This is a genomic window from Nonomuraea sp. NPDC049758 (assembly GCF_040674635.1).
Lineage (GTDB): Bacteria > Actinomycetota > Actinomycetes > Streptosporangiales > Streptosporangiaceae > Nonomuraea.
In genome coordinates this window covers 1-57,671 of record NZ_JBFAMZ010000001.1, presented here as the reverse complement: position 1 = coordinate 57,671, position 57,671 = coordinate 1, and the positions used below count along the sequence as shown (strand labels likewise).

The 57,671-nt window shown below is 71.0% G+C and carries 44 protein-coding genes and 2 rRNA genes (1 of these 46 running past the window's edge); 27 read left to right on the top strand and 19 right to left on the bottom strand.

What is annotated here, in order from left to right; genetic code table 11:
* Positions 1-354 carry the 3' portion of a cyclase family protein gene (locus AB0J46_RS00230; protein WP_364326123.1) on the top strand. The gene continues 303 nt to the left of window position 1, outside the view, so 354 of the gene's 657 nt are visible here — the last part of the coding sequence; its start codon lies off the left edge, out of view; the stop codon is at positions 352-354.
* On the opposite strand, the gene AB0J46_RS00225 is transcribed toward AB0J46_RS00230, so the two are convergent.
* Complete coding sequence (locus tag AB0J46_RS00225) at positions 351-842, bottom strand: Lrp/AsnC family transcriptional regulator (RefSeq protein ID WP_364324363.1); 492 nt, start codon at positions 840-842, stop codon at positions 351-353. The two genes, AB0J46_RS00230 and AB0J46_RS00225, sit on opposite strands and share 4 nt — an antisense overlap.
* Before the next feature lie 203 nt (positions 843-1,045).
* Between AB0J46_RS00225 and AB0J46_RS00220 the strand changes: the two genes are divergently transcribed.
* From AB0J46_RS00220 to AB0J46_RS00175, 10 genes are all read left to right on the top strand, one after another.
* Positions 1,046-2,479: a gamma-aminobutyraldehyde dehydrogenase gene (locus AB0J46_RS00220; protein WP_364324360.1), complete on the top strand. Its 1,434-nt coding sequence runs from the start codon at positions 1,046-1,048 to the stop codon at positions 2,477-2,479.
* Positions 2,480-2,494: 15 nt separating this feature from the next.
* Positions 2,495-3,562: an ABC transporter ATP-binding protein gene (locus tag AB0J46_RS00215; protein ID WP_364324357.1), complete on the top strand. Its 1,068-nt coding sequence runs from the start codon at positions 2,495-2,497 to the stop codon at positions 3,560-3,562.
* 48 nt (positions 3,563-3,610) lie between these two features.
* Entirely contained in the window at positions 3,611-4,804 is a 1,194-nt protein-coding gene (locus AB0J46_RS00210; protein ID WP_364324354.1) for a spermidine/putrescine ABC transporter substrate-binding protein, read from the top strand.
* A gap of 2 nt (positions 4,805-4,806) precedes the next feature.
* Positions 4,807-5,658: an ABC transporter permease gene (locus tag AB0J46_RS00205; RefSeq protein ID WP_358283817.1), complete on the top strand. Its 852-nt coding sequence runs from the start codon at positions 4,807-4,809 to the stop codon at positions 5,656-5,658.
* A 14-nt stretch (positions 5,659-5,672) separates the two neighbouring features.
* Complete coding sequence (locus tag AB0J46_RS00200; protein WP_364324350.1) at positions 5,673-6,467, top strand: ABC transporter permease; 795 nt, start codon at positions 5,673-5,675, stop codon at positions 6,465-6,467.
* 176 nt (positions 6,468-6,643) lie between these two features.
* Positions 6,644-8,038, top strand: a complete 1,395-nt coding sequence (locus AB0J46_RS00195; protein ID WP_364324347.1) for an FAD-dependent oxidoreductase — start codon at positions 6,644-6,646, stop codon at positions 8,036-8,038.
* A gap of 60 nt (positions 8,039-8,098) precedes the next feature.
* Complete coding sequence (locus tag AB0J46_RS00190) at positions 8,099-8,992, top strand: alpha/beta hydrolase (RefSeq protein WP_364324344.1); 894 nt, start codon at positions 8,099-8,101, stop codon at positions 8,990-8,992.
* Positions 8,993-9,031: 39 nt separating this feature from the next.
* Positions 9,032-9,976, top strand: coding sequence for a zinc-binding dehydrogenase (locus tag AB0J46_RS00185; protein ID WP_364324341.1), 945 nt, complete (start codon positions 9,032-9,034; stop codon positions 9,974-9,976).
* Positions 9,977-10,055: 79 nt separating this feature from the next.
* Positions 10,056-10,958, top strand: a complete 903-nt coding sequence (locus AB0J46_RS00180) for a serine hydrolase (RefSeq protein ID WP_364324338.1) — start codon at positions 10,056-10,058, stop codon at positions 10,956-10,958.
* Positions 10,959-11,202: 244 nt separating this feature from the next.
* On the top strand, positions 11,203-12,441 hold the full coding sequence (locus tag AB0J46_RS00175) for an MFS transporter (protein ID WP_364324335.1): 1,239 nt from the start codon (positions 11,203-11,205) through the stop codon (positions 12,439-12,441).
* On the opposite strand, the gene AB0J46_RS00170 is transcribed toward AB0J46_RS00175, so the two are convergent.
* From AB0J46_RS00170 to AB0J46_RS00135, 8 genes are all read right to left on the bottom strand, one after another.
* A complete protein-coding gene (locus AB0J46_RS00170; protein ID WP_364324332.1) occupies positions 12,410-13,915 on the bottom strand; it encodes an MFS transporter in 1,506 nt (501 codons plus the stop codon). The two genes, AB0J46_RS00175 and AB0J46_RS00170, sit on opposite strands and share 32 nt — an antisense overlap.
* 35 nt (positions 13,916-13,950) lie before the next feature.
* Positions 13,951-16,833 carry a BTAD domain-containing putative transcriptional regulator gene (locus AB0J46_RS00165; RefSeq protein WP_364324329.1) on the bottom strand — a complete coding sequence of 961 codons (2,883 nt, stop codon included), beginning with the start codon at positions 16,831-16,833 and terminating at the stop codon, positions 13,951-13,953.
* A gap of 7 nt (positions 16,834-16,840) precedes the next feature.
* A complete protein-coding gene (locus AB0J46_RS00160; protein WP_364324326.1) occupies positions 16,841-17,587 on the bottom strand; it encodes an isocitrate lyase/phosphoenolpyruvate mutase family protein in 747 nt (248 codons plus the stop codon).
* Positions 17,584-18,339 (bottom strand): cytochrome P450, encoded by a 756-nt coding sequence (locus tag AB0J46_RS00155; protein WP_364324324.1) that lies wholly within the window; start codon positions 18,337-18,339, stop codon positions 17,584-17,586. Before AB0J46_RS00155 ends, AB0J46_RS00160 begins: the two co-directional genes overlap by 4 nt.
* Positions 18,340-18,399: 60 nt before the next feature.
* A complete protein-coding gene (locus AB0J46_RS00150; protein ID WP_364324321.1) occupies positions 18,400-19,074 on the bottom strand; it encodes a DUF998 domain-containing protein in 675 nt (224 codons plus the stop codon).
* Positions 19,071-20,276, bottom strand: a complete 1,206-nt coding sequence (locus AB0J46_RS00145; protein ID WP_364324318.1) for a glycosyltransferase — start codon at positions 20,274-20,276, stop codon at positions 19,071-19,073. Before AB0J46_RS00145 ends, AB0J46_RS00150 begins: the two co-directional genes overlap by 4 nt.
* Positions 20,277-20,363: 87 nt before the next feature.
* Positions 20,364-21,176: a DMT family transporter gene (locus tag AB0J46_RS00140; protein WP_358283843.1), complete on the bottom strand. Its 813-nt coding sequence runs from the start codon at positions 21,174-21,176 to the stop codon at positions 20,364-20,366.
* Between the two features lie 36 nt (positions 21,177-21,212).
* Entirely contained in the window at positions 21,213-21,830 is a 618-nt protein-coding gene (locus tag AB0J46_RS00135) for a DedA family protein (protein WP_364324315.1), read from the bottom strand.
* A gap of 392 nt (positions 21,831-22,222) precedes the next feature.
* On the opposite strand from AB0J46_RS00135, the gene AB0J46_RS00130 reads away from it, so the two are divergent.
* Together AB0J46_RS00130 and AB0J46_RS00125 are read left to right on the top strand one after the other, a co-directional pair.
* A complete protein-coding gene (locus AB0J46_RS00130; RefSeq protein WP_364324312.1) occupies positions 22,223-23,398 on the top strand; it encodes a histidine kinase in 1,176 nt (391 codons plus the stop codon).
* 16 nt (positions 23,399-23,414) lie between these two features.
* Entirely contained in the window at positions 23,415-24,383 is a 969-nt protein-coding gene (locus AB0J46_RS00125) for a hypothetical protein (protein WP_364324309.1), read from the top strand.
* On the opposite strand, the gene AB0J46_RS00120 is transcribed toward AB0J46_RS00125, so the two are convergent.
* Both AB0J46_RS00120 and leuE read right to left on the bottom strand, forming a co-directional pair.
* Complete coding sequence (locus AB0J46_RS00120; protein WP_364324307.1) at positions 24,291-24,932, bottom strand: VC0807 family protein; 642 nt, start codon at positions 24,930-24,932, stop codon at positions 24,291-24,293. The genes AB0J46_RS00125 and AB0J46_RS00120 overlap by 93 nt on opposite strands.
* Positions 24,933-25,149: 217 nt before the next feature.
* Positions 25,150-25,803, bottom strand: a complete 654-nt coding sequence (gene leuE, locus AB0J46_RS00115) for a leucine efflux protein LeuE (RefSeq protein ID WP_364324304.1) — start codon at positions 25,801-25,803, stop codon at positions 25,150-25,152.
* A 106-nt stretch (positions 25,804-25,909) separates the two neighbouring features.
* Here leuE and AB0J46_RS00110 point away from each other — a divergent pair, with 106 nt between their 5' ends.
* Together AB0J46_RS00110 and AB0J46_RS00105 are read left to right on the top strand one after the other, a co-directional pair.
* Positions 25,910-27,301: a selenium-binding protein SBP56-related protein gene (locus AB0J46_RS00110; RefSeq protein WP_364324301.1), complete on the top strand. Its 1,392-nt coding sequence runs from the start codon at positions 25,910-25,912 to the stop codon at positions 27,299-27,301.
* A gap of 14 nt (positions 27,302-27,315) precedes the next feature.
* Positions 27,316-27,924, top strand: a complete 609-nt coding sequence (locus tag AB0J46_RS00105) for a hypothetical protein (protein WP_364326120.1) — start codon at positions 27,316-27,318, stop codon at positions 27,922-27,924.
* A 225-nt stretch (positions 27,925-28,149) separates the two neighbouring features.
* Here the strand turns inward: AB0J46_RS00105 and AB0J46_RS00100 are convergent, their stop codons facing one another.
* A complete protein-coding gene (locus tag AB0J46_RS00100) occupies positions 28,150-29,088 on the bottom strand; it encodes a hypothetical protein (protein ID WP_364324298.1) in 939 nt (312 codons plus the stop codon).
* Positions 29,089-29,237: 149 nt separating this feature from the next.
* Between AB0J46_RS00100 and AB0J46_RS00095 the strand changes: the two genes are divergently transcribed.
* Complete coding sequence (locus AB0J46_RS00095) at positions 29,238-32,441, top strand: BTAD domain-containing putative transcriptional regulator (protein WP_364324295.1); 3,204 nt, start codon at positions 29,238-29,240, stop codon at positions 32,439-32,441.
* Here AB0J46_RS00095 and AB0J46_RS00090 read toward each other — a convergent pair.
* From AB0J46_RS00090 to AB0J46_RS00075, 4 genes are read right to left on the bottom strand one after another with little or no spacing between them, the layout of a single operon-like run.
* Positions 32,414-34,030 (bottom strand): CocE/NonD family hydrolase, encoded by a 1,617-nt coding sequence (locus tag AB0J46_RS00090; RefSeq protein ID WP_364324292.1) that lies wholly within the window; start codon positions 34,028-34,030, stop codon positions 32,414-32,416. The genes AB0J46_RS00095 and AB0J46_RS00090 overlap by 28 nt on opposite strands.
* Positions 34,027-34,788 carry an ABC transporter permease gene (locus AB0J46_RS00085; RefSeq protein WP_352350427.1) on the bottom strand — a complete coding sequence of 254 codons (762 nt, stop codon included), beginning with the start codon at positions 34,786-34,788 and terminating at the stop codon, positions 34,027-34,029. The genes AB0J46_RS00090 and AB0J46_RS00085 overlap by 4 nt, the downstream gene beginning before the upstream one ends.
* On the bottom strand, positions 34,785-35,696 hold the full coding sequence (locus tag AB0J46_RS00080; protein ID WP_364324289.1) for an ATP-binding cassette domain-containing protein: 912 nt from the start codon (positions 35,694-35,696) through the stop codon (positions 34,785-34,787). Before AB0J46_RS00080 ends, AB0J46_RS00085 begins: the two co-directional genes overlap by 4 nt.
* Before the next feature lie 40 nt (positions 35,697-35,736).
* Complete coding sequence (locus AB0J46_RS00075) at positions 35,737-36,213, bottom strand: Lrp/AsnC family transcriptional regulator (RefSeq protein WP_364324286.1); 477 nt, start codon at positions 36,211-36,213, stop codon at positions 35,737-35,739.
* Between the two features lie 94 nt (positions 36,214-36,307).
* On the opposite strand from AB0J46_RS00075, the gene AB0J46_RS00070 reads away from it, so the two are divergent.
* The 6 genes from AB0J46_RS00070 (at position 36,308) to AB0J46_RS00045 (ending at position 46,466) form a co-directional block, all read left to right on the top strand.
* Complete coding sequence (locus tag AB0J46_RS00070) at positions 36,308-37,000, top strand: nitroreductase family protein (RefSeq protein ID WP_364324283.1); 693 nt, start codon at positions 36,308-36,310, stop codon at positions 36,998-37,000.
* 72 nt (positions 37,001-37,072) lie between these two features.
* Positions 37,073-38,902 (top strand): M14 family zinc carboxypeptidase, encoded by a 1,830-nt coding sequence (locus tag AB0J46_RS00065; RefSeq protein WP_364324280.1) that lies wholly within the window; start codon positions 37,073-37,075, stop codon positions 38,900-38,902.
* A gap of 500 nt (positions 38,903-39,402) precedes the next feature.
* A complete protein-coding gene (locus AB0J46_RS00060; protein WP_364324277.1) occupies positions 39,403-41,223 on the top strand; it encodes a glycosyl hydrolase family 18 protein in 1,821 nt (606 codons plus the stop codon).
* Complete coding sequence (locus tag AB0J46_RS00055) at positions 41,220-42,908, top strand: carbohydrate-binding protein (RefSeq protein ID WP_364324274.1); 1,689 nt, start codon at positions 41,220-41,222, stop codon at positions 42,906-42,908. The genes AB0J46_RS00060 and AB0J46_RS00055 overlap by 4 nt, the downstream gene beginning before the upstream one ends.
* A gap of 76 nt (positions 42,909-42,984) precedes the next feature.
* A complete protein-coding gene (locus AB0J46_RS00050) occupies positions 42,985-44,643 on the top strand; it encodes a carbohydrate binding domain-containing protein (protein WP_364324271.1) in 1,659 nt (552 codons plus the stop codon).
* Positions 44,640-46,466 carry a glycoside hydrolase family 18 protein gene (locus tag AB0J46_RS00045; RefSeq protein ID WP_364324268.1) on the top strand — a complete coding sequence of 609 codons (1,827 nt, stop codon included), beginning with the start codon at positions 44,640-44,642 and terminating at the stop codon, positions 46,464-46,466. Before AB0J46_RS00050 ends, AB0J46_RS00045 begins: the two co-directional genes overlap by 4 nt.
* Here the strand turns inward: AB0J46_RS00045 and AB0J46_RS00040 are convergent.
* Positions 46,453-48,042, bottom strand: coding sequence for a molybdopterin-dependent oxidoreductase (locus AB0J46_RS00040; protein ID WP_364324265.1), 1,590 nt, complete (start codon positions 48,040-48,042; stop codon positions 46,453-46,455). The two genes, AB0J46_RS00045 and AB0J46_RS00040, sit on opposite strands and share 14 nt — an antisense overlap.
* Positions 48,043-48,159: 117 nt before the next feature.
* Between AB0J46_RS00040 and AB0J46_RS00035 the strand changes: the two genes are divergently transcribed.
* Positions 48,160-49,503: a hypothetical protein gene (locus AB0J46_RS00035; protein ID WP_364324262.1), complete on the top strand. Its 1,344-nt coding sequence runs from the start codon at positions 48,160-48,162 to the stop codon at positions 49,501-49,503.
* On the opposite strand, the gene erm is transcribed toward AB0J46_RS00035, so the two are convergent.
* Positions 49,489-50,316, bottom strand: coding sequence for an ErmE/ErmH/ErmO/ErmR family 23S rRNA (adenine(2058)-N(6))-methyltransferase (gene erm, locus AB0J46_RS00030; RefSeq protein ID WP_364324259.1), 828 nt, complete (start codon positions 50,314-50,316; stop codon positions 49,489-49,491). The genes AB0J46_RS00035 and erm overlap by 15 nt on opposite strands.
* A gap of 340 nt (positions 50,317-50,656) precedes the next feature.
* Here erm and AB0J46_RS00025 point away from each other — a divergent pair, with 340 nt between their 5' ends.
* Positions 50,657-51,511, top strand: coding sequence for a hypothetical protein (locus AB0J46_RS00025; RefSeq protein WP_364324256.1), 855 nt, complete (start codon positions 50,657-50,659; stop codon positions 51,509-51,511).
* A gap of 36 nt (positions 51,512-51,547) precedes the next feature.
* Positions 51,548-52,270 (top strand): helix-turn-helix transcriptional regulator, encoded by a 723-nt coding sequence (locus AB0J46_RS00020; RefSeq protein ID WP_364324253.1) that lies wholly within the window; start codon positions 51,548-51,550, stop codon positions 52,268-52,270.
* Here AB0J46_RS00020 and AB0J46_RS00015 read toward each other — a convergent pair.
* On the bottom strand, positions 52,247-53,272 hold the full coding sequence (locus AB0J46_RS00015; RefSeq protein ID WP_364324250.1) for an AI-2E family transporter: 1,026 nt from the start codon (positions 53,270-53,272) through the stop codon (positions 52,247-52,249). The genes AB0J46_RS00020 and AB0J46_RS00015 overlap by 24 nt on opposite strands.
* Before the next feature lie 521 nt (positions 53,273-53,793).
* Here AB0J46_RS00015 and AB0J46_RS00010 point away from each other — a divergent pair.
* Positions 53,794-55,315, top strand: a 16S ribosomal RNA gene (locus tag AB0J46_RS00010).
* Between the two features lie 337 nt (positions 55,316-55,652).
* Positions 55,653-57,671, top strand: a 23S ribosomal RNA gene (locus tag AB0J46_RS00005); the annotation flags it as partial.

Here is a 57,671-nt window from a genome sequence, read left to right as displayed (position 1 = left end):
TCCGGCGGCGACGCGCCGATCGTGCTGGTCGCGACCGGCTGGTCGGCCCACTGGGGCGGCGAGTCCTACCAGGCCCATCCCTTCCTCACCGAGGAGGCCGCCACGCTGCTGGTCGAGCGGGGCGTGCGCACGGTCGGCATCGACGCGCTGAGCGTCGATCCGACGCCGGCCGACGACTTCCCTGCCCACCGCGTCCTGTGCGGGGCGCACGCCGTGATCGCCGAGAACCTCACCGGCCTCGACCGGCTGCTGGACGCCCAGGCCCGGGGGCGGCCGATCGAGGTCTGGATGATGCCGCTGCGGCTCGACGGCGCCGACGGCGCGCCCGTGCGGGCCGTGGCGCGGATCGGTTAGCGCGTGCCCCAGGAGTACGACTGCTTGCGCAGCTTCAGGTACACGAACGACTCGGTGGCCCGGACGGCGGGGATGGCGCGGATCTTGCTGAGGATCTCCAGCAGGTGCCCGTCGCCCTCGCAGACCACCTCGACGATCACATCGAAGGAGCCCGCCGTGAGCACCACGTAGTCGATCTCCTCGATGGCCGACAGCTCGTCGGCCACCGACTCCAGGTCGCCCTCGCAGTTGACCCCGATCATCGCCTGGCGGGGGAAGCCGAGGGTGAGGGGGTCGGTGACCGCGACGATCTGCATCACCCCGCTGTCCTGCAACCGCTGGACGCGCTGACGGACCGCGGCCTCGGAGAGCCCGACGGCCTTGCCGATCGCCGCGTAGGGCATGCGCCCGTCTGACTGGAGCTGCTCGATGATCTGCTTGGAGAGATCGTCGAGCACGACGGGCCCGGAACTGGCGTTGTTTCGTCGTACGCGGGGCGGCGTCGTCATGTCAGAGGAATCCTCCTAGCGGTCCGGCGTTACGGGGGCGTTCCCGCTTGATTGCCGTCCTGGTGCGACATGTTGTCAGTTCTTGGCGGTGTGTCAAGCGAATTCGTAGCAATTTGATATCTTCACCACGAAATCCCTTGTCCAGATGCATCTGCTCTGTAAGAGTCGCGGCATCTCAGCCACCTCAACGAGGAGGTCGTGCATTGACCACCCGTCTGCAGAACTTCATCAACGGTGAGTTCGTGGACGCCCAGAGCGGCCGGTTCTCCGACATCATCGACCCTTGCACGGGAGAGGCCTACCTTCAGGCCCCGATCTCCGGCGTCGAGGACGTCGACGCGGCCTACGCCGCGGCGGCCGCCGCGTTCGAGTCGTGGGGTCGGACCACCCCCGGTGAGCGGGCGAACCTGCTGCTCAAGGTCGCCGACGCGATCGACGCCCGGGCCGACGAGATCAACGAGGCCGAGTGCCTCAACACCGGCAAGCCGCGCGCCCGCATGGCCGAGGACGAGACGCCGGTCGCGGCCGACCACTTCCGCTTCTTCGCCGGTGCCGCGCGCACCCTGGAGGGGCCCACGGCCGGGGAGTTCCTCGCCGAGCACACCAGCGTCATCAGGCACGAGCCCATCGGCGTCGTCGGCCAGGTCACCCCCTGGAACTACCCGATGATGATGGCCGTGTGGAAGATCGCCCCGGCGCTGGCCGCCGGGAACACGATCGTCCTCAAGCCGTCGGACACCACCCCGGCCTCCACGCTCAAGCTGGCCGAGATCGTCGGCTCGGTGCTGCCGCCCGGCGTCTTCAACGTCGTCACCGGCGACCGCGAGACCGGCGCGCTCGTCGTGGGCCACCCGACCGCCGCCATGGTGGCGATCACCGGCTCCGTCGGCGCGGGCATGGCGGTCGCCAAGAGCGCCGCCGACGACCTCAAGCGGGTGCACCTGGAGCTCGGCGGCAAGGCGCCGGTCGTGGTCTTCGAGGACGTCAAGGACCTCGCCAAGGCCGCCGCCGACATCGCCACCGCCGGTCTCTACAACGCCGGCCAGGACTGCACCGCGGCCTGCCGCGTGCTCGTCCAGGAGAGCGTGCACGACGAGTTCGTGGCCGCGCTGACCGAGGCCGCCGCCGCGACCGTGACCGGCGACCTGGGCAACGAGGAAGCGCTCTACGGCCCGCTCAACAACGAGAACCAGCTCACCAGGGTCCAGGGCTTCATCGACCGGGTCCCCGGCCACGCCAAGGTGCTCACCGGCGGCAGCCGCGTCGGCGACAAGGGCTATTTCTTCGCCCCGACCGTCGTGGACGGCCTGCGCCAGGACGACGAGATGGTGCAGAACGAGGTCTTCGGCCCCGTCATCACCGTCCAGACGTTCACCGACGAGGCCGACGCGCTGGCCAAGGCCAACGACGTCAAGTACGGCCTGTCCAGCTCGGTGTGGACCTCCGACCACGGCCGCGCCATGCGCATGTCGAACCGCCTCGACTTCGGCGTGGTCTGGGTCAACACGCACATCCCGTTCGTCTCGGAGATGCCGCACGGCGGCTTCAAGCACTCCGGGTACGGCAAGGACCTGTCGGTGTTCGGTCTGCACGACTACACCAGGGTCAAGCACGTCATGCACTACATCGGCGAATAAGGACGAGCCCTGGACATGACCGAGCTATCCGCGATTCAGCTTGAGGACGTCGTCAAGGAGTACCTCTCGCACGGCGAGGTCGTCCAGGCGGTCAAGGGTGTGTCGCTGGACATCGCCGAGGGGGAGTTCTTCTCCCTCCTCGGCCCGTCCGGATGCGGCAAGACCACGACCATGAGGATGATCGCCGGCTTCGAGGAGCCCACCAAAGGGCTCGTGAGGCTGCACGGCAAGGACGTCACCGACGTCCCGCCGAACAAGCGCGACGTCAACATGGTCTTCCAGTCCTACGCCCTGTTCCCGCACATGAGCGTGTGGGACAACGTGGCGTTCGGCCTGAAGCAGCGCAAGACGCCGCCGGAGGAGATCCGGCGGCGGGTCGGCGAGATGCTGGAGATCGTCGACCTGACCGGCCGGGAGAAGCGCCGGCCGCGCGAGATGTCCGGTGGCCAGCAGCAGCGCGTGGCGCTGGCCCGCGCGCTGGTCAACCGGCCGCGGGCGCTGCTGCTCGACGAGCCCCTGGGCGCGCTCGACCTCAAGCTGCGCCAGGCCATGCAGATCGAGCTCAAGCGCATCCAGCGCGAGGTCGGCATCACGTTCGTGTACGTGACGCACGACCAGAACGAGGCTCTGACCATGAGCGACAGGATCGCCGTGATGAACGACGGGCTGGTCGAGCAGCTCGCGAGCCCGCGGGAGATCTACGAACGGCCGGCCACCGCCTTCGTGGCGGGGTTCATCGGCACCTCCAACCTGATCACCGGGACGGTGACCGGCGGGGTGCTGGCGGTCGGCGGCGGCCGGGTGCTGGTGCCGGACCACGAGGGCGACGTGACGGTGACCGTCCGCCCCGAGAAGATCACGATCTGCGCGGACGAGCCGGGACCCGGGCTGAGCGCCGTCCCCGGGACCGTCACGGAGATGGTCTACCTGGGCACCTCCAACAGCTACGCGGTGCAGCTCGCCGACGGGGCCGAGATGACCGTGTTCGAGCAGAACGCGCACGACGCGACGGCGACCGCGGAGCGGGGCGACTCCGTGTGGCTGTCGTGGGAGGCGCAGCACTCTTATGTGATTGGAAGTTGATAGCACCCCATGAACCCCCGCCAGATCACCCCCGCCCTCCTGAGGGGCATGACCCAGCCCCGCACCCGCCGCGACTTCTTCCGTGTCACCGGCCTGTCCGCCGCCGGCCTCGCGCTCGCCGCCTGTGGCGTCCAGGGCCAGAAGGCCGCCCCTCCGAAGGCCGACGCCGTCCAGGACTACTGGTCCAAGCAGAGCAAGCACGGCAAGCTCGTCTTCGCCAACTGGCCCGAGTACATGCCCGAGGACCAGGCCCCGCTGAAGAAGTTCACCCAGACCACCGGGATCTCCGTGGAGTACAAGGAGGTCATCCAGGAGAACGCGGAGTTCTTCGGCAAGGCCGACCCCGTGCTCCGCGCCGGCCAGTCGCTCGGCTACGACATCATCGTGATGACCAACGGCGTGCAGCTCCAGCACATGGTCGAGCTCGGCTACATCGTGCCGCTCGACCACAGCCGGATGCCGAACTTCCTGGCCAACGCCGGTGACAAGTACAAGGAACGCGCCTACGACCCGGGCAACCAGTACACGATGCCCTACTCCTCGGGCGTGACCGGCATCGCGTACAACACCAAGTACGTCAAGGACGACATCACCAGCATCGAGGCCCTGTTCGACCCCAAGTACAAGGGCCGGGTCGGGATGATGGCCGACGCCCAGGAGATCGGCAACTTCGGGATGTTCGCGCTGGGCGTCGATCCGGAGAAGTCGACCGAGGCCGACTGGAAGAAGGCCGGGGAGAAGCTCAAGCAGCAGCGCGACGCGGGAATCGTCCGGAAATATTACGACCAGAGCTACATCGACGCGGTCTCCAAGGGCGACGTCTGGCTGACCATGGCCTGGTCGGGCGACATCTTCCAGCGGCAGCTCGCCGGCGAGCCGGTCAAGTTCGTGGTGCCGGCGGAGGGCGGCACGATCTGGACCGACAACATGCTCATCCCCAAGGGCGCGGCCAACCCCGTGGACGCGCTCACCCTCATGGACTACCTGTACCAGCCCGCGGTGGCCGCCGAACTGGATGAGTTCATCCAGTTCGTCACCCCGGTCCCGGCCGTGCAGGACCTCCTGCGCGAGAAGGCCACGACGGCCAAGGGCGAGGACAAGAAGGCCCTGGAGGACATGGTGGACAGCCCGCTCATGTTCCCCTCGGAGGCCGACTACGCCAAGCTGCGCACCTACACCACGCTGACCACCCAGCAGGAGCAGGTGTTCAACTCCATCTTCCAGTCGATCACCCAGGCATAGCCATGAAACGGCTCACCCCCTACCTGCTCGCCCTGCCGAGCTGGCTGTGGCTGGCGATCTTCCTGGTCGTGCCCATGGTGGCGATGGCGTCGGTCTCGCTCCAGACGGGCAACGCCATCGACGGCTACGCGATGACGTTCAGCTTCTCCAACTACGCCGACGCGCTCGGCAGGTACAGCGACCAGCTGCTGCGCTCGCTCCTGTACGGCGGCCTGGCCACGGTGGCCATGCTGGTGATCGGGTACCCGGTGGCGTACTGGATCGCCTTCAAGGGCGGCAGCCGCAAGTCGGTGTACCTGTTCCTGCTGCTGCTGCCGTTCTTCGTGTCGTTCGTGCTGCGGACGATCTCGTGGAACTTCCTGCTGGCCGACAACGGCATCCTGTTCGGGACGCTGAAGGGCTGGGGGCTGCTGCCGGAGGGCTTCCACGTGCTGGCCACGACCGTGGCCGTGGTGGGCGGGCTCACCTACAACTTCCTGCCGTTCATGATCCTGCCGATCTACGTGGCCCTGGAGCGGGTGGACCCGCGGGTGGTGGAGGCGGCCCAGGACCTGTACGCCACCCGCGCCGGGGCCTTCCGCCGGGTGGTGCTGCCGCTGTCGCTGCCCGGCGTCTTCGCCGGCGTGCTGATGACGTTCGTGCCCGCGACGGCCGACCCGGTCAACGCGCAGATCCTCGGCGGCACGGCCAACACCATGATCGGCAACATCATCCAGACCGAGTACCTGACCAACCTCGACTACCCGACCGCCTCGGCGCTGTCGTTCACGCTGATGGCGATCCTGCTGGTGGGCATCTTCGTCTACGCCCGCGCGCTCGGCACCGAGAACGTCCTGGAGGCGGCGGCGCGATGAGCGGTGAGCGAGCAATGAGCAGGGGCACGCGGGGCAGGTTCGGCGACCGCCTGCTGCACGTCTACACCTGGCTGATCATCCTGTGGCTGTCGTCGCCGATCGCCGTCATGATCCTGTTCGGCTTCAACGACAAGAAGAGCAAGTCGAACACGAGCTGGCAGGGCTTCACCCTCAAGTGGTACGGCGAGCTCTTCGAGATCTCCGACCTGACCACGGCGCTGCGCAACTCCATCGTGATCGCCCTGGTCAGCACCGTCATCACGGTCGTCATCGGGACGATGCTGGGCCTGGCCGTCGGCCGGCACCGCTTCCGAGGCCTCGGCGCCACGAACTTCCTGGTCTTCGCCGCCATCTCCACGCCGGAGCTGGTGATGGGCGCCTCGCTGCTGTCGCTGTTCGTCTCGGGCAACGTGCCGCGCGACGGCAACACGATCATCGTCGCCCACGTGCTGTTCTCGCTCTCCTTCGTCGTGGTGACGGTCAGGGCGCGGGTCATCACGCTCGACCCGTCGCTGGAGGAGGCGGCCAAGGACCTCGGCGCGACCGCCTGGGGCACGTTCCGGCAGGTGACGCTGCCCTCGATCATGCCGGGCGTGCTCGCGGGCGCGATGCTCTCCTTCGCGCTGTCGATCGACGACTACGTGGTGACGAGCTTCGTCAACGGCTCGACCGTCACCTTCCCCCTGTGGATCGTGGGTGCGGTGAAGACCGGTATTCCACCGCAGGTCAACGTGATGGGTACGCTCATCTTCGGGATCGGTGTGCTGATCGCCGTGGCGAACGCCGTGGCCGCCAGACGCCGCGCCTAGGATCTGCTCCAACAGGCTTTCCCCCCGCGATCCGGCGGGGGGATTGGTGTATTCCGACCAAGAACAGGGAGGCGAGATCGGATTTCGGCGGGGGGAACCCGCGCGTGATCACATCATGCTTTTGGATCCCGCAATCAACAAAGAACAACTAAGACTTTCGTAGGGAAGTGGGATTTGTGGATCCGCTGAAGGCGCTGGCTGACGCGGAGCGCAAGCCGTACTGGCTGGACAGCCCGGCCAGACCCGAGCCGCGCGCGCGGCTCATCGGAAACACCGACGCCGACCTGGTCGTCGTCGGCGGAGGCTTCTCGGGGCTCTGGACGGCCCTGATGGCCAAGGAACGTGACCCTTCGCTGGACGTGGTCCTGCTCGAAGGGCGCAGGATCGGCTGGGCGGCGACCGGCCGCAACGGCGGGTTCTGCATGGCGACCCTCACCCATGGCCTGGCCAACGGCCTGGAACGGTGGCCGGAGGACATCGGCCGCCTGGAACGCATGGGCGTGGACAACCTCGACGAGATCGAGCGCACGCTGGAGCGGCACGGCATCGACTGCTCCTTCGAGCGCACCGGAGAGCTGCACGTGGCCACCGAGCCGTGGCAGCTCGACTCGCTGGGCGAACACCTGGACCTGATCTCCGAGCTCGGCCTCGACTACGTGCCGATGGACGAGCGGCAGGTGCGGGCCGAGGTCAACTCGCCGACCTACCTGGGCGGCCTGTGGGAACGCAGCGGCTGCGCCATGCTGGACCCGGCGCGGCTGGCCTGGGGGTTGCGGGATGCGTGCCTGCGGCTCGGCGTCCGGGTCTTCGAGCGCAGCCCGGTGCGTTCGCTGCGCGACGACGGCACGACGATCACCCTGCGCACCCCGTACGGGTCGGTCGTGGGCCGCCGGGTGGCGCTGGGCACGGGGGTCTTCCCGCCCCTGCTGCGCAGGCTCAAGCACTTCGTCGTCCCGGTGTACGACTACGCCCTGATGACCGAGCCGCTGAGCGCGGCCCAGCTCGCCGAGGTGGGCTGGCACAACCGGCAGGGCGTCGGCGACTCGGGCAACCAGTTCCACTACTACCGGCTCACCGACGACAACCGCATCCTGTGGGGCGGCTACGACGCGGTCTACTACAACGGCGGCCTGGTCAAGCCGGAGTACGAGCAGCGCGACGAGACGTTCGTCAAGCTGGCCGAGCACTTCGCCACCACGTTCCCGCAGCTCTCCCAGGTGCGTTTCACGCACCGCTGGGGCGGCGTGATCGACACCTGCAGCCGCTTCAGCGCCTTCTACGGCACGGCGCACGGCGGCCGGCTGGCCTACGCCGTGGGCTACACCGGCATGGGCGTCGGGGCCACCAGGTTCGGCGCGAACGTGATGCTGGACCTGCTGTCGGGGGAGGCCACCGAGCGGACCGAGCTGCGGATGGTCAAGGAGAAGCCGGTGCCGTTCCCGCCCGAGCCGGTCCGGTCGGGGGTGATCCAGTTCACCCGGTGGTCGATCGCCCAGGCCGACCAGCATCAGGGTAAGCGCAACCTGTGGCTGCGCACGCTCGACAAGATGGGCCTCGGGTTCGACTCCTGATCCGGTGTTCCGAGGGGGCGCCGGGCCCGCCTGCCGCGGGCCTGGCGCACACTTGTCACCATGGAAGTCGAGTTCGCCGCCGACGGCGTGCGCCTGACCGGTGACCTGCGGACGCCCGAGGGCACGGGCCCCTGGCCGGGGCTGGTGCTCACCGGGCCGTTCACCGGCGTGCGCGACCAGGTCACCGGCCTGTACGCCGAACGGCTGGCCCGGCGCGGCTACGTGACGCTGTCCTTCGACCACCGCAACTGGGGCGAGTCCGGCGGCGAGCCGCGCGGGCACGAGGATCCGCAGGGCAAGCTGGCCGACCTGCGGGCGGCGGTGTCGCTGCTGCGGTCGCGCCCCGAGGTGGACGGCGACCTGATCGGCGCGGTCGGCATCTGCCTGGGCGCCGGGTACGCGCTGAGGTTCGCCGCCTTCGACCCGCGCGTACGGGCGTTCGCGGGCATCGCCGGGGCCTACAACAACCCGTACACGATGCGGTCCGGCATGGACTACCAGGCGGCGCTGGCCGGGTTCGCCGGCGTGCTGGAGCGGCAGGACCGGGGCGGCCCGGTCGAGTACCTGCCCGCCGTGGCCGAGGAGGGCGAGGCCGCGATGCCGGGCGACGAGCCGTTCGCCTACTACGGCACCGAGCGCGGGGCCTCCGCCTCCTGGCGGAACGCGGTGACCCGGGCCGGGCTGCGCGAGCTGATCACCATGGACAACATGATGGGCGCCGACTTCCTGTCGCCCAAGCCCGCCCTGATCGTGCACGGCGTGATCGACAGGTTCTGCCCGCCGGAGGGCGCCGAGGAGGCGTTCAAGCGGCTCGATCAGCCCAAGAAACTCGTCTGGGTGGACGCCAAGCAGCACATCGACCTCTACGACCGCGAGCCGTACGTGTCGCAGGCCGTGGAGGCCACCGCGGACTTCCTCGCCGAGCACCTCCGGCCGGGCGGCTCCGGAGCCTGACGTCTACGCTGGGGGGTATCGCGCGGAATGGGGGGATTCATGCGTGCCATCCAGTTCACCCGCTTCGGCGGCCCGGAGGTGCTCGAAGAGGCCGAGGTGCCCGATCCGGTGGTGGGGCCGGGCCAGGTGCTGGTCGACGTCGAGGCCGCGGGGCTGAACTTCGCCGACGTGCGGCAGATCTCCGGCCACTACTCCGCCCCCGACCGCCTGCCGCACATCCCGGGCAGCGAGGTCGTCGGGCTCGATCCCCGGGGGCGGCGGGTGATGGGCTTCACCGCCAACGGCTACGCCTCCAGGGCCGTCCTGGACGAGGGCGACGTCGTGGTCGTGCCCGGCTCGCTGCGGGCCGGGGAGGCGCTGGCGCTGCTCGTCCAGGGGCTCACCGCCTGGCACCTGCTGCGCTCGTCGGCGCGGCTCAGGGAGGGCGAGAGCGTGGTCGTCCACTCCGGCGCGGGCGGCGTCGGCAGCCTGGCCGTGCAGCTGGCCAAGGTGTTCGGGGCCGGACGCGTGATCGCCACCGCCTCCAGCGAGGACAAACGCTCGCTCGCCCTCGACCTCGGCGCGGACGCCGCCGTGGACGGCGCGGCCGACGGGTACGCCGAGCGCGTCATCGAGGCCAACGGCGACCGGCCGGTGGACGTCGTGCTCGACGCCGTGGGCGGCGCGGTCTTCGACGCGGCGCTGACCGTGCTGGCCCCCTTCGGGCGGCTGGTGAGCTACGGGTCGTCGTCGGGGGAGCAGGCCGCCCCGGTCGAGATCGGGCGGCTCACCGCGGGCAACCTCGCCGTCCTCGGGTTCTGGCTGCGTCCGCTGCGGGGGCGGCGGGAGATGGTCGGGCCCCCGCTGGGCGAGCTGCTCGCGCTGACCGCGGCCGGGCGGCTGAGGCCGCTGGTGGGCGGCGAGTACCCGCTGGCGGAGGCCGGCCGGGCCGTGGCCGACCTGGCCGGACGGCGAACTGTCGGAAAGGTGGTGCTCCTGCCCTGACGCGCAGGGTGTGACCATTGCCGCCACTGGGCAGTAGGTGATCAAACCCCCGAGACGTGACGATCGCGGGGGTTTGCGTGTGTGGTGGAGATGGCTGGCCTTCGTGGTGGTCTGGGGGTTCCCGGCCGGGTGTGTGCCCGGACGGCTGCCCGAGGTGCCCGGCGTGCGGAAGGCGCCGGTGACGGTCGGCCGATGCGTCCTGAAATATCCGGACAAGAGGGCTGGGAGGGCGGCCCGCGACCGGCTTGAGCACGACCTCGAGCAGTACGTGTCCAGACGCCCGGGACGGGTCGCCTACAGCATGCTGGAGCGCGACAGCGGCATCACCCTGGGCCGCGGCGAGCACCAGCACGACATGATCACCGCCAGCGGCGTCAAGGTGGACATCCTGACGGCGCTCGTGCTCGGCCGCGGCGTCCTGGGCGAGGAGGAGCGCGACCTGGCCGAGCGCATGATCATCGAGAGCGACAACGGCGCCGCGGACGCGTTGTGGGGCCGGGTCGGCGGCGCGATGGGCGAGTTCTACCGGCGCATGGGCCTGACCGAGACCGTCCCCGGGCCCGGCGTCTTCTGGGGCGGCACCAACACCAGCCCCGCCGACCGCATCCGCCTCCTCCAGGTGCTGGTGGAGGGCGGCGAGGGCCTGTCCGGTCGCGACCGCGACCTCGTGCTCGGCCTGATGGGACGCGTGGTCAAGGACCAGTCGTGGGGCGTCAGCGCGGCCGCCCGTCCGGTGGACCGGGTGGCGCTGAAGAACGGCTGGACGCCGCGCCCGTTCAGCCGCAACACCTGGGCGGTGACCAGCTACGGCCGCGTCGTCGGGCCGGGGCGCGACCTGCTGCTGGCGGTGCAGACCGACGAGCAGCCGGGGGAGGGGACGGGCATCGAGACCATCGAGGGGGTGGCCAGGATGATCGGCTCCCGCCTCGACGAGCTGTCGCCGACGATGCTCCGGTCCTGCCCGAGAAACCCGGGCCCCTGACGCGCCGCTCCCGGACCTCCCGCCCGGCCTCCAAGACCTCTCCGGCCTCCCGGAGTTGAAGTCAACGGTGCATGAAGTAAGTCGCCCGTTTCCTGCAATAGGATCGGCTCTCGTCGCGTTTGACTGAAGTGAACTGATTGACCGCTCGGCGGCCGGCACCCGCCGGTATCTACCCCGGTCGAAGCCCACCTCCGACGGTGTGCTCCCCCGGCGGAGGACTCCGTCATGATCTGGACGGAGACCCTTGAAGTCCTACCTCGACGTGCTGGCCACCCCCGGCGCCTGGCGGTTCCTCGTGCCCGCGCTGCTGGCCCGGGTGCCGTTCGCGATGACCCAGATGGGCATCCTGCTGCTGGTCCAGTGGTCCACCGGCTCCTACGGCGCGGCCGGGATCACCGCCGCCGCCTCCGCCGTCTTCCAGGCCCTCATCGGCCCCCAGACGGGCCGCCTGGCCGACCGGTACGGCCAGGCCCGCGTGCTGCTCCCGCAGGTGGCCCTGCACGCCCTGGCCATGGGCGGCCTGCTGGCCCTGGCCGCCGCGCACGCCCACCTCGCGCCGCTGGTCGCCATGGCCGCCCTCGTCGGCGCGTCAGGACCGCAGGTCGGCTCGATGGTCCGGGCCCGCTGGGCGCACCGGCTCGGCGGCACCGGCAGGCTGAACACGGCGTTCGCGGTCGAGTCGATCACCGACGAGCTGACGTTCACGCTGGCCCCGGTGCTGCTGGTGGGGCTGTCCACGGCGTACTCGCCGGTGGTCGCGCTGCTCGGCGGGCTGGTGCTGATCCTGGTGGGCACGGTGGTCTTCGCCGCCGTCCGGACGGGCGCGCCCGAGCCGGTGCCGGTCAGGATCGCCGCCTCCAAGGGCGTGCTGCGGCGGCGCGGCGTGGCGCTGCTGGCCGCCGCCTTCCTGGCCATGGGGTCGGTCTTCGGCAGCCTCCAGGTCGGCGTCACCTCGCTCACCACCGCCCTGCACGCGCCCGCCGCCGCCGGACCCGTCTACGGCGTCTTCTCCGGCGCCAGCATGCTCGGCGGCCTGCTGTACGGCGCGGTCCGCTGGCGGTCGTCCGGCCGCGCCCGGCTGGTCGCCGGGCTGGCCCTGCTCGCGGTCGCGACCAGCGCGTTCACGCTGGCCGGAGCCGTTCCCCACATGTACGTCGCCGCCGCCCTGGCCGGCCTGGTGATCGCCCCCGTGGTGATCACCGGCTACACCCTGGTCGAGGGCCTGGTCGCGGCTGAGGTCCGCACCGAGGCGTTCACCTGGCTGAACGGCGGCATCGCCCTCGGCATCGCGGCCGGGTCGTCGGTCGCCGGGCAGCTCGTGGACCACTTCGGCGCGTCCCTGGCGTTCGTCGTCGCGCCGGCGGCGACGGGCCTGGCCGCGCTGCTCGTGCTGGCCAGGGTGCGCAGCCTGCGCCCGCTGCCCGCCGGGCCCGCGGCGGAGACCCCGTCGCTCACCGAGGGACCGGCTGCTCTTCCTGGATGACCTTCGGCACGCCGCGCAGCCAGGCCAGCGCGAACACCGCGACCACGGCCAGCAGGGCCGCCGTGACCAGCGTCGTCACCTGCATCCCCGACACGAACGCCGTGCGCGCCGCGCGCATCAGCTCCCCGGCCGCCTGCGGGGGCAGGTCCGCCGCCGTGGCGGTGGCGCCGGCGATCGACTCCCGCGCCGCCCGGCCGGGCACCCCGGCGGGCACCAGCAGGTTCGCGCGGTAGACGCTGTTGAGCACGGTGCCCAGGACCGCGATGCCCAGCGCCCCGCCCAGCTCGAACGCCGTCTCCGACACCGCGGCCGCCGCCCCCGCCCGTTCCTTGGGCGCGGTGGCCAGGATGTTGTCGTTGTTCACGGTGAAGGTGAGCCCGACCCCGAGCCCGCCGATCATCATGACCGGCAGCAGGGTGAGATAGTCCAGCTCGGTGCCGAGCATGGCGTACCGGACGAACGCGCCGGCGTTCAGCGCCAGGCCGAGCGCGACCACGCCGTTCCTGCCGAGCCGGCCGATGAGCCGGGCCGCGAGCACCCCGCCCACCGCGCCGCTGAGGCCGCCGGGCAGCTGCGCCAGCCCGGCCTGGAGCGGGGTCCACCCCAGGACGAGCTGCAGGTACCAGGCGAACAGCAGGTTCATGACCGACAACGCGAAGATCGCCAGCAGGTTCGTGCCCACGGACGCGCTGAAGGCCCGCCGCCGGAACAGCCGTACGTCGATCAGCGGCGTGGCCAGCCGGCCCTGCCGCCGGACGAACAGCACCAGGCACACCGCGCCCACCACGGCCGCCACCAGCACGTCGGCGTGCGCCAGGCCCTGGTGGGCGGCCTCCTTGACCGCGTAGACGGCCGTCACGACACCGGCGAAGGACAGCACCACGCTGGGCCCGTCCACCCGCCCGGCGGCGGGGCCGCGCGACTCCGGCAGCACCAGGAACCCGCAGACCAGCACCAGCGCCATGATCGGCACGTTGATCAGGAACACCGACCCCCACCAGAAGTGGTCCAGCAGCACGCCGCCGACGACCGGCCCCAGCGCGAACCCGGCGGCGCTCATCCCGCTCCAGATCCCGATGGCCGCGGTCCGCTCACGCGGGTCGGCGAAGACGTTCCTGACGATCGAGAGCGTGGACGGCATGATCATCGCGCCCGCCACGCCCAGCAGCGTCCTGGCGGCGATCAGCAGCTCGGGGTTCGGGGCGTAGGCGGTCACCACCGAGGCGGCGCCGAAGCCGGCCGCGCCGATCAGCAGCAGCCGCTTGCGGCCCACGCGGTCCCCCAGGTTGCCCATGGTGACGAGGAGTCCGGCCAGGGCGAACCCGTACATGTCGCCGATCCAGAGCAGTTGCGTCGAGCTCGCACCGAGGTCGGCGACCAGCCGGGGGAGCGCCAGGTGCAGCACGGTGAGATCGACCGAGAGCAGCAGCGTCGCCAGGCAGGCGATGGCCAGACAGGCCCATTTGCGCGTCATGCCGTCCACGGTGGCGGGGGCGGCTGACGGGCCGCCTACCGTTCGCTGACCGCCCGGCCGAGGGCCTCGTCGATGCGGTTGCGGATGTCCTCGGTGCTGTACCAGTCGTCGGGGCACTCCGCGCGGGCCTGGGCCAGCAGGGACAGCGCGGCGTCGCGCTCGCCGCCGATCAGCGCCACCTCGGCCATCCCGAGGTGCGCCCAGGCCAGCATGTCCATGGAACCCACGCGACGGGCCAGCTCGGCCGCCTCCTCGTAGTCGGCCCGCCCGCCCAGCGGCTCGCCCATGCCGAGCAGCGCGTCGCCGCGCCGGCACAGGGCCTCGGCCATCTCCGCCCGCGCGTCGAGCTCGCGGGCCAGCGTCAGCGCCTCGTCCGACAGCGCGTACGAGGCCGCGTAGTCCCCCTCGCGGGAGGCCAGCTCGCCGAGGCCCGACAGCACCAGCACCGTCCCCCAGCGCTCGCCGATGGCCCGGAAGGCGGCCAGGGCGCACCGGAAGGAGGTCAGTGACTCCTCGACCCGCCCGAGGATCTGCAGCACGAACCCCGCGCCGCTGTACGACAACGCCCGCTGCCAGGGCGGCAGCCCCTCGGTGTGGGCCTGCAACTCGTGGTAGATCTGCTCGACGTCGCCCGGCGGCCCGGTGAACATCGACCGCATCATCATCAGGAACTCCACCCGCTCCGGCAGGTGGGTGATCGGCAGCAGCTCGCGCACCTCGGCCAGCCGCTCGCGCACGACGTCGTCGGCCACGCCCGTCCAGGCGGTGACGAGCAGGCACATGACGTACTCCTCCTCCATGCCTGCGGGGCGGGCGTCGCCGATCCTGGCCAGCAGCGCGGCGGCCAGCCCGGCGATGACGCCGCGGTGGCCGCGCATCCACCAGTAGCAGGCGCTGTGCGCCAGCAGCCGCAGGCCGGTCTCCGGCTGCCCGGACACGGTCGTCCAGCGCACGGCGGCTTCGAGGTCGTCGCTCTCCTGGTCGAGGCGGGCCAGCCAGGTGAGCTGGTCGGCGGTCCGCAGCAGCGGGTCGGCGGTCAGGACGAGGTCGAGGTAGTAGGCGGTGTGCGCGTCCCTGATCGCGGCGGTCTCGCCGGACTCGGCCAGGCGTTCCGCGCAGAACGCCCGGATCGTGTCGAGCATGCGGTACCGGCCGCCGACGTACTCCACCAGCGACTTCTCCGCCAGCGAGAACAGCACCTCCTCCGGCAGCCCGCACACCCGCTCGGCCGCCTCGGGCGTGGCGCCGCCGACGAACACGCTCAGGCGGGCGGCCAGGCGCTGCTCGGCGTCGTCCAGCAGGTCCCAGCTCCACGCGACGACCGCGCGCAGCGTCTGGTGCCGGGGCAGCGCCGTACGGCTGCCGCGGGTCAGCAGCCGGAACCGGTCGTCCAGGCGGGCCGCCACGTCGGCGACCGACAGCGTGCGGAGGCGGGCCGCGGCCAGCTCGATGGCCAGCGGCAGCCCGTCGAGCGCCCGGCAGATGCGCACCACGTCCGCGGCGTTGCCGGCGTCCACGGCGAACCCCGGACGCACGGCGGCGGCCCGGTCGGCGAACAGCCGGACGGCGGCGTACTCCAGCGGGTCGTCCGGCTCCGGCGGCGGCAGGCGCAGCGGGGACACCGGCAGGATCGACTCCCCGGTGATGCCCAGCGCCTCGCGGCTGGTGGTCAGCACCCGCAGCCCCGGGCAGGAGGCCAGCAGCGCGTCGGCGAGCTCGGCCACGGCGGCGACCAGATGCTCGCAGTTGTCCAGGACGAGCAGCAGATCGCGCTCGGCCAGCGCGGTGAGCAGCCGGGTGACGGGGCCGACCGCGGCGCGCTGGGGCGCGGGCAGCAGGGCGTCGCGGATGTCGAGCGCGACCAGCACCGCGCCGGGCACCCCGGCGGCGCCGGCCACGTGGGCGAGGGGCACGAAGCACACGTCGCCCGGCTCCTGGGCGGCCGCCTCCTGCGCCAGCCTGGTCTTGCCCGCGCCGCCGGGGCCGATCAGCGTGACGAGCCTGCTGTCCCGCAGCCGTGCGCCCACCTGCGCCAGCTCCTCCGCCCGGCCCACGAAACTGGTCAGCTGCGCCCGCAACCCCTGCTTGAACCCGCCGCGCGGCGACCCGGCGGGCCCTCCGGGCGCGGGAAGGGACGAGGGAAGCGGCGGCTGGATCGGCGCGGGACTCGGCGCGGTGGTCTGCGGGGTGAGGGACGGGTCGGCGCGCAGGACGGCGAGGTGCGCGGCGGCCAGCTCGGCGCCCGGCTCGATGCCCAGCTCCCGGTCGAGCAGCCGCCGCGCCTCCTCGTAGACGGCCAGCGCCTCGGCCTGCCGGCCGCTGCCGTACAGGGCCCGCATGAGCTGGGCGCGCAGGCGCTCGCGCAGCGGGTGGGCGGCGGTGAGCCGGCGCAGCTCGGCGACCAGGTCGCGGTGCCGCCCGAGCGCCAGGTCGGCCTGGAGGCGGTCCTCGACGGCCGCCAGCCGCAGCTCCTCCAGCCCGGCCGCGGCGGACACCGCGTGCGGCGCGTCGGCGAGCGGCGCCCCCCGCCACAACTCCAGCGCCTCGCAGAGCAGCGCCGCCGCCCGCCCGGCGTCCCCGGCGGCCAGTGCCCGCCGCCCGTCCAGGGCCAGGAGCTCGAAGCGGCGCGCGTCCACGTCGTGCGGGTCGGCGACCAGCCGGTAGCCCGCCGGATGGAACTCGACCAGGTCCCGGCCGAGCGCCCGGCGCAGCCTGGACACCTGGGACTGCAGCGCGTTGGCCACGCCGTCCGGCGGGTGGGGGCCGTAGAGGTCGTCCACGAGCTGGCCGGCGCCGACGACTCGGCCGGCGTTCAGGGCCAGCAGGGTGAGCAGGGCGCGCACCCGCGGCCCGCCGAGCGCCACCGGCGCGCCGTCCTCGTCCAGCACGCTGGTGGGTCCGAGGATCTCGAAGCGCATGCCCCGATTATCGGGTCTGCGGGAGGAGTGCGGCGATTTCTCCGTACGTCGGCAGCGCCGGGGCTTCCTTGCCCTGCGCGCCCAGCACGGCGGCCAGAGCGCCCTGGAGCGCGGCCCGGTAGAGCAGCGAGCCGGTGCTCACCCGGGCCACCCCCGCCTCGGCCAGCCGGTCCAGCGTCGGCCCGCCCGGCTGGTAGAGCACGTTGAGCGGCAGCCGCGTACGCGCGACGACCTCGGCGATCTCCGTCGGATCCGAGAGTCCGGGGACGAAGATGCCGTCGGCGTGCTCGTAGGCGTCCACCCGTTCGCGCCAGTCGCCGGTGCCCAGCCAGTGGGTGTCGGTGCGGGCGTTGACGAACACGCCGTGGCCCTTGGCGGCCTCGATGATCCGCCGGTGCAGCTCGACCGGGCGCAGCGTGCCGTCGGGACGGCCGTCCTCCAGGTTCACGCCCGCCACCCCGAGCGCGGCCAGGCTCGCGACCAGGTCCGACACCTCCTGCGGGTCGTCGCTGAAGCCGCCCTCGATGTCCACCGTGACCAGCACGCCCAGGTCCTTGACCGTCTCGGCGAGCTCGATCGTCTCGGCCCTGGTCGCGCCGGCGGCGTCCGGCTTGCCGTGCACGCCGGACACGCCGAGGCTGGTCGTGCCGATCGCGGGGAAGCCGTGCGCGGCCAGGATCGCGGCCGAGCCGTAGTCCCACGCGTTGGGCAGCAGCAGCGGGTCGCCCGGCTTGTGCAGGTCGTGGAAGTTCATCGGCGGGTCCCTTCGAGGAGCGCGTCGAGCACGCCGGCGGCCAGCGCGAGGGCGTGGGCGGGAGCGGGGCACGGGCGCAGGCCGTCCCCGAACGTCAGGTGGGGGGCGGGGCCCCGGGAGGCGTCGAAGCGGTCGGGGTCGGCGAACACCTCGGGATCGCGGTTGGCCGCGACCAGGTCGATCGTGACCTCTTCGCCGGTGCGGGTGTCGAGCCTGCGGCTGGCCTTCAGCGGCGGGTCCTGCCTGAGCGTCTCGCGCAGCACCGCCTCTGGGTCGTCGCCCGGCACGGCGTGGGTGAGCGCGTTCTCGATGAGCGCCTCGGTGGCGGCGTGGCCCTGGAGCAGCAGGGTGACGGCCGGCAGGTCGGTCAGGCCGAGCAGTTCGGCGACGGCGGCGTCGGCCTGCGGGCTCCCCTCGCCCGACAGGTAGCCGCTGGCAGCCGCGGGCACGGCCGAGGTGTCCGGCACGCCGAGCGCGGCCCCCAGCACGGCCGTGGGCACGCCGCGCCAGTCGCCGTCACGGTCGCGCGTCGCGGCCCTGGCGGCCGTCCGCAGCTCGGCCGGGTCCAGGGCGGACAGGCGCTCGACGACCAGGCGGCGGCGTTCGGCGTGCGTCTCGCCGGTGCTGAAGCGCGACACGTGGGCCCGCAGCCAGGCGAGCGTCCCCGGCTCGCCGTCCTGCGGGACGGGCGGCGGCACGTACCGGCCGTCGGACAGCACCGCCCGGGCTTCGGCGTGGTGGGTGATGAGCATGGGTCCACGCTAGGCCGCCGACCGTTCGACGGCGGACGAAGTGTGGCTGCGCATCCCCGGTCACGCCGCCAGCCGCTGCGGGCTCTCGGGCTGCGCGGGCGCCCCGGTGGCCCGCGTGCCCTGCACCCGTACGGCGGCGCGGCCCGGTGCGCAGGCCAGCGCCATGGCGACGACGAGCACGATCTCGGCCAGCACCAGTCCCCGTTCGAGCAGCCCGTAGTAGGCCGTACCGCCGATCAGCGAGGAGGTGACGGCGGCCGGGTGGGCCGCCAGGTACGCGACCAGCGTCAGCCCGGACGTCACGCTCAGGGCCTTGACCGCGCTCCAGCGCGCGGCCGCCGCCCGTCCTCTGGCCAGGGTCCAGCCGGCGACCGGCAGCGCGGTGAAGACCACGGCCGCCGACCAGCGGTGGATCTCCCCGCCGAGCGTGCTGACGTCCGACATGCCGGGATCGGTGGGGAAGATGGCGCTGAGCATCAGCCCGGCCGCCCCCGCCAGCAGCAGCACGCGGGTCGCGGCGGTCCGCGCCGGCTCCCGGGCGGCCAGCCCGTACGCCAGCGACAGGCAGGCGGCGGCCAGCGCCAGCGTCCCGGCCAGCACCGGCAGCATGCCGCCGGGGACGAGCGCGTAGTCGCTGATCAGCGGCTGCTCGGGCAGGGTCACCTGCGCGTAGCCGAGGGCGGCCACCGCCGCCACGGCTCCGGTCACGGGAGCGAGCACGGCACGCCAGGTCATCGCGTCACCTCGTCGTAGATCTGCTCGAAGCGGGCCAGCGACACCTGGTCGTCGTGGGTCAGCGCCAGCGCCCGGCTGGCGTTGCCCAGGCGGGCGCGCAGGTCGTCGTCGGTGAGGACGGCGGTCAGGTGCCTGGCCAGCGCGACCACGTCGCCCGGCTGGTAGAGGTAGCCGTTGCCGTTCACCAGGTGCGGCAGGGCCATCGCGTCGGCGGCCACGACGGGCAGGCCGGACGCCATGGCCTCCAGCGTGGCGATGCTCTGCAGCTCGGCGACGCCCGGCATGGCGAACACGTCGGCGGCGGCGAACGCCTGCGGCATGCTCTCGTCGGGCACGAACCCGACGAAGAACACCCGGTCGCCCACCCCGATGCGCTTGGCCAGCTTCTCCAGCTCCATCCGCTGGTTGCCGCGGCCCACGAACGCCACCTGCGCGTCGGTCTCGTTGAGCACGAGGGGCAGCGCGCGGATCAGCTCGTCGAGGTGCTTCTCCTCGTCCAGGCGGCCGACGAACAGGGCGGTCGGCCGGTCGGGCAGCGCGAACCGCCGGCGCGCCCACGACTTGGGCTCGGCGTGCGGGTGGAACCTGGTCAGGTCGATGCCGCACGAGACGGCCTCGACGTCGCGGGAGAAGCCCTGGTCGGACAGGAGCTTGGCGGCCAGCGGGGTCGGCGTGGTGATGTGGTCGGCGCGCTTGAAGATGCGGCTGAAGTCGCGCCAGGCCAGCCGGCCCGCCCTGGCCCGCAGCGCCTCGGGGACGTGCCCGAACTGGAAGAGGTTGTCGGGCATGAAGTGGTTGGTGGCCACGACCGGCACGCCGCGGCGCCGGGCGGCGGCGATGGCGGCCCGGCCGACCACGAAGTGGCCCTGGGTGTGCAGCACGTCCGGGTCGATGTCGGCCACCAGCCGGTCGAGCCTGGTCGGCACGGTGACCCGCATGGTCGGGTGCACCAGCAGCGGGGCCGAGCGCAGCCGGTGGACGATCACGCCGTCCACCACGTCGGCGCTGGCCGGGCCGGCCTCCGACTGGCACACCACGTGCACCTCGTTGCCGCGCGCGGCCAGGCCGGTGGCCAGGCGGTGGGTGAAGTAGGCGGCGCCGTTCACGTCGGGGGGATAGGTGTCGGTCGAGATCAGGACGCGGCGGGGACGTTCGGGGGCGGGGGCGAGCTGGGCGTGGTCGGTGACGTTGCGCAGGGGCATGGCCATGACGGTGACTCCGCTTTCACAAGGGGGGACGGCTGGGGGAGGGCCGATGGGCGAACAGGGGGTTTCGGTCAGGGGAGGGGATCAGGCGAGGTCGTTGCGCGCCTCCAGCGGGGACGTCCGGGCCAGGGCGAACGTGCCCGCCGCGGTCAGGGCGGCGGCCGCGATCGGCGCGAGGCCGGACGGCAGCGGCTCGCCGAGCAGCAGCGCCCCGAAGGCCACCGCCGTGAGCGGGTCGGCGATCTGCAGCGAGGCGAAGGAGACGCCGAAGTGCCCGACGGCGTAGGCGCGTTGCAGCATCACCAGCGCCAGCAGCAGCGGCACCGGCAGGGCCAGCAGGTACCACCAGTTCCAGCCGCCGTCCACGAGCACGCGCATGAGCGTGGCGGTGGCGCCGTACAGGACGCCGGAGCCGGTGGCGAGCAGCGCGGCCCGGCCGGCGGGGGAGGCCGCCTTCGAGCCCGCCCACAGCAGCACCGCCGCGACCCCGGCCACGGCGAGCAGGGTGAGCACGCCCGTGGGCGCCAGGTACGTCGGCCCGTCGGACTCGGGCACCAGCAGCACCAGGCCGATCAGCCCGGCCGCGACCACGCCCGCCGCGGCCAGCTCCTTGCGGGAGGGCCGGCGGCCGTGCAGCGCGGCGGCGATGGGCAGCGCGAACAGCAGGCTGGCCACCCCCATCGGCTGCACCACGGTCAGCGGGCCGAGCCCGAGGGCGACGATGTGCAGGCCGCCGCCCGTCACGATGGAGACGCCGCCGAGCAGCCAGCGCGGCCTGCGCAGCAGAGCCAGCAGCGCGGGCTTCGCCGAGCCCGCCGCCTCGAACTGCTGCAGCGCGGCCCCGAGCGCGAAGAACAGCGAACCGACCAGCGCGATCGCCGCGGCCAGCACACTCATGCGCACTCCTTTCAGACGGATGGTTGCCGGACAGGGTCAAACGGACGTGTCCACCGGAAGACGTTCCGGGGAAGGCTGCGTGGCGCGCCGCTTCCTGGCCCACCGCACCAGCTCGACGAGCCCGGTGATCGACAGCGCGATCCCGAGGCCCAGCAGCAGGCCCTTGATCGGGTCGTTCTCGAAGGCCATGCCGCCGAAGAAGCCGATCAGCCCGGAGTACACCGCCCACGAGCTCGCCGCGATGGCGTCGAAGAACGTGAACGAGCGCAGCGGATGACCCACGGCGCCCATGGTCAGCGTCGTCGCGGTCCGCCCGCCGGGGATGTACCTGGCCACGATCAGCACCATTCCGCCCCGCTCGGCCAGCGCGCCGCGCGCCCAGACGAACGCCTTCTTGTCCCGCAGCCGCCTGGCCGACTTGTTGCCGATCAGGTACGACACGTGGTCGCCCACGAACGCGCCGAGCGCCGCGACCACGATCACCAGGGCCAGGTTGGTCTGGCCGGAGGCGGCGAACACCGCCGCGGTGATGACCGACGTCTCGGCGGGCACGACGGGGAAGAACCCGTCGAGCAGGGCCAGGGCGAACAGCGCCACGTACAGCCATGGCGATGACATCACCTGCTGGACGAGGTCGAGAATGGCGTGCGACATATGCGTGGACTCCGATCGTCAGGGCACTCACAAAGCCTGTCGGCGTGAGCGGACCGGGGACATCGGGGATGCCCCCGGTCGAACGCGGGCCCGTCCCCTAGGAGGGTCAGGGCCGCCTACCCCATGAAGGTAGAAATTCCGCAGGTCGTGGCACATCGGCCCATCGGCACGGGCCACCCCCTACTTTCGTCAGGGGCGGACGTGCGACTTCCGCGTGACACCCACGATCAAACCGGTTGCGCGCCCCGGAAACAGGAGAGGAGGTATCCGCCTTTCAGGTGGGGTTAGCCCCACCGTGATCACTGCATCGGACCCCACCCTGACTTTCGTCAGGGGCGCCGCATGACCTTCGGGCGGGACCGGCCCCGCCCGGCGGCGGATACCGTCGGTGCGTGAACCGTCTGCGTCGTGAGAGTCGCCGTCAGGTCGTCCTCGACCTGCTGCTGTGGGCCGTGCTGGGCATCTTCGTGACCGCCATGGGCCCCGACCCGTTCGTCGATCCGGCCGGGTTCGCCATGGTGACGCTGCCCAGGGTGGGGCTGGCCGCGCTGGCCGTGCTCGTGGGCCGGGCCTGGCCGCTGGCGGCGCTGGTGCTGCTGCTGCCGCTCGGCCCGTGGACCTTCACCGAGGGCTTCGCGACGGTGGACCTGACCTGGCTGCTGCCCCGGCGCAACGTGAAGATCCTGCCGCTGCTCGCGACCTCGCCGTTCATCATCTGGTACGCCTACCTCACCGGCCGGCGCATGACCCGGCTGTGGCCCGCGGGCGCCGTGTTCTGCCTGATCACGGCCATCGGCTGCGGGGCCGTGCTGCTCCAGGGCGGTGATCTGGCGCTGTGGGTGTCGATGGGCACCGGGCTCGTCGGCACGTACGTGGTGCCGTACCTGCTGGGGCTGCTCCGGCGGGGCGTGCTGCAGCAGCGGCGGCAGGCGCGGCTGTCGGTCGAGGCGCAGGCGCGGCTGCGCGAGCGGGCCAGGATCGCCCGCGAGATGCACGACTCGCTCGGCCACGACCTGGCGCTGATCGCGGTGCGCGCCGGCGGGCTCGAAGTCGCCCCCGGGCTCGGCCCGGCCCAGGTCAAGGCGGCCGGCGAGCTGCGCATGGCGGCGGCCGACGCGACCGAGCGGCTGCGCCAGATCATCGGCCTGCTGCGCGAGGACGCCGAGGAGGCCCCGCTGTCCCCCGTGGGGGAGGACGTCGCCGAGCTGGTCGGCCGGGCCAGGGACTCCGGCATGTCGATCACCCTGGAGCTGGCGCCGGGGGCGTCGCCGGAGCTGGCGCACGCCGTCGTCCAGGAAGGGCTGACGAACGCGGCCAAGCACGCGCCGGGGGCGGCGGTCGCCGTGTCGGTCACGCCGCACCGGGTGGTCGTGCGCAACGGCCCGCCGAGCTCGCGTCCCAGCGCCCGGCGCGGCGGGCTGGGCCTGGCGGGGCTGCGCGAGCGCGTACGGCTGGCCGGCGCCACGCTGACCGCGGGCCCCGACGGCGACGGCTTCCGCCTGGCCGTCGAGCTCCCCCGCGAGGGGGAGGCGGATCCCCGCCGCTCGGGAGGGGACCGGCCCGCCTGAGGCGCACGATCGTGGCATGACAGAACAGCGAGCGGGCATCGGCCGGCTCACCGCCGCGATCGTGGCGGTCGCCGCCACGCTGCCCTACCTCACGATCAAGACGCTCTGGCTGATCGGCGACCCCGTCGGCGTCTCCGACCCGGCGCTCATGGACAACGGGCAGATGCTGGGGATGAACGCGCTGACCTTCGCCATGGAGGCCGCCGGGCTGCTGCTGGCGCTGGCCTTCACCATGCGCTGGGGCATGCGGCTGCCCGCCTGGCTGGTGCTGCTGCCGCTGTGGGTGGGCACCGGCCTGCTGTCGGTGCTGGCCGTCACGACCCCGCTGATCGTGCTGGTCGGCGGCCTGACGATCTTCAGCGGCGGCCCGATCCAGACCTGGGTCTACCTGGTCGTCTACGGCGGTTTCATCACCCTCGGCGTCGCCCTCATGACGGCCTTCGCCCTCTACGCCCGCGACCGCTGGCCCGCCGTCTTCGCCACCCCGGTCGGGCTGCCGTTCCCGAGCGCGACCAGATCGTTCCAGGAGGTGGTGGCGTGGGGCGCGCTCGTGGTGGCGACCGCCGTCGGGGCGCTGCGGGTCGTCATGGCGTTCGACGGGGTCGTCCAGGCCGTCCAGAACGGGCTGAAGGCGCTGCTCGCGGTGGGCGGGGCGGCCGCGCTGGTGGTCCTGGTCAGGCGGCGAGGGAACGGCCCGTTCTGGCGGCCGCTGGCGCTGGCCTGGCTCGGGTCGGGCTCGCTGTTCGGCTGGGGGCTGTTCTCGATGATCGTCAGGTCCACGGGCGGCCCTCTGGCCTACGGCGGCACGGGCATCGCGGACTTCGCCGAGCTGTTCGGCATGCTGACCGGGCTGGTGATGGGGATGTGTGGAGCGTTCCTGCTGGCCGAACGGTCAGGCGTGGGCCACGTGCAGCCTGGCCAGGACGCGCTTGAACGCCAGGATCGAGAAGGTGATCGCCAGCCCGCTGATCACGGCCACCGCTGAGGTGCGCAGCACCATGAACGCGCCGAGCGAGCCCTCCAGCTTCTCGTAGACGGCCAGGAAGATGCTCAGCGTCGAGTTGGCCAGCAGCACGAACGCCCACAGCAGGGTGATCCTGGCGAAGAACCTGCGCACCCGCTCGTGCTTGAGCACGGCCGACGGCAGGTGGATGTAGTCGAGGGTGAGCTTCTGCACCAGCGGCCGGTTGAGCCGGACGGAGGCCAGGAAGACCATGCTGATGCAGATCGTGCCCAGCTCCGGCTGGATGAAGAACCACATCCAGGTGCCCGTCCAGAACGACACCAGGGCCCGCACCGTGACCGCGAACGCGGCCAGGAACATGGTGGCGGGCACCTTGATCCCTCTGACCAGCCGCCAGGCCACGCCGAGGTACACCCAGGAGACCGTGGCCACCAGGGCCCACTTGAAGCCCAGCACGACCATGGCGAGGTAGAACACCAGCAGGGGGGCGACCACGCCTTCGAGCAGGCGGGGGGCCGCCTGACGGGCGAGCGCGGTCAGACGGGGGAGTGCGACCGGATGGTGGTTCAAGGCTGCTCCGCAGATAGGCCGACGATCAGCGTCTACCCGGGCTTCGGGGGTCCAGGCTTGCCGGATGGACCGGTCGTCGTCACCGCCGGATGCGACTCCACCCGGTGCGACTCCGAAGGCCGGTGGCCTACCGTACCGGAGCCCGGCGAGTAGGACTGCCGCTTTTGCCGCGTTCCATCTGTTCCATACGAAACCAGCTCACCCTTGAACCCGGCTTTCAGCCGAGTGACGCCGTGGCGAGCTTGGCGCCGAACCCGAGGAACAACGCGCCGACGCCCGAGGTCAGGCCCGCGCTCAGCTTCCTGTGCCGGCGGAACTGGCCGGCCAGGAACGTGCCGGAGAAGATCAGCGTGGTGAGGTAGAGCACGCTGAAGATCTGGATCACCGCGCCCAGGATGAGGAACGACAACCAGGGGGCGCTGTACCCGGGGTCCACGAACGGGATGAAGAACGACAGGAAGAACAGGATCGCCTTCGGGTTCAGCAGGCTGATCGTCAGCGCCTTGCGGAACGGCCTGGCCTGCCGCACGGGGGCCGCCCCGGACTCGTCCGCCGCCGCCGGACGGGCCCGCCAGGCCCGTACCGCGCCGCGGATCATCTGGAAGCCCATCCAGGCCAGGTAGGCGGCACCGGCGTACTTGACGATGGTGAACAGCACGGGCGTCGCGCGCAGCAGGGACGCGGCCCCGGCGGCGGCGAGCACCATCAGGACGGTGTCGCCGAGGAACACGCCCGCCGCCGCCCGGTAGCCCTGCCGGACGCCGTGCTGGGCGGCGAAGCTGAGGACGTACAGGGAGTTCGGGCCGGGGAGCAGCACGATGAAGAACGCGCCGACGACGTAGGTCCAGATGTCCGTGATACCGAAGAACACGCTTAACGGTATCGCGTGATATGTGCCGATTCAGTCGGTCGGTGGCTGCGCATTGCGGCGCTGATGCCTATTGACCCAGTAGGGATACTCGTGAATATCTGGAGTCATGGCTCTCTGGACCCCCGACCCCACGTTCTACCCCTCCCCGCGCGACGCCGTCGAGGCCCCCGTGGAGAAGCTGGCCTACGTCGCCGCCTTCGACCGGTCGGCGAACCGTCCGGACGCGCTGGCCGTGCTCGACACCGACCCCGCCTCCCCGGCCTACGGCACCGTCATCGGCTGGACCGACCTGCCCGGCACCGGCGACGAGCTGCACCACTTCGGCTGGAACGCCTGCAGCAGCGCCCTGTGCCCCAACGCGCCGCACCCGCACGTCGAGCGGCGCTACCTGGTCGTGCCCGGCCTGCGCTCCTCGCGCATCCACATCTACGACACCAAGGACCGGATCAGCCCCGAGCTGGTCAAGGTGATCGACGCCGAGTCGCTGGCCAGGCGGGCGGGCTACTCCCGCCCGCACACCGTCCACTGCGGCCCCGAGGGCCTGTACGTCTCGGCGCTCGGCGGCGCGGACGGCGCCGAGGGCCCCGGCGGCATCGCCGTGCTCGACCACACCTCCTTCGAGGTGCTCGGCCGGTGGGAGCTGGACCGCGGGCCGCAGTACCTCGCCTACGACTTCTGGTGGCACATCAACCACGACGTGCTGATCACCTCGGAGTGGGGCACGCCGTCCATGATCGAGGACGGCGTGGTCGGCGAGCTGCTGCTCGGCCGCAAGTACGGCCACAAGCTGCACTTCTGGGACCTGCGCAAGCGCCGGCACGTCCAGGAGGTGGACCTGGGCGACCAGCACCAGATGCCGCTGGAACTGCGCCCCGCCCACGACCCCACCCGCCTGTACGGCTTCGTCGGCGTGGTCACCAGCGTCGAGGACCTGTCGGCCTCCGTCTGGCTGTGGTTCCACGAGGACGGCCGCTGGCAGGCGCGGAAGGTCATCACCATCCCCGCGGAACCGGCCGACCCCGCCCTGCTGCCGCCCGTGCTGCAGCCGTTCGCCGCCGTGCCGCCGCTGGTCACCGACATCGCCCTCGCCGTGGACGACCAGCGCCTGTACGTCTCGTGCTGGGGCACCGGGGAGCTGAAGCAGTACGACGTGTCGGACCCGTACAAGCCGGTCGAGCTGGGATCTCTGCGGATCGGCGGCATCACCCGGCGCACCCCGCACCCCGCCGAGCCCGGACTCCCGCTGCGCGGCGGCCCCCAGATGGTCGAGGTGAGCCGCGACGGCCGCCGCGTCTACCTCACCAACTCCCTGTACGGCTCCTGGGACGACCAGTTCTACCCCGAGGGCGTCGGAGCCTGGCTCGCCAAGGTCGACGCCGACTCCTTCACCTTCGACACCGCCTTCTTCCCCCACGGCGACGCCTTCCGCGGCCTGCGCCCCCACCAGGTACGCCTCCAGGGCGGCGACGCCTCCTCCGACTCCTACTGCTACCCGTGACCATGCCCGCCACCATGCCCGCCATGAGCACCGCGACGGTCCTGCTGCTCGGGGCCTTCCACGGCCTGAACCCGGCCATGGGCTGGCTCTTCGCGGTGGCCCGCGGCCTGCAGGAGCGCAGCCGCGACCTGCTGCTCCAGTCGATCCCCGTGATCGCCCTGGGCCACCTGGCGTCGGTGGCCCTGGTCGCCCTGGTCGTGGCCGTCACCGGCTCCCTGGTGACGGGCGCGGCGCTGCCGGTGGCGGGCGGGCTGGTGCTGGTGGCGTTCGGGCTGTGGCGGCTGCTGTCCAGCCGCCACTTCCGGTGGGTGGGCATGCGCCTGTCGCTCGCCCAGCTCGCCGGCTGGTCGTTCCTGATGTCGTCGGCCCACGGCGCCGGGCTCATGCTGCTGCCCGTACTCACCGGGCTGCGCACGGAGGGCCACCCGGGGCACGCCGTCTCAGGAGGACTGGCGGTGGCGGCCCTGCACACGCTGGCCATGTTCGTGGTGGCCGGCGTCGTGGCCCTGGTGGTCTACGAGGTGCTCGGCCTGACGATCCTGCGCCGCGCCTGGTTCAACGTGGACCGCATGTGGGCCGCCGCCCTGATCGCCGCCGGCCTCCTCACCCTCCTCCAGGCCTGACCGGAACACCTCGCAGAGCCGGTCGGCGTGAACGGCCCGGCCGATCCAGGCTTCGAGGACGGCGATGTCCGCGCAGGCGGTGACACGCTCCCGCACGTCATCGGACACCTCCACGCCTCGCGTGCCCAGCAACCACAGCAGCACCCTGGCCATGGCCGCCGCCGTCGCTTCGTCGCGCAACATCTGTGCGTACTCGGATCGGTAGCGGTAGGTCATGGCCGCCGGTCAGCCCTGTTCCGGTTGCTCGTCGTCAATCCCGAAGATGTCGGAGAGGCTGGTGGCGTGGACGGCCCTGTCGATCCAGGTGTCGATGACGGTGGTGTCGGTGCAGGAGAGGATGCGCTCACGCACGACGTCGGGGACCACTACACCACGACGGTCGAGCATCCGCAGCAGCGCTTTGGCTTCGCCGACTGCTTCACCCTCGGCCTTGCCCTCGGCCTTGCCCTCGGCTCTGCCCTTGGCTTCGCCTTCGGCGCGCAGCAGCTGGGCGTACTCGGACTGGTAGCGGTAGGTCTTGGTCGCCATCAGGTCTCTCCAGATTCGTCGGGCGTCGGTGTTTCCGAGGCCTACTTCGGTTTGTTCGGCGATGTGTCCCGCGCTGGTCGTGTCGGTGGTGTCCAAGGCGTCTGCCAGGACTTCCAGTATGGCAGCGACCTCCTTGGAACGGGCGTGGGTCAGCGCCGAGAACATGGTGAGCACAACGTCGTTCACCGCCTCGGCGAGGTCGTCGATCACGGGGATGTTGTGCGGGCCCACGACGACCGCGCGGATGGACAGCGTCGGCCAGTCCGGCAGGCCGATCGTCTTCGGAAGGGCGGCCCAGCCGGCGGTCGCCTCGTCCTGACAGATCACCAGCAGCGTCACGGGGCAGCCGAACTTGACGTGGACGTGGCTGATGTAGTGCGCCCAGGCGGCGGTCTTGCGGTCGTCGGGCTTGGACTGCGACTCGGTGATGACCGCGTGCTGTCCTTCCAGGGACGTGAACATCATGATCGTGTCGGCGCGCCGCTCGATCGGCTTGATCTCGGTCAGGTCGGTGTCCACCACCGCGACCTCGGTCGGTGACGGGAAGGGGATGTCGAGCACCTTGAAGACGCTCGTGCAGAGCTCTGGATTGTCACGGAAGACGCGGTGCAGCGCCTCGTGCTGGGTGGAGATCACGGGCGGAACGTTAGCGGTCGATGACGCTCTGTGTCCGCGAAAAACGGACGGCAGGCGCGTGGAGGTGGAAAGAGTTCATCCCTGGGAGGAAACGGGCGGGAGAAAGATCTCTACCGGAGCATGTGCGCAGGCAGGGCAGGATGTGGTGGGTGCGGATATCCATCCTGGGGCCGTTGGAGGTCGAGGGCGACGGGGGAGCGGTCGTGGTCGGCGGTCTCCGGCTGCGGGCGCTGCTGGCCGTGCTGGCGCTCGAAGCGGGCCGTACGGTCACGGCGGAGCGGCTGATCGACGTGCTCTGGCCGCAGGAGCCGCCCGCCAACGCGGCCAACGCGCTGCAGACGCTGGTCAGACGGCTGCGGGCGGCGCTCAGGCCGGACGAGGTGATCGACAGCCGTCCCGGCGGGTACGCCCTCGCACTCCCCACTGAGCAGGTGGACGCGCTGGCGTTCCGGCGGCTGGCGGGCGAGGACGCGGACCGGGCGCTGGCGTTGTGGCGCGGGGCGGCGCTGGCGGATCTCACGTCGGTCCCGTACCTGGCGGACGCGGCTACCGCGCTGGAGCAGGAGCGGCTGGCGGCGGTCGAGGCCAGGGCCGAGCGCCTGCTGGCGGCCGGGCGGCCGGTCGAGCTTGCCGCCGAGGTGACGGCGCACCCGTTGCGCGAGCGGCTGGTCGGGCTGGCCGTGCGCGGGCTGGCCGCGTCCGGACGGCAGGCCGAGGCGCTGGAGCTGTTCGACCGCACCCGCCACCGGCTGGCCGACGAACTGGGCGTCGATCCCGGCGCCGAGCTGCGGGCCGCGCACCTGGCCGTGCTGTCGGCGGAGCCGCCTGCGGTCACGTGGCCGAGGAGCCGGCCGAAGGGCAACGTACGCAGGCCGCGCACCAGCTTCATCGGCCGCGAGGCCGAGCTCGGACGGCTCACCGGCCTGCTCCGCCACGACCGGCTCGTCACGCTCGTGGGACCCGGCGGCGCCGGCAAGACCAGACTGGCGACCGAGGCCGCCCTCCAACTGTCCACCGAACCCCGCACCGAAGCCGCCACCGAACCCGGCGCCGCACCCCACACCACAGCGGGCCTCCGGCTGGCCGCCGAACCCTCCACACCTCGGACGGCAGGCGAGCCCGGCGGCCGGCGGGCGGTCGTGGCGTGGATGGTGGAGCTGGGTTCGGTCAGCGACCCGGCCGGTGTGCCCGGAGCCGTGCTCGACGCGCTCGGCCTGCGCGACGACCGCCCCGGCTACCGCCCGCCCGAGGCGGCCAAGGACGTGGTCGAGCAGGTCGCCGAGGCGCTGGGCGAGCGGCCCGCGCTCGTCGTGCTGGACAACTGCGAGCACGTGGTGACGGCCGCGGCCGTGCTGGTCGAGCGGCTGCTCGACGAGTGCCCCGAGCTGCGCGTGCTGGCCACCAGCAGGGAGCCGCTCAACGTGCCGGGCGAGCGGCTGCTGCCCCTACCGCCGCTCGAACCGCCGCCGGCGGGCGCCGGGCCCGCCGAGGCGGCGGCCTACCCGTCGGTGCGGCTGCTGGTCGACCGGGCGGCGGCGGCCCGGCCGTCGTTCGCCGTGGACGAGGGCAACGCGGCGGCCGTGGTCGCGCTCTGCCGCAGGCTCGACGGCATGCCGCTGGCCATCGAGCTGGCCGCCGCCCGGCTGCGCACGATGACCCCGCGCCAGCTCGCCGACCGGCTGGACGACAGGTTCAGGCTGCTCGACGGCGGCAGCCGTACCGCGCTGCCGCGCCAGCAGACGCTGCGGGCGGTCGTGGAGTGGAGCTGGGACCTGCTCGACGAGCGGGAACGCGTGCTGGCCAGGCGGTTCGGCGTGTTCGCCGGCGGCGCGTCCCTGGAGGCCGTCGAGGAGGTGTGCGGCGGCACGGCCGACGTCCTCGGCGCGCTGGCCGACAAGTCCCTGGTGCGCCTGTCGCCCGAAGGCCGCTACTCGATGCTGGAGACCATCCGCGCCTACGCCCTGGAACGCCTGGCCGAGGCGGACGAGACCGCCGAGTACCGCGACCGGCACGCCCGCCACCTGCTCGACCTGGCCGAACGCGCGGTGCCCGAGCTGCGCACCGCCACCCAGGTGGAGTGGATCGAACGGCTGGCGGCGGAACGCGACGACTTCGCGGCGGCGCTGCGCTGGCTGATCGACCGGCGGGACGCCGGGCCCGCGCTGCGGCTGTGCGGGGCGCTCAACTGGTACTGGTGGATGTGCGGCTACCGCCGCGAGAGCGCGGCCTGGGCCAGGCAGGCGCTCGACCTGGCCGGGGACACGCCGCCGCCGGGGCTCGCGGATGCGTACACGTCCTGCATGTTCGCCTACGGCGTCGACGTGTTCGGGACGATCAGCAACGACCGCGCGGCCATGCTGGAGCTGTCGGCCCGGATGGAGGAGCTGGTGGAGCGGGCGGTCCGGGAGGGGCCGGTGCACCCGCTGCTGCTGATCAGCAGGGTCGTCATGGCCGCGGCGGCCGGGCAGGACGAGCGGGCGGCCGCGCTGATCGGCGACTACGCCGGCAGCGACGACCTGTGGTTGTCGTCCGCCGCCCTGATGATCGGCGGCCGGATGCGGTCGGGGGGAGAGCGGGAGCGGGAGCTGGAACGGGCGGTCGAGGGGTTCCGGCGGCTCGGCGACCGCTGGGGGCTGAGCGAGGCGCTGCTGACCCTGGCCGACCTGCGGGCCGAGCGCGGCGCGGGCACCGACGACCTGATCGCCGAGACCAGGTCGCTGACCAGCGAATGGATCAGCGACGACGAGTCGATCTCCACCCTGATCCGGCTCGCCCAGCTCCGCCTGCGGGTCGACGACCTGGACGGCGCGGGCGCCGACCTCGCCATGGCCAGGTCCCGGGTGGGCGAGGAGACGTCGCCGTGGACGCTGGTGCTGCTCGGCCTGGGCGAGGCCGCGTACGAGGAGCGGCGCGGCGACCTGGCCGGCAGCCTGGCGATCTACCGGGACATGGACGGCGTCGTGGCCGCGGCTCCCCGGGTGCCGCAGATCACGGCGGTGTACCTGACCTCCTACGGCCGGGCGCTGGCCCGCGCCGGCGACCTGGACGCCGCGCTGGCCCGGCACCGCCAGGCACTCGACGTCCTCGGCGACGACAGCCCGGACCGGCCGCTGCTGTCGATGACGCTGGCCGGGTTCGCGCTGGCGGCGCAGGCCGCGGGCGACCAGGAACGGGCGGCGGTGCTGTTCGGCGGGGCGTCGGCGGTCGTCCCCCAGGACATCTCGCCCGACACCACGGAGGGACACGCGGCGGCCAGGAGGGCACTCGGCGACGAGCTCTTCGACCGCCGTTTCGCCGAGGGCGCCGCCCTGCCGCTGGACGAGCTCTACGCGATGGTCGGCAGCACCACGTAGGAGGGCGCGTGCAGCGTGGTCGTGCCCTTGTCCGGGTTCCTGGCGAACCGCGGGAAGTTGGAGCCGGCCACGTCGATCCTGATCCGGTGCCCGGGGCGGAAGAGGTTCGAGATCCAGCCGATGGGCACCCTGACCTCGGCCGGCTCGCCCGGCGTCAGGCCGGTGACCCTGGCCACGCCGTCGATCAGCAGCTCGGCGCGGCCGTCGGGGTGCACGTCGATCAGCTTGGCGGTCACGTCGGCGCTGGGCGCGGTCGAGGAGACCAGCGCGACCAGCTCGACGTGCCCGCTCACCTCGACGGCGGCGGCCAGCGGTTCCGTCCGGTGCCGCAGGACGTCGTCGCGGCCGTCCAGCGGGCGCTGGTCGAGCGGGCCGAAGGCGTCGAACGTCATGACCGCCCCGCCCACCGTCGGCACGGGATCCGCGGGGTCGGCGGTGAAGGCGCGGGTGTCCGTCGCGGGGTCGGCGGTGAAGGCGCCGCCGCCCGCCGCCGGCTCGCGGGTGAGCGTGCCGCCGGCGCCCAGGTGGTACGGCACCGGCCGGGCCCGCGTGAGCGGCCAGGACTCCTCGTCCCGCCACTCGTCGGCCCCCATCACGAAGATCTTCACCGGCGTCGTGTCCCGGGCGGGCGCGCCGCGCAGCCAGTGGCCGAACCAGTCCAGGTGGATGCCCGTCCAGTCCACGGCGTCCTGGCTCGCGCGGTCGCCGTAGTCGCGGCCGCAGATGTCCCGGTCGTGGCTGATGTGGCTCCACGGCCCGACGATCAGCCGGCGCGGCCCCCGCAGGCGCAGGTAGTGCTCGATCGAGCCGGTGCTGAAGTAGTCGTACCAGCCGGTGCTGACCAGCGCGGGCACCTCGATCGCGGCGTGGTCCACGCCGGCCTCGCGCCACAGCGGGTCGGCCGGGTCGGCGGTGTCCATGCAGGTGGCGTAGAAGGGCACGAGCTCGGCCAGCAGCGGCTGGTCGCTCGGCGGAAGGCGTTCGGACAGCTCCTGGAGGGTCTCGGCGATCCGGTCCGGCATGCCGATCGCCTCCAGGTACGCCTCCCTGTCCCGCGCCGTGGCGAGCCCGGCCGCGATCCGGCGGTCCAGCTCCCGCACGGCCAGGACGACCACGCTCACGGTGAGGAAGACGTCGAGGTTGGGCACACCGCCCGGCTGGTGGACGCATTCGTACAGGCCGAGGGGCGAGACGTGGGGCGCGATGGCCCGCAGGCCCTCGGGACGTTCCTGGGCGGCCAGGAGCTGGGTGATCGCCAGGTAGGAGTCGCCGTACATGCCGACGTTCCCGTCGGACCAGGGGCGCGTGGCCGCCCAGCGGACCGCGTCGTGGCCGTCGGCGGCCTCGCCCCTCAGAAAGCGGAACTCGCCCTGGGAGGACCCGGTGCCGCGGACGTCCTGGAGGCACACGGCGTATCCGGCCGCCACCAGGCGCTCGACGTCGAGGTGGTGCCCGGCGCTCGGCGCGGCCCTGCCGTAGGGGGTGCGGCTCAGCAGGACGGGCCGGGGCGCGTCGCCCTCGGGACGCCAGAGCGTCGCCACGAGTTCGACGCCGTCGCGGGTGGTCATGGTCTCGGTGGTCTCGATCATCGCACTTTCCTGTTGTAGGCCCGAAGGGCGAAGGGGGCGAAGAGGGCGAGCAGCGCGGCGGCCCAGCCGAGCGTGATCCACACGTCGGACGCCGCCAGGCCGCCCACCAGCAGCCCGCGCAGCGCGCCGGCCAGGTGCGAGACCGGGTTGACGCCCATCCACCAGGTCAGCCAGCCCGGCAGGTCGGTGGCGGGAATGAAGGCGCTGCTGCCGAACGTGAGCGGCAGCAGCACGGCGGTGGCGATGCCCTGCATCGAGGCGACCGACTTGGCCACCAGCCCGATCCAGGCCGACCCCCAGCTCAGTGCCGTCACCATGAGCAGCACCAGGCCGATCCCGGCCAGCGCGCTCAGCGGATCGGTTCGCACGCGGAAGCCGACGGCGTACCCCACGGCCAGCGACATGGCGATGGTGATCAACAGGGTCAGCAGGTCGGCCATGATGCGCCCGGCCAGCGGCGCCGACCTGGCGATCGGCATGGTCCTGAACCGGTCGAACACGCCGTTGCCGATGTCGGTGGCCAGGTTCATGCCCGTCGTGATCGTCGCCATCAGCGCGACCTGGACGAGCACGCCGGGCAGCATGTACGACACCGCGCCCGCCCGGTCGCCGCCGGCCGCCCCGCCGAACAGGTAGACGAAGATGACGATCATGAAGACGGGCTGGAGCAGCAGCCCGGCGAGCTGGCCGGGGTTGTTCTTCAGCGGGATCAGGCTGCGCCAGGCGAGCGTCAGCCCTTGGGAGAGCGCGGTGGTCATGAGCTTGCTCCGGTGAGTGTGCGGAAGACGTCGTCGAGGGAGGGCAGGCGCAGGGCGTGCTCGGCCAGCACGATCCCGGCGTCGTCCAGCCGCCTGAGCAGGTCGGGCGGGGCGGCCAGGTCGTGCACGGGCACGCTGAGCAGCCCGTCCACGGCCGTGGCGCCGAGGATCGAGCCGGCCTTCTCCAGGTCGGCGGCGTGCAGCGGCCGGACGTCCAGCCGGTGGCCGCCGGCCAGCGACTTGAGCTCGGCCGGCGTGCCGCTCGCCGCCACCCGGCCGCGGTCGACGACCAGCAGGTCGTCGGCGAGCTGGTCGGCCTCCTCCAGGTACTGGGTGGTCAGCAGGACCGTCACCCCGTCCGCGACCAGCTCCCTGACCACGTCCCACAGGTCGCCGCGGGCCCGCGGGTCGAGGCCGGTCGTCGGCTCGTCGAGAAACAGGATCCGGGGCCGGCTGACCAGGCTGACCGCCAGGTCCAGCCGGCGGCGCATGCCGCCCGAGTAGCCGGCCGCCGCCCGGCCCGCTGCCTCCTCCAGGCCGAACCTGGCCAGCAGCTCGGCGGCCCTGGCCCTGGCGGCCGCCCTGGACAGGCCGAGCAGGCGGCCGACGAGCACGAGGTTCTGGGTGCCGGTCAGCTTCTCGTCGACCGAGGCGTACTGGCCGGTCAGGCCGATCAGCTCGCGGACCCGGCGGGCCTGCGTGACGACGTCGTGCCCGCCGACCGTGGCATGGCCGGCGTCGGGGGCGGCGAGGGTGGCCAGGATGCGGACGGCGGTGGTCTTGCCCGCGCCGTTGGGGCCGAGCACGCCGAGCACGGTGCCGGTCCTGACCCGCAGGCCGACGCCGTCCAGCGCGGTCTTGTCGCCGTACCGCTTGACGAGCCCTTCCGCTTCGATCGCGTATGTCATGCCCCTACGGTCGCGGCGGGCGCTGGCAGCGGCCTGGCACCTACCTGTCAGCCGCCGCCAGCGGCAGCACCCGGTGCGGCACGACGGTCGACAGCGCGATGACGGTGGTGCTCCGGCGCACGCCGGGGATCGTCAGCATCCGGTCGATCACCTGCTGGACGTGCTCGTTGTCGCGGCCCGCGACGCGGCACCAGACGTCGCCAGGACCGGTCACGATGCAGGCTTCGAGCAGCTCGGGGATGGACTCCAGGGTTCTGGAGATGTGCTCGCGGGCGGCCTGCTCGACCTCCAGGGTGGTGAACGCCTGCACCGGGTAGCCGAGCGCGGCGGAGGACAGGTTCGGGCCGTAGTCGACGATCACGCCGTCCGCGGCCATCCGGTCCAGCCTGGCCTGTACGGTCCCCCGCGCCACCCCGAGCAGCCGGGCGATCTCCAGCAGCCCGCTGCGCGGCCGGTCGGCGACCAGGCGCAGGACGCGCAGGTCCAGATCGTCGAGCCCGCGGCGACGTGCCGGCATATTCGCCTCCCAAAAGCCGATTCGGCTGTCAGATCGGCAGCATACGGCGCGCGGTGTTGTCAGACCCGCCGGTCGTCCCGAGACTGCGGATCTTATGGAGCACCAGTTTCCGTTCGTCCCCTACCGGCCCGAACGTTACGACGCCGACGAGATGATCAAGCGCGGGGAGGAGTTCCACGCGCTGGCCGACCGGCGGCGCAGCGTGCGGTTCTTCAGCGACGAGCCGGTGCCGTACCGGTGCGTCGAGCTGGCCGTGCGGGCGGCCAACACCGCGCCGTCTGGCGCGCACCAGCAGCCGTGGAAGTTCGTGGTGATCGGCGACCCGGAGGTCAAGCGGCGCATCCGCGAGGCAGCCGAGGAGGAGGAACGCCGCAACTACGAGGGCGGCAGGCTGCCGCAGGAGTGGCGCGAGGCGCTGGCCCCGCTGGAGACGACCTCCGACAAGGGCTACCTGGAGGTCGTGCCGTGGCTGGTGGTGTGCTTCGCCGAGAAGTACGGCGTGCGCCCCGGCGGCCGCAAGGTCAAGCACTACTACGTCAACGAGAGCGTGGGCATCGCCTGCGGCCTGTTCATCACCGCCCTGCACGCCATGGGACTGTCCACGCTCACCCACACCCCCAATCCGATGGCCTTCCTCAGGGAGATCTGCGGACGCCCGGCCAACGAGCGGCCCTACATCCTGTTCCCCGTCGGGTACGCCGCCCCCGACGCCGAGGTGCCTGACCTCGCCAGGAAACCGCTGGAAGAGGCCCTGGTCCGGTTCGACGGAAAATTGGGCCTTTCCTAGGGCACCCATCGTCTTCACTCTCAGTTCAGGCGCGGGTCAAACCCCCAGTCCCGCGCGGGCGAGGAGGACGAGGTGAAACGCCGATTACTCATCCTGCTGGCGGTCCTGGGCATGGTCAGCCTGACCGGCATGACCGGCGCCGGGGCCGGCGCGGAACCACCGGCGAACAAGCAGTACCGGGTCTCCGGCCCGGCCGACGCGCGGCAGCGCAGCGCCGTGGCGGCGACGGGCGCCGCCATTGAGGACGTGCAGGCGGACTCGGTGCTGGTCACCGCCACGGGAGCCGAGATCGCGGCCATCAGGCGGCTCGGCTACCGGGTGACGGAGGCCCCGCGCCCGGCGCCGCCGGACGCCGTCGGGACGTTCGACTTCCCGCCGTCGGACTCCGGCTACCACAACTACGCGGAGATGACGGCGGAGATCAACACCATGGTCGCGGCCCATCCGGGGATCATGAGCCAGAGCACGTTCGGCACCTCGTACGAGGGCCGGCCGATGCGCCTGGTCAAGATCAGCGACAACGTGGGCACGGACGAGGCCGAGCCCGAGGTGCTGTTCACCGCCCACCAGCACGCCCGTGAGCACCTGACGGTCGAGATGGCGCTGTACATCATGCACCTGCTGGCCGACAACTACGGCACCGACGCCAGGATCACGAACCTGGTCAACACCCGTGAGATCTGGATCATGCCGGACCTCAACCCGGACGGCGGCGAGTACGACATCGCCAGCGGCACCTACCGTTCCTGGCGCAAGAACCGGCAGCCGAACTCCGGCTCCTCGGCGGTGGGCACCGACCTCAACCGCAACTGGGCCTACCAGTGGGGCTGCTGCGGCGGCTCCTCGGGCTCGACCTCCAGCGAGACCTACCGCGGCGCGAGCGCCGAGTCGGCACCCGAGGTCAAGGCGGCGGCCGACTGGGTGCGCAGCCGGGTCGTCGGCGGCGTGCAGCAGATCAGGACGAACCTCGACTGGCACACCTACAGCGAGCTGGTCCTGTGGCCCTACGGCTACACCTACAACGACACCGCCCCCGGCCTGACCCAGGACGACCGGGACGCCCACGCCACCCTCGGCCAGAACATGGCCGGCACCAACGGCTACACGCCCGAGCAGTCCAGCGACCTCTACATCACCGACGGCACGATCGACGACTGGATGTGGGGCCAGTACAAGATCTTCAGTTTCACGTTCGAGATGTACCCGGTCGGCGCGAGCCCCGGCTTCTACCCGCCGGACGAGCAGATCGTCCCGCAGACCACCCGCAACAAGGAGGCCGTGCTGCGCTTCCTGGAGTACTCCGACTGCGTCTACCGGATCATCGGCAAGGAGTCGCAGTACTGCGGCACCGGCACGCCGCCGGTGACGGTCTGGTCCGACACGTTCGAGACGGCGACCGGCTGGACGGCGAACCCGTCCGGCACCGACACCGCCACCACGGGCGCGTGGGAGCGCGGTGACCCCGAGGCGACCACCTCCTCGGGCGCCAAGCAGCTCGGCACCACGGTCAGCGGCACGAACGACCTGGTGACCGGCCGCCTGGCGGGCGCCGCGGCCGGTGACTACGACCTCGACGGCGGCGTCAGCTCGATCCAGTCGCCGCCGATCACGCTGCCCTCGACGGGCACGCTGAGCCTGTCGCTGTCGTGGTACCTGGCGCACGGCTCGAACGCCTCCAGCGCGGACTACTTCCGGGTCCGCGTGGTCGGCGGCACCACGACCACCGTGTTCCAGCAGGCCGGCGCGGCCACCAACCGCGACGGCGCCTGGGCCGTGGCGACGGCCGACCTGACCGCCTACGCGGGCCAGACGGTCCGCGTCCTCATCGACGCGGCCGACGCCTCCGGGGCCTCCCTGGTGGAGGCGGGCGTGGACGACGTCAAGATCACCCAGCAGCCCTGACCCGACCACCGCGCCCTCTCGTCCGGACCCCGGTCCGGGCGAGGGGGCGCCGCCGTTGCCGCCGCGTTTCGGCACGTCACGGGCCGTCACGTGATTGGGTCTTGTAAGCACAGGGTGTCAAGGCTACGATCGCGACAACTCTTAGGAAACTTTCCTAAAAGAAATCATGGATCGGATGGCCCATGACTCGCTCGCCGCCCGCATGACTCGCTGCTGAGCTGCGGAGACATCCGCCCGAACGACCCCTTCTGCCACGCCCCCGGCGCTGCGGGTGTGCACACCCCCCCACCTCTTCCCAGCCGCTGGAGCGGTCACGCGGCCCGGCCGGACGCACCGGCCCTGACTGCCGCTGCAAGCTCCGCGCGCGCCTGCTCTCCACCGGCCTGCGCCGACACCCCCCGAAAGGCCCGTGTCTCACCTCCACGGGCCCGTGCCGTACGGCTTGCGCTCTCACCCCCCGGTGCAAGCCGTACGGCACGCCAGAAGAACGGAAATCGACAGTGAGATTTCGCGCGATCTTCTTAGCGCTCGCGACCCTCGCACTGAGTCTCCTGGCCCTGCCCGCCCACGCCGCCGCCGCCACCGCGACCTTCGTCAAGGTCGCCGACTGGGGGTCCGGCTTCGAGGGCAAGGTCACCGTCGTCAACGGCACCACCGCCCCCTTGGCCTGGAACGTGCAGTTCGACGTGCCGGCCGGCTTCTCCATCCCGTCCGCCTGGGACGCGGTCCTGACCAGGAGCGGGCAGCACTACACGTTCACCGCGCCGAGCTGGGCGGGACCGCTGGCGGCCGGGGCGAGCACGAGCTTCGGCTTCAACGGCGCCCCGGGCAACTTCCCCGGCATCACCGGCTGCACGCTGAACGGCTCCTCCTGCGGCGGCACGACCGTCGAGGTCCCCGGCAAGCCCGGCACGGCCACCGCGACCAGCACCGACACCAGCATCGCCCTGTCCTGGGGCGCCTCCGCCGGCACGGTGACCGGCTACCGCGTCTACGAAGGCGGCGTCGTCAAGGCCACCGTCACCGGCACCACGGCGACGATCTCCGGGCTCGGGACGTGCCAGAGCCACACCTACACCGTCAAGGCGTACAACTCGGCGGGCGAGTCGGCCGCCGGCGACGCCGTGACCGCGACCACCACGGGCTGCGGCACCGGCGTGCCCGGCAAGGCCGGCCCGATCACCGTGACCGGCACGTCCCAGACCGGCGCCACGCTCAGCTGGCCGGCAGTCAACGGCGCCACCGGCTACGGGGTCCGCCTCAACGGCTCGCAGGTCGCCACGGTGACCGGCACCTCCCACACCCTCACCGGCCTGACCGCCTGCACCTCGTACTCGGTCACGGTCACCGCCTCCAACGCGGCCGGCGACGGCCCGCCCAGCGACGCCGTGACCTTCACCACGCCGGGCTGCACCACCGACCCGCTGCCCAAGCACTTCCTGACCGGCTACTGGCACAACTTCGTCAACGCCGCGACCGAGCTCAAGCTGTCGGCCGTGCCCAACGAGTACGACGTCGTCGCCGTCGCCTTCGGCGAGGCCACCTCCACCGCGGGCGAGGTCGTCTTCTCGGTCGACCCGGGCCTTTCCACCGCGCTCGGCGGCTACACCGACGCCCAGTTCAAGGCCGACGTGCAGGCCCTGCACCAGCGCGGCAAGAAGGTCATCCTGTCGGTCGGCGGCGAGGCCGGCCGCGTGCAGGTCTCCAGCGGCGCGGCCGCCACGAAGTTCGCCGACACGGTGTACGCGCTGATGCAGAGCTACGGCTTCGACGGCGTGGACATCGACCTGGAGAACGGCCTCAACGCCACCTACATGGGCCAGGCCCTGCGGGCGCTGCGCGCGAAGGCCGGCAGCGGACTGATCATCATGATGGCCCCGCAGACCATCGACATGCAGTCGACCGGGATGGAGTACTTCAAGCTCGCCCTGAACATCAAGGACATCCTCACGGTCGTCAACATGCAGTACTACAACTCGGGCTCCATGCTCGGCTGCGACCAGTCCGCGGCGTACTCGCAGGGGACGGTCAACTTCATGACCGCCCTGGCCTGCATCCAGCTGGAGAACGGCCTGCGCCCCGACCAGGTGGCACTGGGCCTGCCGGCCGGGCCCGGCGCCGCGGGCGGCGGCGTCGTCTCGCCCTCCCTCGTCAACCAGGCGCTCGACTGCCTGGCCAAGCGCACCAGTTGCGGATCCTTCGTGCCGCCGCGCGCCTACCCGGACATCCGGGGCGCGATGACCTGGTCCATCAACTGGGACGCCAGCAACAACTGGTCCTTCTCCAAGACCGTCAAGCCGCACCTTCAGGGAATGCCATGAGATTACGCAGCAGACTGATCAGCTCGGTGGCCGGCCTGGCCATCGCCCTCACCGGGGCCGGCCTGGCCACGGGCGTCCCCACCGCCTACGGCGCCGCCGCCCAGCAGCAGCTGGCCGCCGCCTGGGCGCCGTGGACCGCCTACGCCACCGGCGCCGCCGTCACCTACAACGGCGTGGACTACGTGGCCCTCCAGGGTCACACCTCCCAGCCCGGCTGGGAGCCGCCGAACGTGCCCGCGCTCTGGAAGCAGGGCAGCGGCGGAGGCGACCCCACCCCGCCGTCGGTGCCCGGCAACCTGCGCTCGACCACCGTCACCGCCACCAGCGCCGGCCTGGCCTGGGACGCCTCCACCGACAACGTCGGCGTGACCGGTTACAACGTCTACCGCGGCGGCACCCAGGTCGGCACCGCGACCGGCACGACGTACACCGACAACGGGCTGACGGCCTCGACCACCTACAGCTACACCGTCCGGGCCCGCGACGCCGCGGGGAACCTGTCCGGCGTCAGCAACGCGCTCAGCGTGACCACCCCCGGCGGCACCGGCACGCCCGGCCAGCCCGGCACGGTCACCACGACCGTGACCGACACCAGCATCGCGCTGTCGTGGGGCGCCTCCTCCGGCACGGTGACCGGGTACCGCGTCTACGAGGGGGCGACCCAGAAGGCCGAGGTCACCGGGACCAGCACGACGATCTCCGGGCTGAGCGCCTGCCAGAGCCACACCTACACCGTCAAGGCGTACAACTCGGTGGGCGAGTCGGCCGGGCGTGACGTCTCGGCGACCACGACCGGCTGCCCGACCGGCGGCAAGATGCCCGGCGCACCCTACCTCTACACCGGCTGGGGCGACCCGCCCTCTCCCACCACGGTGATGAGCGCGACCGGCATCAAGTCGTTCACGATGGCCTTCATCCTGGCCAGCAACGGCTGCAACCCGGCCTGGGACGGGCAGCGCCCGCTGACCGGCGGCCAGGACGCGCAGGCCATCTCGGCCATCAAGGCGGCCGGCGGCAGCGTGCAGGTGTCCTTCGGCGGCTGGCAGGGCAACAAGCTCGGCCCGAACTGCTCCACGCCCGAACTGTTCGCCGGCGCGGTGCAGAAGGTCATCAACGCCGTCGGCCCGGCCGTGGTGGACTTCGACATCGAGAACACCGACGAGTTCGAGAACCTGACCGTCCAGGACCGCATCCTGAACGCCCTCAAGATCGTCAAGGCGGCCAACCCGAACGTCAAGATCGCCGTCACCTTCGGCACCGCGACCACCGGCCCGACCTACTACGGCACCCGCCTGATCAACCGCGCCAAGGAACTGGCGGTGCCGATCGACAACTACACGATCATGCCGTTCGACTTCGGCGGCGGCGCCAACATGTACCAGAACACCGTCAACGCGGCCGAAGGGCTGAAGAACGCCCTGAAGACCGCCCAGGGCTGGACCGACGCCCAGGCGTACGCCCACATGGGCATCTCCGGCATGAACGGCCTGTCCGACCAGCAGGAGCTCACCAACCAGAGCACCTGGACCCAGATCCGCGACTACGCCAACTCCCACGGCCTGACCAGGCTCGCCTTCTGGTCGGTCAACCGCGACCGCCCCTGCCCCGGCGGCGGCGTCGCGGAGAACTGCAGCGGCATCGCCCAGGACAACTGGGAGTTCACCAAGATCACCGCTGGCTTCTGACCCGCTGAGGCGGCCCGCCACCCCCCGGTGGCGGGCCGCACCGGCGCGCGGTCCGCACCCCCCCGAAAGGACCCTCATGAGACCCCGCACGAGACTGCGCGGACTGGCGGCCACGGCCCTGGCCGCACTGGGACTCACCGTCCTGCACGCCACCCCGGCCGCCGCCGCGAACATCCTGTCCAACCCCGGGTTCGAGTCCGGCCTGAGCGGCTGGACCTGCCCGGCCGGCGCGCAGGCCGTCACCACCCCCGCGCACGGCGGCACGCAGGCGCTCCAGGCCACCCCGCAGGGCTCCGACCTCGCCCGCTGCCAGCAGACCGTCACGGTCAAGCCCGGCACCGCCTACCAGCTCTCGGCCTGGGCCCAGGGCTCCTACGTCTTCCTCGGCGCGACCGGCGCCGGCGTCAACGCCAGCACGTGGGGCGCCCCCGGCAACCAGTGGGGCCAGCTCAAAACGTCCTTCACCACCGGCGCCACCACCACCTCCGTGACCGTGTACGTCAGCGGCTGGTACGGCCAGAGCGCCTACACCGCCGACGACGTCGTCCTCGACGGCCCCGGCGGCCCGCCCGACACGCAGGCGCCGACCGTCCCCGGCGGCGTGGCCGTCGGCGGCCCCACCGGCACCTCCCTGACGGTGACCTGGTCGCCCTCCACCGACGACTCCGGCTCGGTGGCCCGCTACGAGGTCTCCAGGGACGACGCGGCCCCCGTCGCCGTCGCCACGACCAGCCACACCGCGACCGGCCTCACCCCCGACACCTCCTACGCCTTCCGCGTGCGGGCCTGCGACGCCGCCGGCAACTGCTCGGCCTACTCGCCCCCGGTCAGCGGCCGCACCTCCAAGGACACCGTCCCGCCTGCCGGCGACATCCGGTACGCCCCCTACATCGACATCACGATGACCAGCCCGTCCCTGGTGGGCGCGGCCGGCGCGACCGGCGTGAAGAACCACACGCTGGCGTTCGTCCTCGGCGACAGCAGCGGCTGCAACCCGGCCTGGGGCGGCACGATCCCGCTCGCCGACGCCCGGATCGTCAACGACGTCAAGGCCCTCCAGGCCCAGGGCGGCCAGGTGGTCGTGGCCAGCGGCGGCGCGGTCGGACCGTACCTGGAGCACGCCTGCGGCACCTCGGCGGCGCTGCTGGCCGCCTACAAGAAGGTGCTCGACACCGTCGGCACCAACCACCTGGACGTCGACGTCGAGGCGAGCATCGACGCGAACAAGGTCAACACCGCGCTCAAGCAGCTGCAGACCGAACGCGGCACGGTGATCAGCTACACGCTGCGCGTGCAGGGCCAGGACTACGGCGTGGACCCGTTCTCGCTGCAGATCCTCCAGGACGCCGCCGCCAAGGGCCTCGACGTGATCGTCAACCCCATGCTGATGAACTTCGGCTACACCGGCAACTGGGGCGACGCGATGACCGCCGCCGCCCAGGCCACGCTCGGCCAGATGAAGGGCGTCTGGCCGGCCAGGAGCGACGCCCAGCTCAGGCGCGCGCTCGGCGTCACCCCCATGATCGGCAAGAACGACACCGGCATGACCACCACCCAGGCCGACGCCCGCAAGCTCCTGACCTGGGCCAACAGCAACCACATCGGATTCGTCGGCTTCTGGTCGGCCGCCCGCGACAACGGCGGCTGCCCCAACGGCCAGGTCTCACCGACCTGCAGCGGGATCTCCCAGTCCAGCTACGAGTTCACGACCATCTTCAAGGGGTTCACCGGATGAGCGGCATCTTCAGGTGGCGCACCGCCGTCGCGGCGGTCGCGCTCGCCCTCGGCACGGCGGGCCTGACCGCCACCCCCGCCCTGGCGGCCAACATCGCCGTCAACCCCGGCTTCGAGGACGGGCTGACCGGCTGGACCTGCAGCGCCTCCGCCGGCGCCGCGGCCGTCACCTCGCCCGTCCACGGCGGGACGAAGGCGCTCAAGGCCACCCCGGCGGGGGCCGACCTCGCCCGCTGCCAGCAGCAGGTCAAGGTGCAGCCGTCGTCGTCGTACACGCTGTCGGCCTGGGTGCAGGGCGGCTACGTCTTCCTCGGCGCGACCGGCACCGGCGGCACCGACCCCCAGACCTGGGGCTCGCCCGGCTCGGCCTGGACGCAGCTGCGCACCACGTTCACCACCGGCGCCACCACCACGTCCGTGACCATCTACATCAACTCCTGGTACGGCCAGAGCGCCTACCTCGCCGACGACGTCGTCCTGGACGGCGCGCCCGGCGGCGGAGGCGGCGGCGACACCCAGGCTCCCACCGTCCCCGGCAACCTGACCGTGGGCGGCGCGACGAGCAGCTCGCTCACCGCCACCTGGTCGGCCGCCACCGACAACGTCGGCGTGGACCGGTACGAGGTCTCCCGCGACGGCGGCGCCCCGGTCGCCGTGACCGCCACCAGCCACACCGCCACCGGCCTGGCCGCCTCCACCTCCTACCGCTTCAAGGTCCGCGCCTGCGACGCCGCCGGCAACTGCTCGCCCTACACCGCCGAGGCCACCGGCACCACGACCGCGGGCGGCGGCGGGGGAGGCGGACTGCCCAAACGCGTCCTGGTCGGCTACCTGCACGCCTCCTTCGCCAACGGCTCCGGCTACATCCGCATGGCCGACGTGCCCGCCGAATGGGACGTCATCAACCTCGCCTTCGGCGAGCCCACCTCGGTGACCTCCGGCGACATCCGCTTCCGCCAGTGCCCGGTCGCCGAGTGCCCCAACGTCGAACCCGAGGCGGACTTCGTCGCCGCCATCAAGGCCAAGCAGGCCCAGGGCAAGAAGGTGCTCGTCTCCATCGGCGGCCAGAACGGCCAGGTGCAGCTCACCACCACGGCCGCCAGGGACAAGTTCGTCGAGTCGGTCGCGGCCATCATCGACAGGTACGGCCTGGACGGCCTCGACGTGGACTTCGAGGGCCACTCCCTCTACCTCAACCAGGGCGACACGAACCTGGCCAACCCCACCACGCCCGTCGTCGTCAACCTGATCTCCGCGCTGCGCGCGCTCAAGAGCCGCTACGGCGCCAAGTTCGTGCTCACCATGGCGCCCGAGACGTTCTTCGTGCAGCTCGGCTACCAGTTCTACGGCCCTGGCCCGAACGGCTCGGCCGACAGCAGGGCCGCCTCCTACCTGCCGGTCATCCACGCCCTGCGCGACGACCTGACCCTGCTGCACGTGCAGGACTACAACTCCGGCCCGATCACCGGCCTGGACAACCAGTACCACACGATGGGCGGCCACGACTTCCACGTCGCCATGACGGACATGCTGCTGGCCGGCTTCCCGATCATGGGCAACCCGAACAACGTGTTCCCGCCGCTGCGCCAGGACCAGGTGGCCATCGGACTGCCCGCCTCGCCCAACGCGGGCAACGGGTTCACCACCGTCGCCGAGGTCCAGAAGGCGTTCGACTGCCTGGCCAAGGGCAGCAACTGTGGCGCCTACAAGCCACGCGGCGTCTACCCGAACCTGCGCGGCCTGATGACCTGGTCGATCAACTGGGACAGGTACAACGCCTTCGAGTTCTCAAGGAGCCACCGGGCCTACCTCAACGGCCTGTGAACGGCCGGACGAGCTGGGTGGGCTTGAGCGGCACCCCCAACCCCGGCGGACGGTAGGTCGGCAGCGCCTCGCCGTACTCGTGCATCCAGGCGTGGTCGACCATCAGGCGCATGCGCCCGTCCGCCGGCGTGCCGTCCGGGTCCGCCCGGGACGTCCGCCCGGCCAGCCGGGCCACCGCCTCGGCCACCAGGCCCGCGTCCGGCGGCGCGAGGTCGCACTGCTCGTCGGGGCCGATGAGCAGGTCGACCTCCGGCGGCAGCGGGTAGATCGGCCGGGGGATGGCCAGCACGCGCGGCGAGGGAGCCATCGGCCACCCGTCGCGCACCGCCTCCAGCAGCACCGACCGCGACGTGCGGCGCGCGAACAGGCCCTCGCACAGGGCCCAGCTCAGCGCACCCACGTCGGCACGGTCCTCGCCGCAGGCGTGCAGGCACAGGTACGGCACCAGCGGGATCCCCGCGCCGCCCGCCGGCTGCGCCCACCCGCTGCCGCACCCGGTCAGCACCAGCAGCGCCAGCATCGCCCGGTAGGCGGTGTCGGCGTGCGGCGTCTCCAGCCGGCCCGGCACGATCATGCACCGCCCGCCGGTCTTCTCCGCCGTCACGCCCAGCTCCCGCGCCGTCTTCACGGTCCGCGAGGCGGCCACCCCGGTGTAGATCTCCTGCCAGCCCGGCGTGTACGGCTCCCGGTCCCCGTACCCCTGCGGCCACACCCCCGGCAGCCCGTCCCGCGCCACGCCGTAGGCGGCCAGCAGCAGGTCGAACACCGTGGTCACCAGCTCGCCGCCGTCCCTGACGACCGGCACGCCGCGCCGCAGCACGCCCGGCCCGAAGTCGAAGCGCGGCAGCAGCACCTGCACCGCCTCGCCGCCGCCGTACACGCTGAGCCGGTCGCAGGCCCGGCCGAGCAGCCCGCCCGGCACGTACGCGTCCTCGCGCTCGCGCAGCCGCACCAGGAACGGCAGGTCCGTCCGCTCCATCGCGTGCGCGGCGAACGGCGGCCGGTCCAGGAAGAACTCCTTCAGCAGCACGTGCCCCATCGCCATCGCCAGCGCGCCGTCCGTGCCCGGCCGCACGACCAGCGTCTCGTCCGACAACCGGGTCGGATGGGTGCCGATCGCCACCACCTTCTGGCCCTTGTACCGCCCGGCGATCACCCAGGGCGTGTCCGCCGTCCGGGCCAGCCGGTTGTTCTCCCCCCACAGCAGCACGTACGCCGCCCGCGCCCAGTCCTCGGCCCCCGGCCCGGTGAACCGCGGCCCGAGCACCTGCTCCGACGCGCACGGATGCTCGGTCAGCAGCGCGCCGCCCAGCCCGTCCACCACGCCCGCCAGCGGCGACGTCGCCAGCGCCGCCACCCGGTCCGCGCCGTGCTCCGACGCCGTGTGCACGATCGCCGCCGCCGCCAGCTCGGCCGCCGTGGCGTCGTCCAGCGGGACGCGCCGCTCCCCGCGCCGCGCCTGGTAGACCTGAGAGTTGCCTGTGAGTTTCGCCCAGGCCGCGACCGGGTCACGGACCCCGTCCCTCACCTCGAAATAGAGCCTGACCAGTGCCTGGTTGACCTGCGATCCCCCCATGGAAAAAGTTCAACACAGACAGTCATGTTCTATCGCCTTACGTGTCCGCATGTCGGGGATAAGAATTGGAAGCCCAGGTGGCGGCACTCAGATTGTTACGGCAGGCTAGGGGCCGCCATGGATTACGCAGTTCTCACGGGGGTCGTCCTCGTCACCGGTGTCGTCCTCGCCCTCGTCGCGCAGTGGCGCGACTGGCGTCCGCCCCTCTACGTCGCCGTGCTCGTCGGCATCGCCGTCCGCGTGCTGATCATGTACACCTCCGCGATCGACTCATGGCAACCCGTCGACTTCATGGAGAGCTTCAAGCCCGCCGGCGAGGCGGTGCTGCAGGGCAAGGACCCGGTGCTGGCCAGCGAGGGCGGCTGGCACTTCCTGCCGACCATCCCCTACGTCTACGGCATCCTGCTGTGGCTCGGCATCCCGTGGGAGTACGCCGGCCGCCTGGTCACCGTCGTCGCCGACATCGTGCTGATCCCGCTGGTCGGCAAGCTGGCCGGCGGCCCCAAGGCGTCCCTGCGCGCCCTCCAGTACGCGTTCAACCCGCTGGCCGTGCTCATCGCCAGCGTCCACGGCCAGGTCGAGCCGGTCGCGCTCGTGTTCGGCGTGGCCGCGTTCGTGGTGGCCCGCGGGCCCGGCGCACCCGACCGTCCCGGCGTGGCCATCGACGCCGCCGGCCTCGGCGCCGCGGCGCGCCGCCCTGTCGCCATGCTGCGCCGCGCCCTCATGCCCGGCTCCGACGACCGCGCCGACCTGCGGCGCGCCATGCTGGCCGGGCTGCTCATGGGCCTCGCGCTGTGCGCCAAGAGCTGGCCGATCTGGCTGATCCCCGGCATGCTGCTGCTCCTGCCCCACCTGCGGGCCAGGATCGCCGCGCTCGTCATGACGGGCATCGTCCCGGTGTTCTTCCTGCTCACCTCGCCGATCTTCGCGGGCACCACGCTCGACGAGATCCCGGCCGTCATCCGTACCATCCAGGACATCCGCCCGATCGTCGGCGAATGGGGCTACACCCCGTGGTTCACCGGCGGCGACTGGGCCCTGATGCCAGGGCTGGCCTCGTTCGGCACGAAGCTCATCTACGTCAGCGTCGTCGGCGTCCTGCTGCTGTGGCGGCGGGCCGACCCGATCGACCTGACCACGGCCATCCTGCTGATCTTCATGGTCATGACGCCCCGCCTCGGCGCCCAGTACCTGCTGTGGTTCATGCCGTTCCTGGTGGCCAGGCCGACCAGGTGGGCCTGGCCGGCCATCATCGGCACCTCCTTCTGGGCCGCCTTCGGCTACCTGTACATGACGCAGTTCGGCGTCAACGACTGGTGGTACCTCCACCGCGACTGGTCACGGGCCTCCATCGTGCTGCTGCCGGTGCTGCTGCTGGCGATGCCCTGGGCCCGTCGCGTGTCGACGGCCCAGGACCGAGTCGCCGCCGTCTCGCCGAAGGTCGCCTCAACGGCGCTCTAGCCGTCGCCACAGGCTCACCCACTGGTCCGGGTGCACGTGCCCCACGACGGCGTCGCGGGGCACGCCCGCCTCGCCGAGCGCCGCGTCCACCCCCCGGTAGCGCGGGCGCAGGGAGGCACGCACCGAGCCGCCGACCCCGCCGAAGCCCAGCTCGACCAGCTCCAGGTAGCCCGCCCGATCGCTCACCAGCGGCTCGGGCCGCCGTTGCACGCGCAGGATCGCCGAGTCCACCGACGGCACGGGACGGAAGCTCTCCCTGCCGATCGTGTCGCCCAGCCGCCAGTCGAACCACGGCCACGACGACACCGTGACCAGGCTCCACCGGCCGTAGTCGCCGGTGCGCTTGCGCGCGTACTCCCGCTGGGTGAGCAGCGTCGCCGAGGTCAGCTCCCGCGCCCGCAGGCACCAGTCGACGATCCTCGACGTGATCGAATACGGGATGTTGCCCACGACCGCGAACGGCTCACGCGGCGCCCGCGCGGCCGTGAAGTCACCCCTGACCACCTCGATCCGCGGATCGTCGCGCGTACGCGAGGCCAGCCGCCCGGCGAGCCGGGGATCGAGCTCATAGCCGATCACCTGCGCCCCCGCCTCGGCCAGCGCCAGCGTGAGCGCCCCCGGCCCGGAGCCGGGTTCGAGCACCAGCCCCTCCGGCGCCGCCGCCTTGATCATCAGCTCCACGGCATGCCGGTCGGCCAGGAAGTTCTGCGAGAGCTCACGCCTGAGCCGGTCGGTGGGCGTACGACCGCCGCCGCCGTTCCTGACGTTCTTCTGGGTGTGTGAATAGTTTCCGTGCGCGAAGTTCTGCGCCACAGCACTGCCCTTTCGGGTCCTCGAGATGAACAGGTCTCGAAGGGCCCTGGGCGCGCCGGCGGACGCGCGGTGTCAGCCGTCCGCTAGCGGGCCAGAGCCCGGCCGCGGCGGATGCGGATGAACACGGTGCAGAACATGGAACACATGGCGCCGACAGTAGGCCGGGCGGCGCCACCAGGGCAAACGATTAAACGTGATGCACGGGTACGCCGCGGCCCTTCCGGCCGCGCGGCCCGGTCCTCTTCATGAAGTGACCCGCCGACGCGTCCGATTCCGACAAGAGCCGTCCGCGTCCCCGGCGGTAGCGTCGCAGGACACGGCTCTCTCTACGGAAGCGGACATGGACACACTCGACCGAGCGGCACAGTTCCTGCGACTCCACGGCAGGCTCATCGACAGACTGAGATTCGAGGCCCTGTTCGCGGGCGGCTCCCGCGCCCGCGTCCTCGACGCCCTGCGCTGCTACCAGAACGCCGACGGCGGCTTCGGCAACGCCCTGGAGCCCGACCTGCGCGGCGCCGGCAGTCAGCCGCAACCGGTCGAGGTCGCCTTCTGGATCCTCGACGAGCTCGACGCCTTCGACTCGCCGATGGTCGCCGCCGCCTGCGACTACCTGGTGGGCATCACGGCCGCCGGGGGCGGGGTGCCGTTCGTGCTGCCGTCCGTCCGCGACACGCCGCGCGCGCCCTGGTGGCAGGCCCCCGACGACCCGCCCGGCGACCTCAACCCCACCGCCGCGCTCGCCGGGCTGCTGCACAAGCACGGCGTCACCCACCCCTGGCTCGGGCCCGCCACCGACTTCTGCTGGTCGCGCGTCGCCGGGCTCACGCGGACCACTCCGTACGAGGCCCGCGCCCTGCTCGTGTTCCTCGAACACGTCCCCGACCGCGAGCGCGCGGTCGCCGAGTTCGACCGGCTGCGCGAGGCCGTCCTGGCCGTGGTCACCTTCGACCCGCACGCCGAAGGCGCGGTCCACCACCCCCTCGACTTCGCGCCCGCGCCGTCGGCCCTGCCCCTCTTCGACGCCGCCACCCTCGACCCCCACCTGGACGCCGTGGCCGCCGCCCAGTCCCCGGAAGGCGGCTGGCAGCCGAACTGGAACACCTGGACCCCGCTGGTCGCCCACGAATGGGCGGGCTACCTGACCGTGGCACGCCTGCAGACCCTGCGCGCGTACGGCCGCCTGCCCGCCTGAACGGATTCTGTCGGCGGGGTCGCGTACGTTGGAGGCATGTACGCGGAACGGCACCCGGGCGACGCTCTCTCCGGCCGTGTCGCCTGCGTGTGGCAGCAGGTCAGCGACGGCGACACCACGCAGCTCGTGGTGCCCGACGCCTGCCTCGACCTCGTCTGGGGGCCCGGCGGCCTCTTCGTGGCCGGCCCCGACACCGGCCCGGTGCCCACCCCGATGGCGGCGGGCGACGCCTACGTCGGCATCCGCTTCAAGCCCGGCGCGGCGGGCGCCGTCTTCGGCGTCCCGGTCCACGAGCTGCGCGACCGCCGCGTCCCGCTCGCCGCCCTGCCCGCCCTCAGCGTCGCGTCCCCGCTGCTGTCCGACGCGCCCCTCGCGCCCGACCCGGCGGCGCGGCTCGCGGCCATGCGCGCCGCCGTCCTGACCCGCCTGCGCGAGACCCCCGCCCCCGACCCGGCCGCGCCCGCCATCGCCGGGGCACTGCGCATGGGCCGCAGCGTGCGCGACGTCGCCTGGGCCATCGGCCTCAGCGAACGCCAGCTCCACCGCCGCAGCGTCGCCTCCTTCGGCTACTCGCCCAAGACCCTCCAGCGCGTCGTCCGCTTCCAGCGCGCGCTCACCCTGGCCCGCGCGGGCGTGCCGGCGGCGGAGGCGGCGGTCCGCGCCGGCTACGCCGACCAGGCCCACCTGTCCCACGACGTGAAACGGCTGAGCGGCGTCCCGCTGGGCCGCCTGCTCTCACCCGTCCGGCATCTTCCCTGACACCAGCGCCTGCACCCACTTCGCGCTCGGGTCGCTGTCGATCAGCACCGCCCGCGCCAGCAGGCTGAGCGGGATCGCCAGGATCGCGCCGAGCGGCCCCAGCATGAACGTCCACACGATCAGCGACAGGAACGTCATCGTGGTCGAGAGCCCCACCGCGTCCCCCAGGAACTTCGGCATGATGAACGACTGCGTGACCACGTTGATGACGATGTAGGCCACGACGACCAGCACCATCGTCTTGACGCCGCCGTGCAGGAGCGCCAGCAGGGCGGGCGGCAGCAGCCCGATGACGAACCCGATGTTCGGGATGTAGTTGGCGATCAACGCCAGCACCCCCCACAACAGCGGCAACGGCACGTCCAGCAACGACAGCACGATGACGTCGAGAACCGCGTCGATCAGCCCGAAGACGGTCGAGACGATGAGATACCGCCGCGTCTTGTGCGCGAACGTCGCCAGCGCCGTCACCAGCTGCGGCCGGTTCCCCTCGCCGGTGGTGAGGATCCGCGCCGTCACCGGCGCGTCGAGGCACATCGCCAGCAACAGCACCACGATCAGGAACAGGCTCGACAACACGCCGATCAGGCTCCCGAGCAGGCTCTGCGCCAGCCCCAGCATCCGGCCGGGATCGAACGCCTGCACCGCCTTGGCCAGCACGTCGTTGCCCAGACCGTGGGTGCCGGCCCAGTGCTGCGACGCCGCCAGCAGCTCCTCGAACTGTTTGGCGTACGTCGGCAGCAGGGAGGCGAGCTGGGTGACGGAGATCGTCAGGATCCCCACCATGCCGAGCAGCACCAGCACCACGATCAGGAACGGCACCGCCACCTGCACCCATATGGGCGCCCGCCGCGCCGTCAGCCAGCTGCGTACCGGCGCCACGGCGATGACCAGCACGAGCGCCAGCACGACGGGCCCGACGATGGAATTGATCTCGCGCAGCCCGAACAGAGCGATCACCGCGCCGGCGATGCCCACCAGGAGGATGAGTGCTCTCGGCACGGATTGATCTCGCACGCCGGAATACCTACCCACCATGCCTTCCCGACGCGTGGCGGGTCGCCGATTTGACGGTTCTGGGGACCGTACATAGAGTTCACCAGTCCCACGAGGAAGGCGTTGATCGCCGACCTCACTCGGGGGCCACCTCCAGACACTGCCACTCCGGCGGACGTTCGCGTCCAACGGAAGGTCGATTCGACAAGAGTCGGGCTTGGGAGTAAGTTAGAGGGGTTGTCCCGGAAGCGGGGCGCGACTTAATTCCAGCAGGTCGAAGCAAGTCCGGTCAATTTGACAGAGACTTGAACGGCTGAAAGAATTAAGACACAACGAAAGAACGCAAGACGAAATGAACGCCTCTGAGCGGGGATCCGGGAACGGGTTCTGGTGAGGAAGTACGCGTCCGTTTCTTGAGAACTCAACAGTGTGTTAAAAGCCAGTGCATGAAACACATGCATAACCCCGTCCAAATCTTCGGATGGACGGATTCCTTTTTGGTTGGGTTCAACCACTTTTCCAAGCATTGTTTGGAGAGTTTGATCCTGGCTCAGGACGAACGCTGGCGGCGTGCTTAACACATGCAAGTCGAGCGGAAAGGCCCTTCGGGGTACTCGAGCGGCGAACGGGTGAGTAACACGTGAGCAACCTGCCCCTGACTCTGGGATAAGCCCGGGAAACTGGGTCTAATACCGGATACGACCGCCCCCGGCATCGGGTGGTGGTGGAAAGTCTTTTCGGTTGGGGATGGGCTCGCGGCCTATCAGCTTGTTGGTGGGGTAGTGGCCTACCAAGGCGACGACGGGTAGCCGGCCTGAGAGGGCGACCGGCCACACTGGGACTGAGACACGGCCCAGACTCCTACGGGAGGCAGCAGTGGGGAATATTGCGCAATGGGCGGAAGCCTGACGCAGCGACGCCGCGTGGGGGATGACGGCCTTCGGGTTGTAAACCTCTTTCAGCAGGGACGAAGTTGACGTGTACCTGCAGAAGAAGCGCCGGCTAACTACGTGCCAGCAGCCGCGGTAATACGTAGGGCGCAAGCGTTGTCCGGAATTATTGGGCGTAAAGAGCTCGTAGGTGGCTGGTCGCGTCTGCCGTGAAAGCCCGCAGCTTAACTGCGGGTCTGCGGTGGATACGGGCCGGCTAGAGGTAGGTAGGGGCAAGTGGAATTCCTGGTGTAGCGGTGAAATGCGCAGATATCAGGAGGAACACCGGTGGCGAAGGCGGCTTGCTGGGCCTTACCTGACGCTGAGGAGCGAAAGCGTGGGGAGCGAACAGGATTAGATACCCTGGTAGTCCACGCTGTAAACGTTGGGCGCTAGGTGTGGGACCCTTCCACGGGTTCCGTGCCGGAGCTAACGCATTAAGCGCCCCGCCTGGGGAGTACGGCCGCAAGGCTAAAACTCAAAGGAATTGACGGGGGCCCGCACAAGCGGCGGAGCATGTTGCTTAATTCGACGCAACGCGAAGAACCTTACCAAGGTTTGACATCACCCGGAAACACCCAGAGATGGGTGCCTCTTCGGACTGGGTGACAGGTGGTGCATGGCTGTCGTCAGCTCGTGTCGTGAGATGTTGGGTTAAGTCCCGCAACGAGCGCAACCCTTGCTCCATGTTGCCAGCACGCCCTTCGGGGTGGTGGGGACTCATGGGGGACTGCCGGGGTCAACTCGGAGGAAGGTGGGGATGACGTCAAGTCATCATGCCCCTTATGTCTTGGGCTGCAAACATGCTACAATGGCCGGTACAGAGGGCTGCGAAACCGCGAGGTGGAGCGAATCCCTAAAAGCCGGTCTCAGTTCGGATTGGGGTCTGCAACTCGACCCCATGAAGTCGGAGTCGCTAGTAATCGCAGATCAGCAACGCTGCGGTGAATACGTTCCCGGGCCTTGTACACACCGCCCGTCACGTCACGAAAGTCGGCAACACCCGAAGCCCGTGGCCCAACCAGCTTGCTGGGGGGAGCGGTCGAAGGTGGGGCTGGCGATTGGGACGAAGTCGTAACAAGGTAGCCGTACCGGAAGGTGCGGCTGGATCACCTCCTTTCTAAGGAGCACCGGTCCTGGAGCATCGTCTCCGGGGTCCACGCTGTGACTGCAGGCGAATGTTCTGCACACGGCAGCTCATTAGTGGAGCACTGGCTACTCGGCACGGCGTGATCGCCGACCGGCAAGTACCGCCCAACCTTTTCGGAGGTGGGGAGTGGGAACGGCGGTTGTGGGGTTACGGGGTGTCGGACACACTGTTGGGTCCTGAGGAAACGGACTGATTGTTCGTTTGCACCTCAGTACAGGGCCACTGAAGCATCGGATGAACTTTTCTGGTGTGGATGTGGTTGCTGTTTGTTGTTTGAGATTTGCATAGTGGACGCGAGCATCTTTGTGGCCAAGTTTTTTAGGGCACACGGTGGATGCCTTGGCATCAGGAGCCGATGAAGGACGTGGGAGGCTGCGTTAAGCCTCGGGGAGTCGCCAACCAGACGTTGATCCGGGGATGTCCGAATGGGGAAACCCAGCACCAGTCATGTGGTGTTGCCTCCGCCTGAATGTATAGGGCGGTTGGTGGTAACGCGGGGAAGTGAAACATCTCAGTACCCGTAGGAAGAGAAAACAACAGTGATTCCGTGAGTAGTGGTGAGCGAAAGCGGATGAGGCTAAACCGGGCGTGTGTGATAGCCGGCAGGTGTTGCATGTCCGGGGTCGTGGGACCCTCTGGTGGTTTCTGCCGAAGCCACAAGAAGTGATAAACCTTTGAGGTAGTCGAAAGCTCTGGGAAGGGCTGCCGTAGACCGTGAGAGCCGGGTAGGCGAAATCTTGAAGGCTTCTTGAGGGGATCCCAAGTAGCACGGGGCCCGAGAAATCCTGTGTGAATCTGCCAGGACCACCTGGTAAGCCTAAATACTCCCTGATGACCGATAGTGCACGAGTACCGTGAGGGAAAGGTGAAAAGTGCCCCGGTGAGGGGTCGTGAAATAGTACCTGAAACCGTGTGCCTACAAGCCGTAGGAGCGTACAAGGATTTCGGTTCTTGTGTGATGTGACTGCGTGCCTTTTGAAGAATGAGCCTGCGAGTTATGGTGTGTGGCGAGGTTAACCCGTGTGGGGGAGCCGTAGCGAAAGCGAGTCTGAATAGGGCGTTTGAGTCGCATGCTGTAGACCCGAAGCGGAGTGATCTACGCATGGGCAGGTTGAAGCTCAGGTAAGACTGGGTGGAGGACCGAACCCACCAGGGTTGAAAACCTGGGGGATGACCTGTGTGTAGGGGTGAAAGGCCAATCAAACTCCGTGATAGCTGGTTCTCCCCGAAATGCATTTAGGTGCAGCGTCGCGTGTTTCTTGCCGGAGGTAGAGCTACTGGATGGCCGATGGGCCCGACAAGGTTACTGACGTCAGCCAAACTCCGAATGCCGGTAAGTGAGAGCGTGGCAGTGAGACTGCGGGCGATAAGGTTCGTAGTCGAGAGGGAAACAGCCCAGATCACCGACTAAGGCCCCTAAGCGTGTGCTAAGTGGGAAAGGATGTGGAGTCGCAGAGACAACCAGGAGGTTGGCTTAGAAGCAGCCACCCTTGAAAGAGTGCGTAATAGCTCACTGGTCAAGTGATTCTGCGCCGACAATGTAGCGGGGCTCAAGCACACCGCCGAAGTCGTGGCATTCAGCGCCTTGTGTGCTGGATGGGTAGGGGAGCGTCGTGCAGCCGGCGAAGCAGCAGAGTGATCTAGTTGTGGAGGCTGTGCGAGTGAGAATGCAGGCATGAGTAGCGAATCGAGGGTGAGAAACCCTCGCGCCGGATGACCAAGGGTTCCTGGGGCAGGCTAATCCGCCCAGGGTAAGTCGGGACCTAAGGCGAGGCCGACAGGCGTAGTCGATGGACAACGGGTTGATATTCCCGTACCCGCTTTAACGCGCCCATATCGAACCTCGTGATGCTAAGAGTCCTTAACTCGCCTAAAGCCTTCGGGCTTGGGGTCAGAGTGAACGCTCGATCCGATCGGGTAGTAGGTAAGCGATGGGGTGACGCAGGAAGGTAGTCCAGCCCAGGCGATGGTAGTCCTGGGGTAAGCATGTAGGGAGTGAGGTAGGCAAATCCGCCTCACACGTATCCTGAGATGTGATGCCGAGCCGATTGTGGTGAAGTGGATGATCCTATGCTGCCGAGAAAAGCCTCTAGCGAGTGTTGTGGCGGCCCGTACCCTAAACCGACTCAGGTGGTCAGGTAGAGAATACTAAGGCGATCGGGTGAACTGTGGTTAAGGAACTCGGCAAATTGCCCCCGTAACTTCGGGAGAAGGGGGACCTCTGCTGGTGATGAGTCTTGCACTCGGAGCTGGTGGGGGTCGCAGTGGCCAGGGGGAAGCGACTGTTTACTAAAAACACAGGTCCGTGCGAAGTCGTAAGACGATG

Excerpts from the sequence above, each read along its gene's own strand:
- AB0J46_RS00205 (WP_358283817.1), top strand. The coding sequence starts at position 4,807 with ATGAAACGGCTCACCCCCTACCTGCTCGCCCTGCCGAGCTGGCTGTGG.
- AB0J46_RS00105 (WP_364326120.1), top strand. The coding sequence starts at position 27,316 with ATGCCCGCCATGAGCACCGCGACGGTCCTGCTGCTCGGGGCCTTCCAC.
- AB0J46_RS00170 (WP_364324332.1), bottom strand. The coding sequence starts at position 13,915 with ATGACGCGCAAATGGGCCTGTCTGGCCATCGCCTGCCTGGCGACGCTG.
- AB0J46_RS00045 (WP_364324268.1), top strand. The coding sequence starts at position 44,640 with ATGAGCGGCATCTTCAGGTGGCGCACCGCCGTCGCGGCGGTCGCGCTC.
- AB0J46_RS00165 (WP_364324329.1), bottom strand. The coding sequence starts at position 16,833 with ATGCGCTTCGAGATCCTCGGACCCACCAGCGTGCTGGACGAGGACGGC.
- AB0J46_RS00135 (WP_364324315.1), bottom strand. The coding sequence starts at position 21,830 with ATGTCGCACGCCATTCTCGACCTCGTCCAGCAGGTGATGTCATCGCCA.
- AB0J46_RS00070 (WP_364324283.1), top strand. The coding sequence starts at position 36,308 with ATGGAGCACCAGTTTCCGTTCGTCCCCTACCGGCCCGAACGTTACGAC.
- AB0J46_RS00155 (WP_364324324.1), bottom strand. The coding sequence starts at position 18,339 with ATGCTCATCACCCACCACGCCGAAGCCCGGGCGGTGCTGTCCGACGGC.
- AB0J46_RS00025 (WP_364324256.1), top strand. The coding sequence starts at position 50,657 with ATGGACACACTCGACCGAGCGGCACAGTTCCTGCGACTCCACGGCAGG.
- AB0J46_RS00075 (WP_364324286.1), bottom strand. The coding sequence starts at position 36,213 with ATGCCGGCACGTCGCCGCGGGCTCGACGATCTGGACCTGCGCGTCCTG.
- AB0J46_RS00215 (WP_364324357.1), top strand. The coding sequence starts at position 2,495 with ATGACCGAGCTATCCGCGATTCAGCTTGAGGACGTCGTCAAGGAGTAC.
- AB0J46_RS00125 (WP_364324309.1), top strand. The coding sequence starts at position 23,415 with ATGACAGAACAGCGAGCGGGCATCGGCCGGCTCACCGCCGCGATCGTG.
- AB0J46_RS00040 (WP_364324265.1), bottom strand. The coding sequence starts at position 48,042 with ATGGGGGGATCGCAGGTCAACCAGGCACTGGTCAGGCTCTATTTCGAG.
- AB0J46_RS00020 (WP_364324253.1), top strand. The coding sequence starts at position 51,548 with ATGTACGCGGAACGGCACCCGGGCGACGCTCTCTCCGGCCGTGTCGCC.
- AB0J46_RS00085 (WP_352350427.1), bottom strand. The coding sequence starts at position 34,788 with ATGACCACCGCGCTCTCCCAAGGGCTGACGCTCGCCTGGCGCAGCCTG.
- AB0J46_RS00090 (WP_364324292.1), bottom strand. The coding sequence starts at position 34,030 with ATGATCGAGACCACCGAGACCATGACCACCCGCGACGGCGTCGAACTC.
- AB0J46_RS00050 (WP_364324271.1), top strand. The coding sequence starts at position 42,985 with ATGAGACCCCGCACGAGACTGCGCGGACTGGCGGCCACGGCCCTGGCC.
- AB0J46_RS00080 (WP_364324289.1), bottom strand. The coding sequence starts at position 35,696 with ATGACATACGCGATCGAAGCGGAAGGGCTCGTCAAGCGGTACGGCGAC.
- AB0J46_RS00160 (WP_364324326.1), bottom strand. The coding sequence starts at position 17,587 with ATGAACTTCCACGACCTGCACAAGCCGGGCGACCCGCTGCTGCTGCCC.
- AB0J46_RS00035 (WP_364324262.1), top strand. The coding sequence starts at position 48,160 with ATGGATTACGCAGTTCTCACGGGGGTCGTCCTCGTCACCGGTGTCGTC.
- AB0J46_RS00200 (WP_364324350.1), top strand. The coding sequence starts at position 5,673 with ATGAGCAGGGGCACGCGGGGCAGGTTCGGCGACCGCCTGCTGCACGTC.
- AB0J46_RS00210 (WP_364324354.1), top strand. The coding sequence starts at position 3,611 with ATGACCCAGCCCCGCACCCGCCGCGACTTCTTCCGTGTCACCGGCCTG.
- AB0J46_RS00150 (WP_364324321.1), bottom strand. The coding sequence starts at position 19,074 with ATGACCTGGCGTGCCGTGCTCGCTCCCGTGACCGGAGCCGTGGCGGCG.
- AB0J46_RS00225 (WP_364324363.1), bottom strand. The coding sequence starts at position 842 with ATGACGACGCCGCCCCGCGTACGACGAAACAACGCCAGTTCCGGGCCC.
- AB0J46_RS00145 (WP_364324318.1), bottom strand. The coding sequence starts at position 20,276 with ATGCCCCTGCGCAACGTCACCGACCACGCCCAGCTCGCCCCCGCCCCC.
- AB0J46_RS00110 (WP_364324301.1), top strand. The coding sequence starts at position 25,910 with ATGGCTCTCTGGACCCCCGACCCCACGTTCTACCCCTCCCCGCGCGAC.
- AB0J46_RS00055 (WP_364324274.1), top strand. The coding sequence starts at position 41,220 with ATGAGATTACGCAGCAGACTGATCAGCTCGGTGGCCGGCCTGGCCATC.
- AB0J46_RS00190 (WP_364324344.1), top strand. The coding sequence starts at position 8,099 with ATGGAAGTCGAGTTCGCCGCCGACGGCGTGCGCCTGACCGGTGACCTG.
- AB0J46_RS00185 (WP_364324341.1), top strand. The coding sequence starts at position 9,032 with ATGCGTGCCATCCAGTTCACCCGCTTCGGCGGCCCGGAGGTGCTCGAA.
- AB0J46_RS00140 (WP_358283843.1), bottom strand. The coding sequence starts at position 21,176 with ATGAGTGTGCTGGCCGCGGCGATCGCGCTGGTCGGTTCGCTGTTCTTC.